Source organism: Enterococcus saccharolyticus subsp. saccharolyticus (genome assembly GCF_029023825.1).
Lineage (GTDB): Bacteria > Bacillota > Bacilli > Lactobacillales > Enterococcaceae > Enterococcus_F > Enterococcus_F saccharolyticus.
Genome location: NZ_CP118957.1, coordinates 1908929 through 1966599 on the forward strand (window position 1 = coordinate 1908929; position 57671 = coordinate 1966599).

A 57671-nucleotide genomic window follows, 5' to 3' on the forward strand; every position below is an offset into this window, starting at 1 on the left:
TATCTAAACTGGATAGGCTACAATAAACTAGACAGAAAAGATAAGGTGTGTAAACTATCAGAAAACACACTGGAGGAATCATTTCATGTCGCAAAGAAGAGAACGCAGAACCTACACGCAAGAATTTAAACAACAAATGGTCGACTTATTAAATTCGGGGAAACCAAGAGCCGGCATCATCAGAGAATATGAACTAACACCATCGTCCTTTGACAAATGGGTCCGTCAGGCAAAACAGACAGGTTCATTCAAAGAAGCCGATACTCTTACTCCAGCGGAAAAAGAGCTTATAGCCTTACGCAAACGAAACCAACAACTTGAGATGGAAAATCAAAGCTGCTCTGGCAAAACGTGATATCTTCGTTAGTCGTCGCAAAATCGGTCAAATCATGAATAGACAAGGTTGTCCTTATGATAATGCAGTGGCAGAATCAACCTATAAATCATTCAAAGCAGAATTTGTTTATCCGAACACATTTGACACATTGAATCAACTCAAACTGCAATTATTTGATTACGTCAATTGGTGGAATTATCTTCGGTTACACGGTTCTTTGGGATACGAGACACCAATCAGCATTCGAAATCGGATTAGATAACAAGCACCTGATTTTTACACTTTATAATTTTTATCAAAAAAAGGGTTACCATTCCATTTTGAGCAAACGCACGAGGGATAGATTCATAGCCCTTATTTCTACTGAATTTCAAAATCGAACCATCAGTATTCTTAGGTGAAGCACGCTTGTTAAATTCATTAGTGAACTGAAATACGCTCATTTTTTCTCCTTTCATAATCTATACAAAACACAAAAACAGCCATTATATCAAGCTTTTTAAGTCAAAAATATTGAGAGAAATATTGGAGAGAAAAGATAAAATAACAACAAAAAAACGGCTTTTTAGCCGTTTTTGAGAGAAAATTGAGAAACTGATGATGAAAATGGTAGATGAAGGCACCCTAAGATTGTTGATATTGCACCATTTTCATCGAAGATTGGTACTATTTCCGATACATCTTCAACTCTAAGAACAAGTCATTGTAAATCCCAACGTATTCTTTCCCTAAATCTTCATAAACTTCAAGATGTGACATCAATTCATCGGAAGGATAAAATTGTTCGTCCTCTGTTATTTCTTTTGGTAGAATCTCTAAGGCTTTCTTATTCGGTGTGGAATAACCAATGTATTCCGCGTTTTGTGCTGCATTTTCTGGTCGTAACATGAAGTTGATAAATTCGTAGGCTCCTTCGACATTTTTGGCTGTTTTCGGGATAACGATATTATCAAACCATAAGTTTGATCCTTCTTTTGGAATCACATAATGAATGTGCTCGTTTTCTGCCATCATATCGGCTGCTTCACCAGAAAATGTGACAGCAACGGCACTTTCTTCATTTGCCATATACATTTTAATTTCATCTGCCACGATTGCTTTCACATTCGGGGTCATTTTACGTAGTTTTTCGACTGCTTCTTCTAATTCATCGATATTTTTACTGTTTAATGAATAACCTAAACTATTTAAGCCTAAACCAATCACTTCGCGAGCACCATCAATTAACATGATGTTGTCTTTTAATTCTGGACGCCATAAATCGTTCCATGAGGTCATTTTATCTGCATGAATAAATTTATCGTTATACGCAATACCTAATGTCCCCCAGAAATAAGGAATCGAATAACTATTAGCTGGATCAAAACTTAAATTCAAGAAACGAGGATCAATATTTTCTAATCCCTCAATTTTGGTATGATCTAAGGGTAACACTAGTTTTTCATCAATCATTTTTTGAATCATATACTCACTTGGAATCGAAATGTCATATGCTGTTCCGCCTTGACGAATTTTGGTGAACATCGCTTCATTTGAATCAAATGTATCATAATTGACTTTGTATCCTGATTCTTCTTCAAACTTTTTCAATAATTCTGGGTCAATATAGTCGCCCCAGTTATAAATATTTAAGACTTGCGCACCGGCCATTCCCGTTGACTTTTCCAATTGACGAACGCCTAATAGTAAAACCACAATAATGATGACGATACCGATAATCAATGATTGTAATTTCTTCATTGTAAATCCGTCACCTCTCTTTTTTGACGATTCTTACGAACACGACGGGACACATTTTCTTGGCTAATGAAATAATAACCAACGACTAAAATCATTGAGAACAAGAATACTAAAGTACTTAATGCATTGATTTCCAAACTAATCCCTTGTCTTGCCCGAGAATAAATTTCTACAGATAATGTGCTAAAGCCATTTCCAGTGACAAAAAATGTTACTGCAAAATCATCTAGCGAATACGTAAATGCCATGAAATAACCAGCAATAATTCCTGGCGATAAAAATGGTAAGATAATGTTTTTCACTACTTGGAAATTATTTGCCCCTAAATCTCTAGCAGCATCCACCATCGAATCATTCATTTCGCGTAATTTTGGTAAAACCATTAAAACAACAATCGGAATACTAAAGGCAATATGTGAAAGTAAAACGCTCGTAAAGCCCAAACTAAAACTACGGAATAAACCACCAATCATCGTAAAGAAAATCAAGAAGCTCGCACCGATGATAACATCTGGTGAAACCAATAAAATATTATTCAAACTTAATAATGCATTACGTGTTGACCGTTGCTTTGTATAATAAATCGCCATGGCACCAAATGTTCCAATCGCTGTCGCAATCAAAGCAGATAAAAAGGCCAACATAAACGTATTCAAAACAATAATTAACAAACGAGAGTCTTCAAAAACAGCCGTATAATTATCCCAAGTAAACCCCGTAAAACGATTCATTGTTCCCCCATCATTGAAGGAATAAAAAATCAAATAAAAGATAGGCGTATAGAGCATCACAAAAACAACCGCTAAGTAAAGACGAGACCAAGGAAATTTTTTCATTTTCTACCTCCTTTTTTCTTCTCACCTGTTAAGAGCATTACGACAACCATGGCGATGATTAACACGACACCTATTGTGGAACCCATACCCCAGTTTTGTGTCACTAAGAAATGTTGTTCAATCGCTGTTCCTAAAGTAATCACGCGATTACCCCCAATTAAACGAGTTAACATGAATAGGGATAGTGACGGAATGAAAACCGCTTGAACACCACTTTTCACTCCATTTAAAGATAAGGGGAAAATAACGCGACGGAAGGTTTCAAAATTATTGGCCCCTAAATCACGACTAGCACTAATTAAAGATGGATTCATTTCTTCTAGCGCATTGTAGATAGGCATAATCATAAATGGCAATTCAATATATGTTGCGACCACTAAAAAACTAAAGTCTGTAAATAAAATTTGTTGTGGTCCAATCCCTGTAAAAGTCAAGAAACTATTGACACTACCATTGATACCAAAAATTCCAATGAACGCATACGCTTTTAATAATAAGTTCACCCATGTAGGTAAAATAATCAGCAATAACCATAAATCTTTATGTTTTAATTTTGTTAAAAAATACGCAGTTGGATAACTGATTAACAATGTAATTAATGTGATTAAAAACGCGTACCACACTGAGTTTAAAGTCATCGTTAAGTATTTACCAGAAGCAAAATACGTTTGATAATTAATCAACGAAAACTGACCATTCATATCAAAGAATGATTGATAAACAATCATTAAAACTGGTGCAATTACAAATAAGACTAGCCAAAACATGTATGGAATGGCATAAATCCGTCTGATTTTTGTCATTTTCTCCCTCCTACTCTTCGTAACTTTCTAGTCGGGCATCAAAATCTTCTTCCGATTCATTAAAGCGCATTACGTGGATATCTTCAGGTTCAAACGACAAGCCGATTTGGCTACCTTCAACAGCTTTTCTCGTTGAGTGAACCATCCATTCATTTTCTTGTTCATCGTAACAAATAATTTCATAATGTACGCCACGGAATAATTGCGTATTGACGCGAACACTTAATTTGCCGTTTTCGATTGATGTCAAACTTAAGTCTTCGGGACGAATGACGATTTCAACTGCTTCATTCTTACGCATACCACCATCCACACACTCAAATTGTTTCCCAACAAACTCGACTAAATTGTCTTCAATCATCGTGCCATTGACAATATTACTTTCACCAACAAAATCTGCTACAAAATGATTAATTGGTTCATCATAAATATCAACTGGTGTCCCACTTTGAACGATTTTTCCTTTATTCATAACAAAGATTTCATCACTCATCGCCAAGGCTTCTTCTTGGTCATGCGTAACAAAAATAAACGTAATTCCTAAACGCTGTTGCAACTCACGTAATTCATATTGCATGTCTGTACGTAGTTTTAAATCAAGTGCCGACAATGGTTCATCTAGCAACAAGACTTTCGGTTCATTGACAATAGCTCGAGCAATCGCCACACGTTGACGTTGTCCTCCAGACATTTCACTGATTTCACGGTTTTCATAACCGCCTAATTGCACCAAACGTAACGCTTCTTTCACTTTTGTTTCGATTTCTTTTTTAGGCATTTTTTTTATTTTCAATCCAAATGCGACGTTATCAAATACATTCATATGCGGAAACAGTGCATAATCTTGAAAGACAGTGTTTACTTGGCGTTGATTGGCAGGTATATCATTAATTCGTTTTCCTTCAAAGAAGACATCTCCTTCGGTCGCCTCAGAAAACCCAGCGATAATCCTTAAAATCGTTGTCTTTCCACAACCTGACGGACCAAGCAAGGTATAGAATTTTCCTTCTTCTATATCAAAACTCACACTCTTCAAAATCGTCTCATCATCGTCGTACCGCTTCACCACATTACTAAATGAAATGATTGGTTTTCCCACTATTCTTTCCTCCCCAAATTGGTTTATTATATGTCCCCATTTCCGAATGAACGTTTGGCTTTTGACAAAATTACTACCATATATACATCCATTTTTTTCGTTCTCAGAACATACTGTTTAAGGATAATTTTTTTTGCAGAAAAATACAAGTATAATCTTTCAATTTAATTGATTTTTTTCCGCAACAAAATAATTGAATATGTTATGATAGAGTTATTCAATTATTTTTAGAAGTTTAATTAAAGGAGTGATTAAAATGAATCAATTTTTAGCTTTCGAAGTAACAAAAACAGACAATGTTTTTGCGAGAGGAATCGTACGAAAAGAACCGCAAACGCTACCAAATAAGCATGTTGCTATTAAAGTCGATTATTCTGACATCAATTATAAAGATGCCCTAGCTTCTTCCAAAGATGGCGGCGTGATCCGCGAGTATCCAAAAATTCCAGGAATTGATTTAGCTGGAGAAATTATTGAATCTCGCAGTGAACACTGGCATGTGGGGCAAAAAGTCTTGGTCACAGGTTATGGACTCGGTGTTTCTGTTAATGGTGGATTTAGCCAATACCAACAAGTACCCGAAGAATGGCTCGTGGCGTTGCCTGACCAATTAACGACAAAAGAAGCGATGATTTTTGGTACAGCTGGTTTTACAGCAGCTTTGGCTGTCACCAAGTTACTCAAAGATACCCCAAAAGATGGACGCGTGGTTGTCACTGGAGCTTCTGGTGGCGTTGGTAGTGTCGCAATTGCTTTGTTACATCGTTTAGGTTATACCAATATCACTGCTGTTTCTCGTAAAAAAGCCGATGTTGCGTGGTTAAAAGATTTAGGGGCAACCGCAATTGTCGAACCTGAAGAAATTTTACCAGAACAAGTAAAACCATTAAATAAACAACGTATTGCCGCAGTCATTGACAGTGTCGGTGGTGACCTATTAGCTGGCTTGTTGAGTCAAATCAATTATGGTGGCAGTGTCTTTTTATGTGGTAATGCTGGTGGGCTTCAATTAAATACAACTGTCTTGCCATTTATTTTAAGAGGAATTAAAATGGTAGGGATTGATTCAGTGAATGTTGAGATGACTGAAAGAAAAGCTACTTGGCAATTTCTAGCTGAGCATCAACCATTGATTGAACAATTACACTATCAAGAAGTGGCCTTGATTGACTTAGATGAACCGGTCGATGCTTTATTAGCAGGGACCCATCAAGGGCGCACTATTGTACAAATGGAAGTGAGATAATGAGAGTTTTAATTACAGCTGGAGGAACTTCTGAAAAAATCGATGATGTTCGTTCCATCACCAATCATTCTACCGGAAAATTAGGCAGTTTAATTGCCGAAGCATTTTTAACGCATGATGTGACTATTGATTATGTGACAACTGCGACTACGCTACGTCCGGCATCAGACAAAGTAAACATCCATGAAATTGCAGGCACACAAGAATTAGCCGATACGTTGCAAAACTTATTGCAACAGCAACCGTATGATGCTGTCATTCATAGTATGGCTGTAAGTGACTTTACGCCTGAAAAAAGTTTGTCCCAAGAAGATTTCCTGACAAAAATCAATCAACTAATTGCGCGACAACAACCACTGACAGCCGAAGATCTAACTGTTTTAACAGAAGATACCGCAGCCAAAGAAAATAAGATTTCATCCAATACCGATCACCTCTTCTTAATTTTGAAAAAGACACCTAAAGTGATTCAACAAATAAAACAATTGCAACCAGCAACTATCTTAGTGGGGTTTAAATTGTTAGTGGATGTTTCAAAAGAAGAATTAGTCGATGTTGCTCGTCATAGTCTCATCAAAAACCAAGCGGATTACGTTTTAGCGAATGATTTAACTTCGATTCACCACGGACAACATGTGGGTTATTTTATCAATAAAGAAGGAACCATCATTGGTGAAGCAACGAGTAAAGAAGCGATAGCTCAATTAATTGTCAAAACACTCTTAGACACTCTATAATGGAAAAAATGATGAAGGAGAGCTGACAATGAAAAAACGCATTTTACTCGGCGTAACTGGCAGTATTTCTGCTTATAAATCCGCTGATTTAACGAATGAATTAACAAAATTAGGCTATGAAGTGGATGTGATGATGACGAAAAGTAGTCAAGCATTCATCACTCCTTTGACCTTGCAATCCTTATCAAAGCGCCCTATTCACACCGATGTCATGGAAGAAATTGCTCCTGATAAAATTAATCATATTGAATTAGCCAAACAAGCTGATTTATTTATCGTTGCTCCTGCAAGTGCCAATATGATTGGCAAACTGGCACATGGACTTGCGGATAATTTAGTTTCAACTGTTGCCTTAGCACTACCTTTTGATGTACCCAAACTCGTTGCTCCAGCGATGAATACAAATATGTATTTGAACCCTTTAATGCAAAAAAATCTTGCTATTTTGAAAGAAGTTGGGTATAAAGAAATAACACCTCGCCAATCTTTATTAGCATGTGGAGATTTTGGTACAGGTGCGTTAGCAACAGTTGAAACCATTGTCGCACAAATAACGGCGACCTTGGAAGCATAAAGGAGGGTTTCTATATGAAACAAAATGAAAAAACGTTCCAACTAGTTTTAACGGCGTCTTTCTTAGCCATTTTGATTCTTTTAGCTAGTGTACCGTTTTTGGGCTTTATTCCACTGGGCGTCATTAATGCGACGACGTTACACATTCCAGTCATTATTGCCTCAATTATTTTAGGTCCTAAACGGGGAGCATTTTTAGGTGCTTGTTTTGGTTTAATAAGCATGATTCGTGCAACGATTATCGTTTCACCATTGTCGTTTGTTTTCTCCCCATTCATTACACCAATCGGAGAAATGGGCATGGGAAGCTGGAAAGCTGCTTTAATCGCATTTATTCCACGTATTTTAATCGGTGTGGTGCCGTATTTTGTCTATAAATGGTGTAAAAAAGCCTTTAAAGACCGTGGCAATGCCATTAGCTTGTTCATTGCAGGTGTTTCTGGTGGTTTGACCAATACGATTTTAGTGATGAATATGATTTATTTCTTATTCCAAAAAGATTATGCTGAAAAAATTGGTGAAGCTGGGAATGCTGTGTATGGGGCAATTATTTCGGTCATTTTCGCTCAAGGAGTTCCCGAATCAATCGTTGCTGGTATTGCAACAGCCGCCGTTTCAGCCGTGTTGTTAAAATTAACCAACCAACGTACGATTTAAAGTTACATTTATTCATAAAAAATATCCGAACGAGAGATGGTATTAGCGCTTCTCGTTCGGATATTTTTACTTTATTGTTCTTCACCAATAATGCGTACTTCTGGTTCTAAGGTTACATCAAATTTTTCTTTAATAACAGCTTGGATATGCGCAATTAATTCCACATAATCGGTTGCTGTCGCCTGATTAATATTCACAATGAATCCGGCATGCTTCTCAGAAATTTGAGCGCCGCCCCATACCAGACCTTGAATCCCTGCATCTTGAATCAATTTCCCAGTAAAATGTCCTTCTGGTCGTTTAAATACACTACCACATGAAGGGTATTCTAAAGGTTGTTTAGATTCTCTTAAATACGTCAATTCTTCCATTTGTTTTTTAATCGAAAGTGGTTCGCCATTTTCTAACGTAAAACGCGCAGTTAAGACGATCCCTTCCATCTCTTGAATGATACTATGACGGTAACGAAAATGCATGTCTTCTCTGGTTAACGTACGAATCGATCCATCTGGAAACAAGACATCACATGACGTAAAGACATCATTGATTTCGCCACCATAGGCCCCCGCATTCATAAACACGGCACCACCGATGCTGCCAGGAATTCCACAAGCAAATTCCAAACCAGTTAAAGACGCATCTAACGCCGCATAACTTGTATCAATTAAACGGGCTCCTGCTTCAACTTCAATCAACTGATCGTTTACTTGAATTTGATTCATTTCTAATAACATAATCACGACACCACGGATACCACCGTCACGTACGATTAAATTACTCGCATTTCCTAAGACTAACCACGGGATGTCTTCTTGACGACAATAATTAACTAATGCTTCAACTTCTTCTCTGTTTTTTGGAAAAGCTAAAATATCTGCTGGTCCACCTGTTTGTGTAAATGTATAATTCATTAATGGCTCATCTTTTAACAATGCTATTTCAGGGAATTGATTAATAATTTCTTCCTTTTTCACTGACAAACGCTCCTTCTTCTCAACGTCTTGTCCATTTTAACACGTTCTTCACAAACTGACTACTAGTTGGACTGTTCTTCATGTTGTTTTAACATTTTTGCACATAATTCATGACTGATGACGATGTTTTCTTGGCGTAATTTTGTTGTGGTTTGTGTTTGGATTGCTTCTAAAAACGAAGTAACCATCTGCTCAAATCCACGTTTTTTAAGCGTTACTTCCCAATCATCAAATGTTTGTGTCGTCTGTTGCGTTTCATTAAAAGTCTGTAACGTCACTAAATTATCCACAACGGCAGTTCCTTGTGATGAAGTTACTTGATACTGTTCTCGGCTAGCGCCACTTTTTAAATCCATCGATAACATCGCAGTGGTATTTTCGGTTTCTAGTTGTAGAAAAGCTGTTTCCATTCCTGCGGGTGTATCTCGAATACGACTATTCATCGTTAGAATAGGCTCATCTAACAAATAAACCGCCGTGTCAACTAGATGTAAGAAGACATCAAAAATTTCAAAGGTTGTTGGTTGAATGGAATGCACCATATTTTTTTGTAAAAAGATGGTCCGTTTATCAGGCATGTTCTTTAATTGTTCAACCATTGGCGCAAATCGACGATTGAACCCCACCATCAGAATTTTATGTCGTTTTTTGGCTAATGCTTGTAATTCCTTCACTTCATCCGTATTTTCGCTTAATGGTTTATCAACAAACACATGCACGTCATTTTCTAAACATTCTTTCACTAAATCATAATGACTATGCGTTGCAGTGTGAATAAAGCAAGCGTCAATTTTCTCTGCCAATAATTCTTGCACATTCGCTTTCATGTAACGTAATTGATATTTTTCTTGTAATTGTTGTTGTACTTCGGGATTGCGTGTCGCAAAATAGAAGGTTGCTTGATCTTGTAATTTCACATAGGTTGGTAAATATGCTTTTTGAGCAATACCACCTAAACCGATAACGCCTATTTTCATCGAATCGCTCCTTTATAATTGTTCTTACTTTTATCTTACACTTTTTTTGTTTAGAATACAGTAAGGAAAAACAAATTGGGCAGATTCTTAGAAACAATTTTTTGCCCTATAGAAGCTTCCCCCGTTACTTTACATAAGAGGTGAAAAAAATGAACTTTATCGCAATGGACTTTGAAACAGCTAATGCAAAACGACACAGCGCTTGTTCCTTAGCCCTAGTCATGGTTCGTAACAGTCAAATTGTTGGCGAATACTATACGTTAATTCAACCTGAAACAGAATTTTTCTGGCGCAACATTCAAATTCATGGCATCCACCCCAAAGATGTCGTCAATGCCCCAAAATTTCCAGAAGTTTGGCAACAAATCGAACAATATTATCAAGAAAATAGCTTGATTGTTGCTCATAATGCTGGTTTTGATACCGGTGTCTTAACAGGTTGTCTGGATTATTATGGTTTGAATCAACCACATTATTTATCGCTATGTACCGTCAAAACCAGTCGTCAACTCTATCCAGAAGTGCCAAATCATAAGTTAAACACGATGTGCGATTTGTTAGAAATCCCCTTAAACAATCATCATGACGCCTTAGAAGATAGTCGCGCTTGTGCTAATATCTTATTACACCAAGAGAAAATGTTTGGCGTAGAACCATTGAAAAAACTAGTGACAATGAAATAAAAAAGTTCCTCCACATGGAAAATTGCGGAGGAACTTTTTTCGTCTTCAATCAATCATTACACTCATCAACAACACATCCAAAAATCGACCATCATTGCCGACTGCGCCACGTGCCATTGTCGCTTCTACTTGAAAATCAAATTTTTCATATAAATGAATGGCACGTTTATTTTGCGCTTGAACAGTTAGTTCCAAGCGCCGAATACCCGCCGAATCATGTGCCCAAGCAATGACTTCTTCTAGCAACACAGAACCTAAACCAAAGCCCCAATAATCTTTCAAAATAGAAATACCTACTTCGCCAATATGAGCAATTCGCTTTTCATCGCTGGCACGAACAGATGCCGTCCCAATTAATTGCGCGCCATTATAAGCAAGCAATAACAAGTTGTTCTCACTGTCATCAATCGCCTCAATATGATGCGCTAACGAGGCTGGCGTTAAATTGAGCCCTTCATCCATGACCAAAAATTCGGTTTCTTGACTGACTTGTTTCATGACAGCTAAAATATTTTCAGCATCTATAGCTTGAGCTTCGCGAATAATTAAATCAATGGCTTCACTCATAGTTTGTCCACTGTTCAAGGATACGTTGCTTAAATTGCTCTCCTTGTTTGCCAAAGGGGGTCAAAGTTACCACACGTCTGTGGTCAACTTGTGGGTCTTTTTCTAGAACTAGTTCTAAATAGTCCACAGGTAACGCCTCTGCTAAAAGATTGCCCCATTCAATGACCGATAAGCCATCACCTTCAAAATACTCATCTAAGCCTAAATCTCCAGCGCCATGTTCCACACGATACACATCCATATGGTATAACGGTAACCGACCTTGTTCGTATTCACGGATGATCGTATAAGTTGGACTTTTAATCATTTGGTCAATTCCCAATCCTTTGGCAATGCCTTTCGTTAAAGTCGTTTTACCAGCACCTAAATCTCCAGTTAAAACTAAATTGTCACTCGGTTGAGCAACTTCGCCAATAATTTGAGCAAGTGTTGCTGTTTGTTCGACATTTTCCAAAACAATCATATAGCTCTTCTCCATTTCCTTTAAATTCTCGATTAGTATAGCTTTTTTTTACTGAAATAGCAAAAAGAGCCATCGTCGAAACGATGGCTCTTCAAAATGACAATTAAGACATTAATGATTGTGCTGCAGTAATGATTGATAATTTGTAAACATCTTCCTCGTTACATCCACGAGATAAGTCAGAAACTGGTTTGTTTAAGCCTTGTAAGATTGGTCCAATTGCTTCAAAGTTACCAAAACGTTGTGCAATCTTGTAACCAATGTTACCTGATTGTAAATCTGGGAATACAAAGACAGATGCTTTACCAGCAACATCTGATTCAGGTGCTTTTAGTTGTGCCACAGATTGAATATATGCTGCGTCAAATTGTAATTCACCATCAATCGCTAATTCAGGTGCTAATTCTTTGGCAATTTTCGTTGCTTCAATTGTTGCATCTGCTTGAGGTGCTTTCGCTGAACCTTTTGTAGAGAAACTTAACATCGCAACACGTGGTTGGATATCAAACATTTCTGCAGTATGTGCAGAAGCAATTGCGATTTCAGCTAACTCTTGTGGTGATGGTGCTACGTTAATCGCACAGTCAGAGAAGATATATTTTTCTTGTTCATTCCCACGCATCATCAAGAATGCACCACTTGTACGACTAATTCCAGGTTTTGTTTTGATGATTTGTAAAGCAGGACGGACAGTATCCCCTGTTGAATGAATCGCACCAGATACTAAACCATCTGTAATGCCCATGTAAGTAAGCATTGTACCAAAGTAGTTTTCATCTTTTAATAATTCTTCTGCTTGTTCTCTTGTTACTTTACCATTACGGCGTTCTACAAACGCATCTACGATTTGATCCCAACGACCACAGTTATCTGGATCATAAATGGTCATGTTCGTAATGTTGATTCCACGAGTTGCTGCAGCTTTCTCAATTTCATGTTGTTTCCCGATTAAAACTGGTTCAATTAATTCTTCCCCTTTTAAACGCGCAACGGCACCTAAAATACGTGTATCAGAAGCTTCAGGGAAAGCGATACGGATACCACGACGAACGATTTTAAATTTTAAACTGTCAAATAATTCCATGGATAATAACCTCCAGATTTTTTATACATTCTCATCATACACCATCTATAAAAAAAAGAACAGTTTTTTTCACTGTATTATACAGTAAAAAGATTATCTAATTGACCTTTATCAACCAATTTCATAGTCTGCTACAATTTTATCAGACCTCTGTTATACTCTTTCGGGAAGTTGCCAATTAATCGGCGTTTCTCCTAAAGCCATTAGAGCGTCATTTGTCTTTGAAAACGGCTTCGAACCAAAAAAACCACGATGCGCAGATAGTGGGCTTGGATGAACCGAACGAATAATAATGTGTTTATGTGTATCAATCATTGACATCTTCTGTTGCGCTGGTTTGCCCCATAAAATAAAAACAATCGGTTGTTCGCGTTCATTTAATTTTTGGATAATCGCATCTGTTAATTGCTCCCAACCTTTACCACGATGTGAATACGCTTGACCTTCACGAACGGTTAACACCGTGTTTAACAACAATACTCCTTGCTCTGCCCAAGAAGTCAGATACCCATGAGTCACAGGCGCAATTCCCAAGTCATCTGCTAACTCTTTATAAATATTTTTCAAAGAAGGTGGAATTTTAACACTTGGTTGCACTGAAAAAGATAAACCATGCGCTTGATTGGCCCCATGATACGGATCTTGTCCTAAAATGACCACTTTCACTTTTTCATACGGCGTTTTTTCTAATGCTTCAAAAATATGATACATATCGGGAAAAATACGCTGTGTGCTATACTCCTGTTTTAAAAATTCACGTAATTCTAAATAATACGGTTTTTGAAATTCTGCTTGCAAAATATCTTGCCAACTATTATGAATAATTGTTTTCATGTCCGTTCCTCCTCATTTCTTTTAGAATAGCGTAATCTGTTTGAAACGACAAGTCTCGAAAACTCTGATTGTCTTCAAGAAAATTTCTATTTTTTGTGGTAAACTAAAAGGGAATTAAAGGAGAAGAAAGGGTTGCTTATATGATTAAATTAATTGCCTCAGATATGGATGGTACATTATTAGACGCAGAAATGCGGATTTCCCAAGAAAATATAGAAGCGATTCAATACGCACAATCAAAAGGCATTGAATTTATGGTCGCAACAGGACGCAATCGTTTTGAAGCATTGCCTGCTTTAGAAGAAGCTGGTGTTGACTGTGCAATGATTACTTTGAATGGCGCACAAGTCTTTGACCAAGAAGGAAATGAAGTCTTTAGTGCACCGATTGATTTACAAACTACGCAAGCTGTGCTAGACATTTTAGATGAACATCAAATTTACTATGAAGTATCAACAAATAAAGGTACTTATTCGGAAAGTAAAGAACAACGAATTGAAAATTTTGCAGCACATATTGCGGAAACCATGCCCCACCTAACACATAAAATGGCGATTGCTATGACAGTCGCTCGTTTGGAATTTTTACCAATTCATTTTATCGATAATATTCGTGAGCTGATTATGCAAGAGGATATTACGGTCTTAAAAATTATTTGCTTCCATAAAGAAGGCGCGCTTTACTTAGGTCCAGCGGCGAAAAAAATAAATGTCTATGATGAGTTGATTATCACTTCATCTAGCGAAAATAATATTGAAATCAACCATCGTGCTGCTCAAAAAGGTATTGCAGTTGGTCACGTCGCATTGAATCGCAACATTGATATGCAAGATGTCATGACTATTGGCGACAACTTAAATGATGTTAGTATGATTCAAGCAGCTGGAGTTAGCTTTGCTATGGGGAATGCCCTACCAGAATTAAAAGAATATGCAAAATATGTAACCGAAACGAATGTTCAATCCGGGGTTGGTAAAGCCATCGTCCGTGCAATTGATGAAGAACTGTAACCGATAGCGCATCGACCGAATCAAAACGGAGGTGAGAGGTCGTGTCTGAATTTTTTATTCAAGAACAATTGAGTGCCGTGACAAGAACTGTCATTAAGGATGAAGCGGGCCACTCTCTGTATTTACTCGTCGGTCGTTGGGGAACTAAAGGAGATGCCTTATCGCTTTATCGCATGAACGGCACTTTAGTCGCTAGTATCAAACAAGTCAGTTTTACATTTGGTAAACGTTTTGAAATCTATGAGAATTTCCAAAAAGTTGGTACCATGCAGAAAATTTTTAATTGGCCTGGTGATTTTTATTACGTCAAACAACTGCATTGGCAAGTCCATGGGGATATTTACAACCATCACTATCAAATTCATCATTTCAAAAAAGAAATTATGCGCATGTATAAAGCAAGTTTACTTACCGGTGATTTCTATGTGTTGAATGTGGTTGATGACCAAAATGCGCCCAAATGTATTTGTATCGCTGCTGTCTTAGACTATTGGCTCTACAATCGTAAAGCCAAAGAAGCGTTAGAATACCAATTTAAATTTGCGGATACCTTTGATTGAAAAAAGCATGCAGACGTGTTCTGCATGTTTTTTTTAATCAATTGTCTTTTGCATATGATTGTATCGATGACCACTAAGCATTTGTTCGCCGACTACGCAAAATCCTTTGCGTTCATATAACCGTTGCGCATTGGGATTGGCTTGATCCACACATAAACCAATCACTGATTTTTCTTCTCTTTTTGCAATTCGATCTAACGCATCGAGTAATTCTGAACCAATTCCTTGTCCACGAAAGGCTTCATCCACACAAATGGTATCTAAATACCATTCATTTGGAAAAGTTTCTGGGTCAATAAATAAAGGACGATCTGTCATCCCCATCTCTGTTAATACACGGGTTAAGGCATTATCAACAATTGGTTCTTCTTCGTCAGGATAACCAAACGCAATACCGGCAATTTTCCCATCAACCTCTTTGACTAATCCTCGTTTATACCCGTAACGATACGTAGGGTCTTTCACTGCTTCCGTCAAAATTTCAATTGTTTTTGCTTCGCCCACCTCTTGGACAAATGGTAGTTCCATGTCCTTTAAAATAACAAGAACTAACTTCGCAATTGAAATTCCATCTTCTGATGTTGCAAATCGAATCATTTCTCTTCCCTTCTTTCCTTCCATCTAAATAGGTTTTAGTCTGCTGAATTTCTTATTTTTTGTTATACTGTTTGATAGGAGGCGTACACTATGAATATCCTATATATCTCAATTTCAGGTAATACACGATCCTTTGTCACACGGATGCACGCATTATCTGAGCAAAAACACGCAGAAAATACTGATTTTCCTATTATACAATCAAAAGAAATTCACGACAACAGTTTAGAAGCAGCGATGACTGAACCGTTTTTTGCGATTGTCCCTACTTACTTAGAAGGAGGCAACGGTGTCGATAATGGCGACCAAGAAATTTTGACAGAAACATTACGTGAATATATCGCTTTTGAAAATAACGCGAACTACTGTCTAGGTGTCATTGGTAGTGGCAATAAAAACTTTGGACATCAATACTGCTTAACTGCTAAACAATATAGCGAACAATTTGATGTGCCTTTACTCGCAGATTTTGAACTTCGTGGCAACAACTCGGAGATTGAGACAATTTACGAGCAATTAGTTGCAGAATGGAAAAAAGCACAGTAAACAACATGGATGAGAATTAAAATGAGGTGATTGTTTGTTTCAAGTATTAAGAACGTTTCTATCGGTATATGAGACACATAATTTTACACGAACTGCAGATAGTCTTTTTTTGTCACAACCGACAGTTTCTGCACAAATCAAAAAATTAGAAGACCATTTAAACGTTTCACTATTCATTCGTAATGGAAAACAAGAAATTATTCCCACGAAAGAAGCAGATTTTTTATACCCAAGAATTCTAAAAATTATTGAAGAATGGGAAGATGCCATGCATCACGTCAATACGCAAAAAAATTTCCGTGAGAAATGTATTTTTGCCAGTTCGCAAACCTGCGGAGCTTATCTGATTCCAAAATTGGTTCCTATCTTGGTCAAAGAATTTCCGATGATTGATTTTAGTTTTCCCATTATGTCTAGTGAGAAAATCATTCATGATTTAGAAAAATCAAAAGTAGATTTTGGACTGATTGAAACACCTGAACGCAGCGCTCAGATTGATCGTTTCCTGATTGCGGAAGACGAATTGGTATTAGCGGGAGATTTATCTTCTAATTATTGGCTCTTACCTGAATCCGGGTCACCTTTAGGAGAAATCAATGAGAATTATTTAAAAATCCGTAACTTAGTGCCTCACCTTATCCGAACAAATAATCATGAAATGACATTATCTTTGCTAAAAAATGGCGTAGGTAAAACTATTATTTCTAAATTAGCACTTGATTCTTCCATCCCTTGGCGCTCTTTAGATATGGGCAATCAACGCAGCCTTTATTTTGTAACTAGGCAAAAAGTTGTTTCGGAAGAATTAGCAGCTGTTTCCACATTTATCCAAGTACAGATAAAAAAAGCCAATAACCAAGAATAGACCGCACATCATTTTCTGCGCGTACTAAAAAGAAGCCTTCTTTTTTGAGATGGCTTCTTTTTTATCCACATATTTACTCTAGGAATGTTTCATAATTTTCACGTTTCACAGAAAATTTACAATTGAATTAGTGAACAAATCGTTTATTAGCCACACTTGTTCCGCTTTCACATTTTTTACGTCTTTTTTCTTCGTGAAACAAAATCGCTATTCAAAAAACTTTTTGTCCACGCTGTACTGTTCACCTTGAACAATATCATATTGAATCAAACGATATTCCTCATAGATTTCTTGCGTTTGTTTATCTAAAGATAATTCTGACTGCCATTGCCCATTTTGAAGATACATTCCCTTTTCAAATGCGGGTAGTTTATTTTCCAATGCTAATAGCATCTCATAAAATGGCGTTAACTGTAAGTTACTTCGTTCAAATAAATTGGGCGCAAAATAAAAAGGACTGGTCACTTGATCAGGGTCAAATGCCCATTTATTTTGGGAATCCCACATCAAAAATTCCGTTTCATGCAGAGCAATTTGCTCGTTTTCTGCTTGAATTTCATCCGAATAAATCCCTGGTAAATGATCCCCCCAAAAAACAATTAATGTGCGTCGAGGTAATTGTTCGACACGATGAATAAAATCACTCAACGCTTGACTACTATACGCAATATCTTGTAAATAATTCCCAATACTATTCATATTGCCCTCGCCTTGCGCTGGATAATGCAACGTTTTATATTTGCCCCCATAAGGCATATGTGTCTGCATTGTCACTAAATGCACAAATTGCGGATTTTCAGTATCTGCTAAAATATCCATGATTTCATCATAAGCTGCTTTATCCGATATATAAGGATTTTTTTCCATTTTATCGGTATGTGTCATCGTATCTTGATCCAAAAATTTTTGAAAGCCTAAGATATCATAGACATCTTTACGCTTATACATAGAAGTATCATACGGATGAATGGCTGTTGTCTCGTACCCTCGTTGAGCTGTCAACGAAACGAGTGACGGTAACTGCTCCATTTTTGGCACTAATAACGTGTAGGGTGTTGTCATTTGCGGATTGAACAATTCCATTGAAAAACTAGTCAATGCTTCAAATTCAATATTCGCTGTACCACCGCCATAGTTTTGGGATAACATTTTACCACTGTAGGTCTGTTTGGCTTTTGCATAATATTCTTTTAACGGCTCACCAGTAATTTCCAAGCCGTTTAAATGACTTGGATCAGAAAAACTTTCACTCATAATATAAATAATATTCGGCGCTTCGGTGTCTTCTTTTTTAGTCGGTTGGTATTTCTCAGTAATTTCCGTAATTGTTTTTTTAGAATAATTCTCTGGCTTTTCCATCGCTTCAACACGCAAATTAAATAAAAACCCACCCATAAAACCGGTATTATAGTAATTCATTTGCTGTGAATATGGAATCCATAACGCGGTACGGTTGTATGCTTTGCGCAATATATTTGCTTCATCGTTAAAGTGACTGACATACACCAAACCTAAAAAACTAATCGCTAACACAGACAATCGTACGATTTGTCTTTTTTTAGGTAAATAAAAACTACGATACAATTGCCAACCAAAAATTCCTAATGCACCAATCACAATTAAAATGGCGACCACAAACGGTCCCGTACCAATCATTTCTTTTAATAAATCAAATTGGGTAACCATTTTTAAATCATCTGGATAAATGGGTTCTTGTCGATACAACATTTTTAAATATGTTGCATAACCAATCAGCAAAACAAACACACTATAAAATGTCGTTCCAGCAATCCATGAACCTGCCAAACTAATTAAAAACAAATAAAAAATTCCCAGCACAAGACTACCTAAAAGAAACTTTTCTGTATGCCAAGAAAAAGCGAATTTCAGTGCTAAATCAGTCGATAGATTATTTTGACACCATTGCAAATAGAGATTACTCAAAAGAATCCCTACAATACTCAAGACTGCTGCAATACTATATTTAACTTTAGCATTTATGTTCAATACACACCCTCCTTTATTCGTGTTTTATTTTAAGCTTCTTTTGTAAACTTGTAAATAAAAGAATAAGGGCTGTGACATAAGTAAAAACAAGCTAAAAATATCCGAACACAATAGAATGGACATCATCAATCTTCTATTGTTCGGATATTTTACTGTTCAACGACTTATGTCACAGCCCTTGATGGTTATTTCCAAAAATCATCAAACACGGTAATTGGCAAGTGACGTTTATGTTCCCCTTTACGCCACCAATTTTCTAATGTTGCTTGTGCTTCTGGAGAAATTTGTTTTCCTTCTAAATAATCATCAATAGCATCGTAGGTAATTCCAAGAGCGACTTCATCGGCAATCAATGGTTTCCCGTCTTCTAAATCAGCTGTTGGTGTTTTTGAATACAATTCTTCTGGTGCACCTAGTTCCGCTAATAATTGACGCCCTTGACGTTTATTCAAACGGAAAAGAGGCAAGATATCTGCGCCACCGTCGCCAAATTTTGTAAAGAAAGCTGTGACATTTTCCGCAGCGTGATCGGTTCCTAAAACAGCCCCCGAAAATTCTCCAGCAATCGCATATTGCGTAATCATCCGTTGACGTGCTTTGATATTCCCTTTGTTAAAATCAGAAACGGTTACTCCAACTGCTTCCAAAGAGGCCACTTGTGCATCAACAGCTGGTTTGATATTCACTGCTAATTGACTATCTGGATTAATGAATGCCAATGCTTTTTTCGCATCTTCTTCATCCGCTTGTTCGCCATAAGGTAAACGTACTGCGATAAAATGATAGTCTGAATCATTGGTTTCTTGACGCATTTCTTCCATTGTTAATTGCGCCAAACGTCCAGCTAAAGTAGAATCTTGTCCACCACTAATTCCTAAAACAAAGGTTTTTAAAAATGGATGTTTCAATAAATAAGCTTTCAAAAAATCAATACTACGACGAATTTCTTCATACGCGTCAATTTCTGGTTTGACCCCTAATTCTTTGATGATTTCTTCTTGTAAACTCATAAATTCGCTCCTCCTTGTTCATTAAATGCTTGAACTTGTTTACGAACTTTCTCCATAATCGCCATTTTGTGGTTCCAACATTCTTGTGATAAATCAACAGGATACGGTTGTGGATTTAAGTCACGTTTGTATTCATCCCACAATGCATCTAAACATTGATGAGAGTAAGCTTTAATGTGTTCTAAATCAGGTAAATCGTAAATTAATTGACCGTCGATAAAAATATCGTGTAATAGCGGACGCGCTTCAAAGTCTGTGACCGTTTTATTAATATACGTATGAACCGGATGGAACATAAAGATACTGTCTTGTTCTGTCGGTTGTTCATTCCATAATGTAACGTAGTCACCTTCTGATTTGCCGTCTACTTTACGCGTAATACGCCAAACTTGTTTTTTCCCTGGAGTCGAAACTTTTTCCGCATTACTTGATAGTTTAATCGTATCTTCTAGTACACCTTCATCGTTTTCAATAGCGACTAATTTATAGACTGCGCCTAAAGCTGGTTGATCGTAAGCGGTGATTAATTTTGTCCCCACACCCCAGACATCAATTTTAGCTTTTTGCATTTTTAAACTTAAAATCGTACTTTCATCTAAATCATTCGATGCGTATACTTTGGCTTCTGTAAATCCTGCTTCATCTAACTGTTCGCGAACTTTTTTAGAAATATAGGCCATATCCCCACTATCAATCCGAACACCTAAGAAATTGATTTTATCTCCCATCTCTTTAGCAACCCGAATCGCATTTGGCACACCTGATTTCAAGGTATCGTAGGTATCGACTAAAAAGACACAATCTTTATGGGTTTTGGCGTATGCCATAAATGCATCATAATCATTGCCATACGATTGAACCAAAGAGTGGGCATGTGTTCCACTCGCTGGAATCCCAAAAATTTTCCCAGCGCGTACATTACTTGTTGCATCTGCACCACCAATAAAGGCCGCACGCGTTCCCCAAATAGCTGCATCCATTTCTTGTGCACGACGAGACCCAAATTCTAATAATGGATCATCACCAATGACTGATTTAATACGAGCAGCTTTTGTTGCAATAAGTGTTTGGAAATTTACCATGTTCAATAAAGCTGTCTCAATTAATTGTGCTTGCGCTAACGGTCCTTCCACTTGAATCAATGGTTCGTTATTAAAGACTAAATCGCCTTCTTTCACAGAACGCACCGTACAACTAAATTTAAATTCTTTTAAATACGCCAAAAATTCTTCGGAATAACCACCAACTTCACGTAAATACGCCAAATCAGTTTCTGTAAATGTTAGATTTTCTAAATATTTTACCAAACGTTCTAATCCCGCAAAAACGGCATATCCATGTTTAAAAGGCATTTCTCTGAAATAACATTCAAAAATCGCGTGCAAGTCAGCACGACCCAATTCCCAATAAGTTTGCATCATATTAATTTGATATAAATCTGTGTGTAACGTCAAACTGTCATCTGTATATGTTTTTTGCATACGCTAGTAACTCCCTTATCAATTTCTATCTCTTATTATAACAAAAAAAATAAAAAATACAGAATGAAGCGCAAAAAAGCGATAGTTTTTTCACTATCGCTCCCATTTCTACCTTATTTTTCGATGATGTGGTCAAAGATATACGTGCCTAGTCCACCCTCAGAACATTCGCCAGCTTGTTCCATGCAGGCAACCTTCACTTCCTGACTGGCATTTGCCATTGCTACTGAAATATCAACTACTTCAAACATTGGCAAATCATTTTCACCGTCACCAAAGCCGTAACTTTTTGCTTTTGGAAAATTTTTCATATACGACAAAATAGCTGCTCCTTTGGTTGCTAAAGGATTCACGACTTCTAATGTCTGTTGATAGGATTCAAAGACATATGCACCTACCATTGCTAATTTGGCACGCAATGCTTCTTTTTGCGTATCGTCTGCTTCCATTAATTCAACTTTAATGATTTTTAGTTCTGGATGTTCTTGAATAAATGTTGGAACACTTAACACATTTTGACATTCTTTGGTGAAATAAGCTTCCTTATAGTCCATCACTTCTAAGCCAATTGCACCTAGTTCTGCTTCAAACTTGACATGCAACGCATCAAAATGTTCTTGGTAACGTGTCGCTGTATTTAAAAAGACACCTTGGTCCGTATGGATAAAATAAAAGGTATTTTCGGCTTCTAAAATTGCTAAAATAGCCAAACACACTTGGTGGTCGAGACAATTGCTCAACTGCGGTTCTTCATTTTCTAACTTAATGCCTGCCCCATTACCAAAGATTACATCACAAGGAAGATTGGTCGTTGTTAATAATTCTTGTGCTAATTCATAGCCTCGTCCTGTGACAAAAACAAAATGATCGCCCTGATCATGGAGTGCTCGAACAGCTGCTAAATTAATGGGGGGTACGGTTTGACCAAAATCTTGAAACGTGCCATCTACATCTGCAAATACAATATTCATTTGTTGTCCCTTTCTTGCTCTTCATCGGTTAATATACTCAGGAAAATGTCGACAACCTTTGGATCAAATTGCGTCCCTGCGTTGACACGAATTTCTTCTAACGCTGCTTCTTTCGATAAAGCTTTACGGTAAACACGATCATTTGTCATCGCATCATACGAATCAGCAACAGCAAGAATACGACAAGCAAGTGGAATGTCACATTTTGATAATTTATGCGGATAACCTTTACCATCCCAACGCTCATGATGCGATAAAATCAAATGAGCAAACGGTGCTAGCTCTGGCGTGGCTTGGGCAATACGATAACCAATTTCAGCATGGCGCTTCATTTCACGCCATTCACTGTCAGTTAATCTTCCTGGTTTGTTTAATACATTCGGATCTACTCCCACTTTACCAATATCATGCAGTAAACACAATAGGTCAAGTTCATTTAACTCATTGGATGTTAGTTTCATTTTTTTCCCAATTGCTTGGCAATAATGGACTAAACGATGTGAATGCTCTTCGGTTTCATTGCTTTTTTCATATAAAGTAGCCAACAAACTATTAATAATGGCGTGACGGTAACTTTTTCCATCAAGTAATTTTTGATGATACATATATTCTTCCGCCTCGTTCATCGCTTCCATAATTGTTTTTTTGGTATCCGTAATTGTCGCAAAGCCTAATGACACACTGGCATTCACGCCGACAATACTCGGTACATTAATGGTCGTTTGATGAATTTTTTCAACCATTTCTTCGGCTTCTTGTAACTGGGTTTTAGGTAAAATGACGACAAATTCATCGCCACCCCAACGAGAAATAATGTGTTGTTCCGTAAATACTTCATTAAAAACTTCCGCAATTTCTTTCAGTAATTCATCGCCTGCTTTGTGGCCAAATACATCATTTGTCAATTTCAAGCCATTAACATCCGCCATAATAACCGTGATTGGAAAATTACTCGGCTGACTAAAGCATGAAAAATGTTTTTCAACATAATGACGATTGTATAATTTCGTAATCGGGTCATGATAGCTTAAAAACTTGATTTGCTGGAGTTGTTCCATTTCTTTTTGGATATCTCGAAACACGATTACGACGCCTTGATACTGACCATGCTGGTCTTTAATCGATGCTTCACTTTTTGCAATCGGCAACCATCGTTTTTCTTTGGTTAAAAGCAACGCCGTATTTTCCAGCGTCACTCGGGATTCTTTATACACAATCGCATGATCTGATAAATCAATTTTCTCCCGTGTTTTTTCATCGTAAATGGTAAAAATATCCGCAAACGATTGCCCTAATACTTCATGACTTTGCCATCCGGTAATTTTTTCAGCCTCATCGTTAAAACTGGTAATATTCCCTTGTTTATCCATCGCAATCACACCATCGCCAATCAACTGTAGCGTAATGCGTAACAACTCTTCCTCATGTATTAATTTTTGACGCAACATCTCTCGATCCGTGACATCATAAGCAATCGCATAAGTGACTCGTTCGCTGCCATCCCAAATCGTACTACAATATACATCTAATAAACGGACTTCACCATTTTTTAAAATTTGTGGAATCGAACTGAGCAAGGTATTGCCATGCCCTTTATTGTTATGTTCTTTATATAGTTCTTCTAAACATAATTGATTAATATCTGAAAGATGTAAGTTCAAAAATTCTTCTTCTGTATACCCATAAAACTCACAAGCAGAAGGATTCACTGACAAAATTTTCTCTGTTTCTACATCAAAAATGATTTTAATTGCCGCATGTTGGTCAAACATTGCGCGTAATCTTTTACTTAACTGACGATTTTCTTTTTTGAATTTATTTACTTCTGAAACATCCTTACTATACGATAAAATATAGGGAATGCCATACGTACTAACAATTGGCGTTAATTCTGTATACAACGTAAATTCACGTTCATTGACTTCATAACTGCGTTCATATTGCACCAAGCGGTTCGTTTGGATAGCTTCATCCAAATAATGTTCTATTTTTTGGCGCAACGCTGATTTAAACACAACTGAAATAGATTTTTCTGCTAAATCATCTAGTCCGGTCAACTGCGTGTATAAGTCATTGTTTTTAACATAACGATAGACGCCTTCTTTAAATTCTAACAAAGCGACTGCATAATTTTTACTTTCAAATAGTGGTTCTACAACACGTAATACTTCCATACGCGCTTCTGCTTCTTTTTGACGAGCAAGTTGTTCATCTGCTGGTCGTAAAAAAAGAACCATCTGATTCTGACCTAGAGGCATTGCGCTAAGTGTTAAGCAACGCTTGGCACTTGCCATAGAATACGTTAACTCCCGCGTCTTCTTGTACTGTATTGCATGATTGCATAAAGACAACCAAATTTTTTCTTCATGAGGAAATTCTTTAAAAAGCGTCGATAGCTTTTCTCCTACCATTTCTTGCTTCCAATCTAAATATGTTGCAAAGATTGTATTCATCTCTTTCAGTCGGAAGTCAATAACACATGCTTCTGAATCAAAAATAAGTTCAATCTGACAACTACCTAATGGATTCATTGCCTGTGCACCTAACATTTTGTCTTTAATCATTCATCTACCACCAGTTTTGTACCATTTCTTCTAGTTTGTTCAATTCTTCCCTATTTTAGCAAGCGTTCTTCAGAAAAGCAATTCTCGTATCATTTTCACAAAATGATTCTTTTTGTTGTTTAATAAAAAAAAATAAAACACGAAATGATGAAATTTCTTGTACTATCATTTAGCAATTTATTGAATAAAGAAAATTCGTTATTTCATTTTGTTATTTTTAGCAAACTATCGGCATTTTTTTGCCATTGATAGCCCAATTTTATTTCTGTTAGCTTATACTTATTTTTCACTAAGAAGTCAATCATCTCATCCAACTACTCATAACGTGGCCCTTGTAAATCAACTAATGGAAGCATGCGTAGCTTCTCTTTTGTCATTGGTATATATAAATAAAAATGTGCAGAAAGTAATAAATCAATTGTTTGCATCGATCAAATAAAAAAGCGACCAACAAAATCACTAATGATTTTGTTGGTCGCTTCATTCCTCTTTACTAAGAAACAATGTTAAGTGTTTCTCGATATTACATCATTCCGCCCATCATTGATGGATCCATTGCTGGTGCTGCCGGTGCAGCTGGTTCTGGTTTGTCAGCAACAACTGCTTCTGTTGTTAATAATAATGCAGCGACAGAAGCGGCATTTTGTAATGCTGAACGAGTTACTTTTGTAGGGTCAACAATTCCTGCTTCTAACATGTTTACCCATTCACCAGTTGCCGCATTGAAACCAATCCCTAATTCTGCATTTTTCAAACGATCAATGATTACTGACCCTTCATATCCTGCATTTTCAGCGATTTGACGTACTGGTTCTTCTAGTGCACGTAAAACGATACGGATACCAGTTGCCACATCACCATCAGCTTCAATAGCAGCTACTTTATTGATTACATTCACTAAAGCAGTACCACCACCAGAAACCATGCCTTCTTCTACAGCGGCACGAGTGGCATTCAAGGCATCTTCAATACGTAATTTCATTTCTTTTAATTCTGTTTCAGTTGGTGCACCGACTTTAATTACGGCAACCCCACCAGCTAATTTCGCTAAGCGTTCTTGTAATTTTTCACGGTCAAAATCAGAAGTTGTTTCAGCAATTTGATTTTTAATCACTTGTACACGTGCTGCAATCGCTTCTTTTGTACCTGCACCTTCAACGATTGTTGTGTTGTCTTTATCAACAACCACTTTGCTTGCTTGACCTAATGTCTCAATCGTTGCATCTTTCAATTCTAAACCTAAATCTTCGGTGATAACAGTACCACCAGTTAAGATAGCAATATCTTCTAACATTGCTTTACGACGATCACCAAATCCTGGTGCTTTCACTGCTACTACGTTAAATGTTCCACGAATTTTGTTCAAGACTAATGTTGGTAATGCTTCTCCATCAACATCATCCGCAATAATTAACAATGGTTTTGATTGTTGTAAAATTTGTTCCAATAAAGGTAAGATATCTTGAATGTTTGAGATTTTTTTATCTGTGATTAAGATGTATGGATTTTCTAATTCTGCTTCCATTTTATCGTTGTTTGTTACCATATATTGTGATAAGTAACCACGATCAAATTGCATACCTTCAACCACATCTAATTCTGTTTCAATTCCCTTTGATTCTTCAATTGTGATTACGCCATCGTTCCCAACTTTTTCCATAGCGTCAGCGATGTAATCACCTACTTGTTCGCTACCTGAAGAAACAGCGGCTACTTGAGCAATTGCTTCTTTCGAGTCTACGATTGAAGAAATATTGTGTAATTCTTCGACTGCAGCTTTAGTTGCTAATTCAATCCCGCGACGAATGCCTAATGGATTGGCACCAGCTGTTACGTTTTTCAAGCCTTCACGAACGATTGCTTGCGTTAAAACAGTTGCTGTTGTTGTACCATCACCAGCAATATCGTTCGTTTTAGAAGCAACTTCAGAAACTAATTTTGCCCCCATATTTTCAAAATGGTCTTCTAATTCGATTTCTTTTGCAATCGTTACCCCATCGTTTGTGATTAATGGTGAACCATAAGATTTTTCTAAAACAACGTTACGACCTTTAGGGCCTAATGTTACTTTTACTGTATCTGCTAATTTATCTACACCACGAAGCATTGCTGCGCGAGCATCTTCTGCGAATTTAATGTCTTTTGCCATGATTCATTTCACCTCAAAAAATTTTTTTATATTTTTTGTCTCTTTGTTGCTTATTCTACAATTGCGACGATATCTTTTGCTGAAAAAATCAGATATTCTTTACCGTCGTATTTTACTTCTGAACCAGCATATTTTTCAAATAATACAGTGTCACCAACTTGGACTGGTACAGCTGCTAGTTCACCATTATCTAAGACGCGACCTTCACCGACAGCGATAACCGTTCCTGTTTGCGGTCTCTCTTTGGCTGCAGATGCTAAAACAAGTCCTCCGACAGTTTTTTCTTCTTCTTTTGCGACTTCGATCAATACACGATCACCTAATGGTTTTAACACGATAAATCCCTCCAATTAATTTCTGATAGTTTTGATTTATTAACGTTAGCACTCTCTCTTGTAGAGTGCTAACTTACAAAACTAATATTACTTATTTTCATTCTAAAATGCAAGTCTTTTGAATCATTTTTTTGATAAAAGTCAAAATTGGTAAAACAATTCATTTTTAGTTTGCTATAATAGAAGACATATGAGAGGAGGATTTTATGTCTATCAAAAAATATAGTCTCTTAACCATTTTCTGTTATGCCGCTGCTTTCTTAACACCTGCTTTTTTACCTATATCTATCCAAGTGTTAGCAACCACCATTTTATATCTTTTAGGTGCGATCATCTTAATCGGCTTATATGTGAAGCAAACAGAATACTTATCGTTTGAAAAAAGAGACGTCAATTGGCTGAAAATTATCGGCTTTGGTTTTGGTGGTATCTTCGCTGCTATTTTCTTACAAAATATTGTCTTGCAAGCGGAACAATTATTTGGCCAAGAGCTTACTTCTGAAAATACGCAAAATATTATTAAAGTAGTTTTACAACAACCACTATTTGCGATTGCTGTCATGATAGGTGGTCCTATCATGGAAGAGTTCGTTTTCCGTCGTGCGATTACTGGTTTTTTAGAAAAATATATCAATGTGTGGTTCGCAATTAGTATCAGTGCCTTTTTATTTGCGCTTATTCACCAAGACGGTCATTTATTGTTGTATTTTTCTTTGGGCTTTTTCTTTAGTTTCCTTTATTATCACACTGGAAAAATTTGGACTTCTGTCCTCGCTCATGTTGGTATGAATACGCTTGTTGTAGTTGTCAATGTGATTGTCCATTCAATGGGCATTTCCATTTAAAAAACCGTCTAGCAATTACGCTAGACGGTTTTTTCTTATAATTCTTCGCCATTGGTTGCGATCACTTGTTGATACCAATCAAATGACTTTTTCTTGCTACGTGCCAACGTTCCTTTGCCTTTATTGTCTTTATCAACATAGATAAAGCCGTAGCGTTTTTTCATTTCGCCTGTTCCAGCAGAAACCAAATCGATAAAGCCCCATGGCGTATAACCCATTAAATCAATGCCATCATATTCAACGGCTTCTTTCATTGCTTCAATGTGCGCTTTTAAATAATCAATACGATAATCATCTTCGACACGATTGGTTTCAGGATCAATTTCATCAATCGCTCCAAAGCCATTTTCGACAATAAATAATGGACGCTCATAACGATCATTAAACCAGTTCATTGCATAACGCAAGCCCATTGGGTCAATTTGCCACCCCCAATCAGACGCATCAACATTTGGATTACGCACTAGGTCATGTGCTTCATCATAATCAAAGGCTGGTGCTTTGCCATTGTCTTTAATTGCAAATGACATGTAATAACTAAAACCAATATAGTCAACGGTTCCTTTTTTCAGCACATCAAAATCTTCTTCTGTACGATCTAATTGATAGCCTTTACGTTCAAAGTACGCATCGATATAACTTGGATATTCTCCATTACAATGAACATCTGTAAACCAATAACGACGTTGCATGGCAACTGTTGCTGCCATCATATCTTTTGGCGCACAAGAATATGGATAAATTGGAACCATCGCAATCATACAACCAATTTGAAAATCAGGATTAATTGCATGTCCAATTGCAACAGCTTTTGCACTAGCAACAAGCTCATAATGCGCTGCTTGGTACATAATCTGTTCACGGTCTTCTCCTTCAACGTATTTCAAACCAGAATTGGTAAATGGTGCAAAATCTTCTACGTAATTTGCTTGGTTATTAATTTCATTAAATGTCATCCAGTATTTCACTTTGTCTTTGTAACGAGTAAAACAAACTTCTGCAAAACGAGCAAAGAAATCAACCACTTTACGATTACGGAAACCACCGTACTCCGTAACTAAATGATACGGCATTTCAAAATGAGATAAGGTAATCACGGGTTCAATACCGTGCTTTAGACACTCATCAAATAAATCATCATAAAATTGTAATCCAGCTTCGTTTGGTTCTGTTTCATCTCCTTTTGGAAAAATACGTGTCCAAGCAATCGATGTACGGAAGCATTTTAAGCCTAGTTCCGCAAACAATTTTACATCTTCTTTATAATGATGATAAAACTGAATCGCTTCATGATTTGGATAGTTTTCTCCTTCGATAACTCCATCTGTAATACGACGAGGAACACCATGGGCACCTACTGTCATAACATCAGCGACACTGACTCCTTTTCCGCCTTCTTGCCAACCGCCTTCTAATTGATGTGCAGCAACTGCGCCGCCCCATAAGAAATCTTTTCTTAACATATTTACACGTCCTTTTCTTTTTTTAAATTGCTTCCCCTTGTTCTTGTGCTACATTAATTTGATCCATTTTTCTGACAAATGGGAAATAGATAAAGAAACCAATTGTTAAAACAATTAATTGTAATAATGCTGCTTGCCATCCACTAATTAAAAAACCAGAAATAACAGGTGGTGTTGTCCATGGCACTTGAATGGCAGTAAATAGTGGTACTAATCCAGTGTACAAAGCAAAGTAAGTAATCATACTAGAAACAACTAGTGTTAAAATAAATGGAATGACCATAATCGGATTCATAACAATCGGTGTAGCAAACACAATAGGTTCGTTAATACCAAAAAAGGCTGGTGCTAACGATAACCGTCCCAATTGTCGGTATTGCGCAGAACGTGCCAATACTGCCATAAACATCACTAAACCAATCGTCATGCCTGCACCTGTAACATTAATGAATTGATCATAAAATTGCTGTGTGACAATGTGTCCACCATTGGCTAAAGTTAATTCTTTGCCTGAATTTAAAATATCGGAATTTGCCAAAGAATTGGCTTGTAAAATTGGGCCCATAATCCCACCAACAATTGTCGAACCATGCTCACCAAAAAACCAAAGAAACGGAGTTGAAAAACCAAGTAATAATGCGCCGCCCAGAGAGTCTGTTACACCTTGCATTGGACTTTGAATCACATCATAAATCCATTCAACAACGGTCGTTTTCATCACAATATCAAAAATAGCATAAACAATCATCGCTACTGTAATTAACACCGATGCTGGAATAAGTGCTGTAAAGGAATTTGCAACATTGGCAGGTACTTGTTCGGGTAATTTAATCCGAATATCTCGTTTTAAGAACCATGAATATCCCCAACCAACGAATAATCCTACTAAAATGGCACTACTCATTCCTTGTCCACTAGTCCAACTTTTATCAATGACATTGCCGATTGTAATTCCTGATTCCGCATCCGTTACTGTGGAACGCATCGTTAACAAATAGACAACTAACCCAATCATCCCAGCAGGTAAGCCTTCAAAACCTTCATTTTTCACATACGAATACGCGATACCCATAACCGCAAAGATTGACATAATTGCAAATGATGCACCGTATGCTTGGTCAAAATAAACACCTAGTCCCGAATCTTTTACCCAATCAGCAACAGTCTGAACGGGAAAACTGGAAAGCAATAAGAAAATCGAACCCACAATCGTAAATGGCATTGTGTATAACATTCCGTTCCTTAACGCTGTAATCGCTTTCGTATTCACGAATTTTAAAATCGGTGGCAATACTTTTTCATTCATAAAATCATTCATAGCAGTCTCTCTTATTCCTTATTTTCGTAGATATAACGATATAAATCAATAATTTCTTTTGCTAAATCTTTAAAAGCAATTGCTGTCATCAGATGATCTTGAGAATGAACAGTTAATAATGTCACGGTCATCTGATTTCCTTGTGCTTCTTGAGTCAACAAGCCTGTTTGAGCATGATGAGCTTCCACCAACGACGCTTCAGCATCTATCATTTTTTGATTGGCTAATGCCAAATTTCCTGACTTTGCAGCTGCGATAGCTTCCATCGCATCACTCTTAGCATTCCCGCCATACATGATCAATCCCATGATTGCTTCTAAATTTTTTTCTTCCATTTTTTCTCCCCTCTGCTTAGGTATCCGTTTACATTACTAAATATAAACAAAAAGTTTTCTTAAAAAAAGAGTTGGAAACAAGATAGAAACAGGTTCCAAGAAAAAAAACAGATTCTACACATGAGCAGAATCTGTTTGATTTGTCAGATAAATTTTATGACTGGCTTGTTGCGCTAAGACTTCTAGCAATGTAATCACCGGTACTTGCGTGGTAATATTTAGACTTTCACTTCTTCCGTAAATGATTTCCGGCATATAATAGGACAAATTATAATCAGAAAAACGCGCAATCGTTGAATGTTCATCATTGGTAATACTCAAAATCGCGGCACCATATCGTTTGAATTCTTTCACTTTGTCCAGAACTTCTGGCGTTTCTCCGGACACAGATAACACAATAACCAACGTCTGCTCTTGCAAGCGTGGTGAAACAGGCGCAAATGCATCGGTTAGACTATAACAATTTAATCCAAAATTCATGAAATAACGACTGCCATAAGTGCCTAAAATACCACTCGTTCCAATTCCTGTAAAAATAATATGGTTAGCTTTGATAATCATATCAATAGCGACATCCAATGTTTTTCGATAACTTTCTTGATTGACTTGTTTTAAAAAATTATCAATTTGAGAAGTTTCATGGTAAAAATGATCGAGATGAAACGGTGTATCTGCTGCGATTTTTTGCTTAATCGCATATTTTAATTCTGAAAAACCTGCTAAATTTAATTTATGACACATTCGAAAAATTGTTGACGTTGAGACATGACATGCCGCAGACAATTCTCGAATTGGCATCGTGAGCACAGATTCCATATGTTTTAAAACATAGTCATACACAAGCATTTCTAAATCATTTAATGTTTTTACTTTCTCATTATCAAACATTTTTGTATCCTTTCTGAACAAAAAAGAAGAGCAGTGTGCCCTTCTTTTAAATGACAAATAATTCGGTTGCTTTATCTGGATCTGTATCGTACACATGAACCGTTTCACGAACCCCTAAATCGTGTTCATACAAGACATTTTCCATCGTCATATGGGCTAATTCTTTTAAATTATTCTCACGACTAAGATGTCCTAAGTAAATTCGTTTCGTATTATCCGTTAAAATATCGGTCATGACCAAGGCGCCATCTTCGTTTGATAAATGACCTCGATCACCTAAAATACGCTGTTTTAAATTCCATGGATAGGCACCCATACGCAACATTTCTAAATCATGATTGCTTTCCATTAAATACGCATCTGCACCACGAATCGTTCCACGCAAATAATCGCTACAATATCCTGTATCCGTCAAGATAACAAACGACTTGCCATCTTTATAAAAACGGTAAAATTGTGGGGCAGCGGCATCATGCGAGACACCGAAACTTTCGATATCCATATCACCAAAGGTTAAAATTTTACCCATTTCAAAAATGTGTTGCTGTTCTACAGCGACATTACCGATTAACGGTGACATTGCTTGCCACGTTTTCTCATTGGCATACACATCTAATTTGTACTTCCTCGCAAGAACGCCCACACCGTGAATATGATCGCGATGTTCGTGCGTAACTAAAATAGCATCTAGCTCTTCTGGTTTCCGCCCGACTTCACCTAACAATGAAGTAATTTTTTTTCCGCTTAGACCAGCATCTACCAAGATTTTTTTCTTCTCGGTTTCAATAAACAACGAGTTTCCTGAACTTCCACTTGCTAAGATGCTAATTTGAAATGCGTTTTGTTTCTCCATTGCGTGTGACTTCCTCTCTAAGTTTAAACATTGAATCCATTATACCTATCTTTTTACGTATTTTCCACTGTGCGCACGGTTGTATTTGTAATAATTCGATTCGTTAAAGCGTTCACTCGTTCAATTTGAACCGTTTCATCAGGTGTTTCAATCGCAACAAACCAAGCCGGCACATAGACATTTTTCCCACGTACTTTTAAAGTTAAGGTGTACGCGAGTTGTTGCCATTTTAATGTGGCATTGCTAGGAATTTTATTATTGATGTATAACGTATTCACCGCATCTTCTTCCGAATATAAGGTCATCGCTTCACGCAATGGTGTTAAATGATCGACATGCGTTTGGGTATAACTCACTACTGTCAATAAATCGTCTTCTTTACGAACCGTAATTCCTAAACGACTGGATGTATCATTAATAGGAATACCTTCATAGGTTTGGGCCGCAAATAATTCTATATAATCACCGTCTAAACGATCCCATTCTGGAATATACGTATATTCTTTTTGAAACATCAAATTATTGGTTCGTTCAAAGTAATTTTGTAACATATCAGTCATACGACCATTATTCCGTAAATAAGCCCCATCATTGACCACATGATTTAAAACAGCACCGTCCATTGTTGTTTGACCATTTACCAACTCCGAATCGGTTCCATTTGCCCGTTCTTTTTCCATTTGTTCATCCATATTGGTGGGTTCGGCACTTAAATAGTAGCCAAGTATTTTTTCTTTGGAAAACTTTCCTTCCGACTTAATATTTTCAGATGCTAAACGTTGTTCAATCGGAATTTTTTGATTGGAACGAGACACAATGTTCTGCTCCGAGCGCGCTTCTCGATAAATACTGATGAGAAAGATATTTACCCCAAGAAAAGCTAAGAAAAAAATCCATTCGATTCGTTTAAAATCCATTTTTCTCCCCGCTTTCTGCTAAATGCGTTAACAACTGTGCATAACTATACCATGTATTATCGTATTGAATGTACCAATTTGGTTCCAAATCGACGACACCTGTATCTTGGATATTTTTCCAACCATAACCGATTAAAATCATTTCTAGTTTGTCATATTGCGCGCCATGTGCATATAAATTTTGTACAACATCATAACTCGCAGGTAAGGTCACTTCTCGATCTGACGGAATAGGTACTTGAATGGTATTTAAATTCGCTTTAATTTCAATATTTTTTTGATTAACTTGCCCATTTTCGCTAAAACGAACCGTCATTTTCCCTTCCGCTTTATCACTAAATACAGGAAAGCCTTCGACAAAAATACGGTAATCAGAGGTATTTTTCGTTTGGTCGAATAATCGCAACGAACCATAATTGGTCCCTAAGCCTCGAATATAGTCATAACTTTTTGCATAGCTGTCAAATTGACTATCGGTACGAATGACACTCCGAAAATCAATTTGTTGCTGTTCTTGCTGAATAGTCATTGACTCGGTGCCATCATAAAAATTTAGATTTGCGGTGCCATCATTGCTGCGAACGTTTTTGGGATTACTGAAAAAAGAATCCCGAAAAACCGTATACGGACGTGTCGAAGAAATGTAACTATACATCTTTAAAGTGATTGGTTCATTTGTATAGTATTGATACAAACTATATTGCGGATCACGAAAAACATCGATCCACACTGCAGCATTATTTTTAATGGTATGCTTAAATTCATTCATACCAGTGACCACATTTGCTTCTAAAACAGTCAATTTATTACGATTTAAAAAACGAATTTTTTCTTTATTAAAATCAATTTGAATCCGTAAAAAACCTGTTTCTGCTTTCATTTCATCTGGCATTGGAATCGTTACATGAAAGGTATCCAAATACGATTGAATCGGAAAAGCGGCTGCATAAACCAATTCGACGCCTTCATCTAGTTGCGTTTGGGCGATAAAATCATCTACAGAGTCGTAAGTTTTACTATACGCTGTTTCAAACTGGGCATCAGCAATATTGGTTTGGAATTTTTTAATCAGACTTTCGGTATTCGTTTCAGCAATCGTTTCTTTTTCAATTCGCGTCAAACGCAAAGGTAAAAAAATCTCCGAAGCTTCTTTGACGTTCAATTCAGCTTGTGACTCACTCTCGACTTCATTGACTAAGGTGGTCTTTGTTGCTGGGCTCCACCAGATAAGGTACGACAGGTAAAAACTCAACGCAATCATCATACATAAGGCAAATCGGACCATTCTTTCTGTGATTTTCATTCCCACCAATCCTCCTCATAAGGTTCATATGGTAAGCTAATGAAGAACGTTGAGCCAACGTTTTCACGACTTTCTGCCCAGATTGTACCACCATGCGCTTTCAAGACTTCACGAGAAATGGCTAAACCAAGCCCTGTTCCACCTTGTTTGCGCGCACGAGCTTTATCGACACGATAGAAACGATCAAAAATTTTCGTTAAATCTTTTTTCGGAATACCTAATCCTTGGTCGGTCACACTTAAAATAATATTGTTGTGTGTTTCAACCAAACGAACAGTAATCACACCGCCATCGGGTGAATACTTAATGGCATTATTCATGATATTATCAATAACTTGAATCATTCGGTCAGTATCAACTTCTAACCATAACTCACGTTTTGTAAATTCACGGCGAATTACGTAACTCTTTTCATGGTTTGTGACCATCATGTCAAAACGATCCAAAACAAAATGAACCAACTCTTTAAAGTTAATAAATTCTAATTGTAACCCAGCATTGCCACTATCCATTCGCGAAAGATTCAACAAATCATTAATCATCCGAATCATCCGATCGGTCTCATCTAGCGTTACTTTCAAGAAGCTAGGTGCAATATCGGGATCTTGCCAGGCGCCTTCATTTAAAGCTTCAATATAACTACGCATACTCGTTAACGGCGTGCGCAACTCATGTGAGACATTGGAAACAAATTCACGACGTTCTTGTTCCGTTTTTTCTTGTTCAGTGACATCATGTAGGACTGCGACCAAACCAGAAATAAATCCTGATTCACGACGAATCATTGAAAAATCAACCCGCAAGATTAAATTTCCTAAACTCAAATCATTGGATGGACGTTCCAGCAAAATTTCATCTGGATTTTCCAATAATTTACGCAAGGTATAGTCTTCTTCCATTTCAAATAAGGTTAGAATCGACTGACCAATTGCCTCTTCTTGTTTGACATTTAATAACGACAAAGCCATTTCATTGATGGTGATAACTTTTCCTCGTCGGTCAGTCGCCACCACTCCATCTGTCATATGGGCTAACACGCTATTCAGTCGATTTCGTTCCGATTCCATCGCTTCTTGCGTTTCTTCAATACGCTCAGCCAGTTGGTTAAATGATTCGGCTAATTGACCAAGCTCATCGCGCCCTTTAACTTCTACTTTATGACTATAATCCCCTTTCGCAATCCGTAATGCTTGTTCACGCATTTCCCCAATCGGTTGGGTAATCGAACGGGCAACTAAGACGGCGACCAACATGGAAATCATCGCCGCAATGACAGATGCTGTAACAAAAATAAACGCAATATTATTAATTTCATTATACTTTTGTTCAAGATTACTTTTCACATAAAGTATACCAATCACCGTATCTCCGGCAGATTGAATTACTTGAACATTAATTTGTACCCGATCGCCTGTCGAATCATCAATAGCGGTGATATTTTTATTGGCGAAATCATTGATATACGGATCTTCATTTTTCTTACCAATTGAATTACGATCACTAACATTGGTTGTAGCTCGAATAATACTTTTTTGATCGACCACTTTCATTTCAACAATATCTGGCGAATCACTATTATCTAAGACCCGCTGAATTTCGCTATCGATTTGCTGACTATTCGACCCATCTTGTCCTAAGTAATTTCCCAAAGTTCCAGCCAGTGTCTCGACTTGGGAATTCATACCTGTTTTAAAACTCTCAATAGTTGAACGTTCCAATCCGCGAATAAAATACGCCCCGATAATCTCGATTGAAATTAACAAAATCAAGATAAATGTCAGGGCGATTTTAAAGTTCACTGATTGAAAAAAGCGAACTTTATTCTTCATACATGCTTACTCCTGTTCCGGATTGCGTAGGTAATATCCTACGCCACGGCGTGTCACCAAATAATTTGGATGACTTGGATTGTCTTCAATTTTTTCACGTAATCGACGGACTGTTACATCGACTGTACGTACATCACCAAAATAATCATAGCCCCACACAGTTTGTAAAAGATGTTCGCGTGTCATTACTTGCCCAATATGTTTGGCTAAATAATGGAGTAATTCAAATTCACGATGGGTTAATTCAATAGCAGAACCATATTTGGTTACCATATAAGCATCTGGGTGAATCGTTAAATCGCCGATGGATAATTCAGTGTTGACTGGTTCTTCGACTTCTTTGCCAGCAGAAGAGCCTCGACGTAAATTTGCTTTGACACGAGCCACCAATTCACGATTGGAAAATGGTTTGGTTACGTAGTCATCTGCGCCTAGTTCTAAGCCAAGAACTTTATCAATTTCTGAATCTTTAGCAGTCACCATAATAATTGGCATGTCATACGTTTTACGAACTTCGCGTGCTACTTCTAAACCATCCATTTTTGGTAACATTAAATCAAGTAAGATTAAATCTGGCTCAATTTCGTTCACTTTTTCAAGTGCCTCTTCGCCATCATACGCTGTATATACCTCGTAACCTTCTTTTGTAAGATTAAACTTGACAATATCTGAGATTGGTTTTTCATCATCTACAACTAATATTTTTTTCACAAAAAAGTCACCTCGTTTTTTATTTATTACGCGCTCACATCTTGACTATCGTACCCATTATACATGATTTTGCGGATGGTTTCATTAAAACACATTTTGCTCCTTTTTTTCTAAAGTGTTTCTTATCAAAAAAACAGACTCAAAATTGAGTCTGCACGTCGGTTAATCTAATAATTGAACCCCTATTCCTAAAAGTCCAGGTCCAGTATGCACAACCAATGCGGGTGAAATAGGGCCAAATAAGACGGATTCAGCTTGTGGAAACGTTTGTTGGACAAATTCACATAACCATTTACCTTCTTCCATCGCATCACCTTGGGCTACAGCGACACGGAACGAAGGATGATCACCAACGAATTCTTTCACCAAACGAACCATATTTTCTAAACTTTTTTTGCGTCCACGTGTTTTAGCAACGGTATGGTAGACACCTTCTTCATTACAAGAAATGGTAGGATTTAACTTTAAGGCGGTACCAACTAAAGAGGTGACTAAACCAATCCGTCCACCTTTTTGTAAATACTCTAACGTTGCCACATTAAAATATACTTTTGATTCCGTAACTTTTTTCTCCAAATGAGCAATTAATTCAGACCATCCCATTCCTTGGTCAATTAATTCTGCGGCATGAATCGCTTGTAATCCAGCACCAATCCCAATGCTTTTCGTATCTAAGACATAGACGTCCATTGTCTGTTCTTCGCCTAATAAACGTAAAATATTATACGTGCCACTTAAACCACTTGAAATCGTTACTGCCAAAACTTTTTGATACCCTTGCGCTTTAATTTCATCAAAAATTTCTTGAATTGCTTGGCCATCGGGTAATGACGTTGTTGGTACCTCTTCTTTTAAATGCGCATAAACTTGTTCTGGTGTAATGTCTATTTTATCTGTATAGGTACGTTCTTTATAGATAATCTTTAACGGAATCATAAAAATCCCATAGCTATCAATCATTTCTTGTGGCACATCTGTCCCTGAATCTACGAGTAATGCAATTTTTTCTTTAGTCATTGTGTTCACCTTTTTCTAAATATTGGCTTTCCATCTCAATTACTTTTTCTACAAGTAATTTATTGGCAAATGAAGCTGTAGCCGCTTTGACTGCTAAATATTCCACGGCAATTTTTTCTGTTTCCGTTTGTTCAGGTTTCCCCATCGCTTGGAGACAAACATGTTGGACGGCTTTTTCTTGTTCTTCACAAAAAAGGTTATAGGCATTACGAATCCCAACCACCCTTCCTTGAAATAAAATCCCATCTTTGATTTCTTGAATGGTTAAGACTTGTTTTAGTAACGTAATCGCAACGAGAAAGGCCACATGACGACGCGTATAGCGTTTTTTCTCTGGTGGGGGAATCATCCCTTTTTTGACATAATTATTCACCATCGAAGAAGTTAAAAGCGTATGTTTGTCTGTTCGAATCACCGGCGTCAGATACCGATCGACTAACGTAATCACTTGATCCATATATAAATCTAACTCAGGTAATTCATCCCAACGCGGCAAATGAAAATGAACCAGCGATTCACCCCATTCATAAATATCTGCTTGTAGCTCATCCAAAAGAATGCACCTCTTTTTTAAATTCAGTAAATATAATTTATACAATCATTATATCTAGTTTTAGAAACTAGGTAAAGTAAAAAAAGATGTCTGCCAACGGGGATTGGCAGACATAGGAGTAAAAATGAAAAAATGTTAGGGTTGTTTTATTGGTATGCATTTATCATAACCAAGAAATATGAACAAATTATGAATGAAAATCTTCTATCTTGTAACTTTTTTCTTATAGAAAGGTAATGAAAAAAAGGTATTGCATCCAAAAAAAATTACACGTATGATAAAAAGAAACGTTCAGAAAGGAGAAAAACATGTCCCTTCGACTAGAGAAATGCACCGTAAATGATTTAAAAACACTACAAGAAATTAGTTTTGAAACCTTTAACGATACTTTTGCTAAACAAAACTCACCTGAAAATATGAACGCTTATCTGGATAATGCCTATACGGATGAGAAACTGACAACTGAATTACAAACACCGCATTCGACTTTTTTCTTCTTATATAAAGATGATGAACTTGCTGGTTACTTGAAAGTTAATACTGACAAAGCGCAAACAGAAGCAATTGCCGTTAATGCCTTAGAAATCGAACGCATCTACATTCGTTCCACACACAAACGTCAAGGTCTTGGTCGCTATTTAATCGATCAAGCATGTAACTTAGCAGTAAAAAAAGGAAAAGAAACGATTTGGCTAGGTGTTTGGGAACACAATCAGCCAGCGCGCGCATTTTATCAAACAATGGGCTTTGTGCGACAAGGACAACATTCCTTTTTTATGGGGGATGATGAACAAACGGATTTCATTATGGTCAAGAACGTGCACTCATAGAAAAAAAGGCCTGTGACATCAGACCTTTAACAGTAAAAATATCCGAACAATAGAAGATTGGTCCTCATCGAAATCCTACCTAGATTGGATGACATCCACTCAATCTTGTTCGGATTTTTTTGACTTGTTTTGACTTACGTCACAACCTTTTTTAACTCAGCTCTAAAAAACAGACAAGGCATTCTCTAAGTCCGCTATCAAATCAGAAACATGTTCAATTCCTACTGAAATACGTAATAAATCTGGCGTTAACCCATATGATTCTCGTAATTCTTGGGGAATATCAGCATGGGTTTGTGTTGTTGGATACGTAATTAAGCTCTCAACGCCACCTAAGCTTTCTGCAAAAGAAAAGACAGTTAATGCTTGTAAAAAATCACCAATTTTATGTTCATCAGCGATACGAATACTAATCATCGCACCAATGCCTACGTATAATACATCTTTAATTGCGGGATGTTTTTTTAATACTTCCACAATTTCCTGTGCATTTTTTTCTTGTTGATTAAAACGGACTTCCAGTGTTTTCAAACTACGAACAAATAACCAGCTATCAAAAGCACTCAATGTTGGTCCTGTTGTGTTCGCTAACCATGCTAGCTTCTCACCCAACACTGGATCTTTCGCAACAACGACACCGGCTAAAATGTCATTGTGTCCGGATAAATATTTTGTTCCTGAGTGAATAACAATATCTGCGCCTTCTTCTAGTGGGCGTTGACGTAACGGTGTTAAAAAGGTATTGTCTACAATTAAAAGCGCCTCGTTTGCTTTTGAGACTGTTGCTACTTCACGAATCGAAACTTCATTCATCAATGGATTTGTAGGCGTTTCTAAAAAAATACCATCAATTTCATTGCTAATTTTTGCTTTAAAATCTGCTAAGTCTGTAAAGTAATCAAAGGTCGCGATTCCTTTTGCTTCAATATCATCAAAATAACGGAAACTACCACCATATAAATCTCTCGAAACTAAAAATTTACTTCCCACTGAAAAATAATTAAACACTAATTGAATCGCACTCATTCCTGAACTCGTCACAACTGCTTGGGCTCCGGCTTCTAATTTTGCCAGTCCTTCTTCTAACACATCACGTGTCGGATTTTTTGTGCGAATATAATCATAACCTGTGCTTTGCCCTAGTCCTGGATGTGCATACGTTGTCGATAAAAAGATGGGCGCACTAATGGAACCATTTTGTAAATCTGTGCGATTACCTAATTGTACTAAATTTGTTGCTAATTTTTTTTCAGTCATACATTTCCCTCCTAATAAAATAAAAAAACGTCCCTTTGCAAAAAAACAACTGCTTTTTGCAAAGGGACGAATAGATTCGTGTTACCACCCTAGTTTATACCATTCTCACAAATGATACCTCGACGATTCCTGTTGAAATCCGGCGATATAACGGTCGCGACCGCGTAAATAGCGTGAACTAATTACAAACTCAGAGCTCATCTTCACTTCGCTCTTCAGTCCCCTTTCACACCAAACCGGGTTCTCTTACCTGAATCCTTAAGTTACTCTTCTCGTCAACGTTTTAAATTATGAGAATTAAATTAGATTATGACGATAGTATAGACTGTCTTATGAGAAAATGTCAATAACCTTTTTTATTTTTCTCCATAACCAAAATGTTCATTAATAAAATACTGCACGCGAAAAATCGATTTTTTACTCGAAATGTTTTCCCAATAAAGAATCTTTTCTTTATCAAATGCAACATGTTCATACTCACGATCCATAATCACTAAATCCGTTTGTGGCGTAATCGTTCCCGTCACTGTCACATCCATATCAAGCTCTTGAAACGCCCACCGTTTAATCAGTTCTAAGCACTCTTTCCCAAATACAGATAACACACAAATTGAAATAGGTTTTCGTTCTTGTTCAATGTACTGACTAATCAAAAAACGATAATTGTCTAAAAGAAACGCTTGATTTTTACGCAAAATTTTATTTTCTTTCGTCAATTGTTCCACGATATATTCAATTCGTCGTTCTATTTCAGGAGGAATAAAAATCGAGGCACTAATATCAATGTCGCTTAAGACACCTGCACCACGAAAGGTTAGTGCTTTACTATGCTTATGAACTAAGTTGGCATAAAGTAAACCATAATTTTGTGCGGAGATGGTCACCGAAAATACTTGATAAAACGAACGGAACCATTGATTCGTTACTTTGGCAGCGTGTAACTCGTGTGTCTGGCAATAAAAAAGCATGTCACTAATATTTTTGTTGTCTGTCAAATGATATTATTGTGCAAACAGAAAAATATAAGCATAAGCAATTTCTGCTTGAACTTGTTGCTTGGTCATTTGGCGAAAAAATAAAGAAAAGGCTGGTTGTAGAAACTTTGCTAAATAATTGAAATGCCAACTATCTTTTAGAATTTCATGCTTCAAAATGGCTGATGACACAAAATGTCCTTGTTTCATTCGAGTAATAATAATAGCCAAGTCATACGAAAGCTTTTCCTTTTCCACCAAACTTAATTTTCTGCCACGAATATATTCAATTGGTTTGATTAGATACTGGATTGCTTTTTGTCGAACATTTGCAAATGGCCATGTCGTGCCGCTATAAGCGTACCAAAAAAACTCTGAGTAAAAAAACGTAATTGTAATTCATTGCCAGAAACGGAGGCTTTCTTGTTCGTCTCAAATTTTAAATCAAATTGTGCTAATACTTCATTTAATCTATATAATTTTTTATACAACGTGTTGTAGGAAACAAAATGTGACTCAGAAAATTCACGTAATTGAATCGATTCTGAATGAAAAATATCAACCATTGCTTGATATTGTAAGCTTTCATTTAGATAATGGATTAAAATTTGATGGAGTGAAAATTTTGCTTTAATTTCTTCCAAATCGCGAATAATGGTCGGACGCGTCACGTTCAAACGTTGCCCCAACACATCGAATGTCACCCCGTTTTCTTTGTTCAATATAATCAAAATTTCAACTTTTCTTCTGGCATTGCTATCTAAAAACTTCCTTATGATTCTCCCTTCATTCCTTGTGAATTAAAGTAGAAACTTTATCACCTCATTTAATAAAAAACAATTTATAACCCACTGTGCCAAGCATTTCTTAATATTTAACAACATATTACAAACCATCAATCAGTGTCCATGTAATCGTCCCACTGTATAGTGTATTTTTTCTTAAATTTGAAGGTTCGACTTCCATTCAAATAGGCTTTAGCAGTAATCGTTTTTTCCGGTGTTAAGCTCTGTGTGAAAGGATACGTGTAATTACCTTGCGCATTCGTTTGGACATGGTATTTTTGTGTACTCGTTTCATTTGGTGAAGTCAACGTTGGTTCGGGTATGCCTTCTCCTGAAAATACCACCATACTGTACGGATTGGTAGTGCCTTGAAGCACTTTACTTGCTGGATCATTCGGATTGCTTTGTAGTTTATCTAATTGAATGTTCACATCGGGGATATACGTAAAACGAACGCGTTGAAAGTTCTGTGTACGGTAATTGGTGATTAAATCTTGACTCACTGCTTGTGATAAGCTTGATGCAGTGATAGTAAATTGAACATTTCCTGCACTATCCGGCACATTCATATCAAAAATTGGACTCCATGCTTTATCGGGTGATTCGGTGCTATTACCTTTATTCCACACTTCGACTTTTTGAATCGACGAAGTAAATACGCCCGGATTCATCGAAATTAACGAAAAAAACTATCCGAGCATACCATCGGATAGTTTTTTGTTACTCAATAAGTAATGTAATTCCACAGTTTTTCTTGAAACTGCTGGCCATCGGTTGTTTCTAACACACTCAAGCTAGTATTTGCTAACAAACCATCTTCACGAATCTTTGCTAGTTCTTTTCCTTTTAACACTTGCAATAATGTCGTTAAGGTCACTCCATGACTGACAATGAGATAATTGGTATTTGCCGTATAATCTAATTGTTGAATAAAAGATATCCCTCGTTGAATTAGCTTAGGGTATGATTCTCCCGCAAACTCACTAGGATCATATTGTTCTGGATAATGGCGCAAATTGTGCAGTTGTGGATGTCCTTCTTTCGAATCAATCGATACACCGTCCCATTGTCCAAAATTAATTTCCTTTAAACGTGTATCTGTCACTAGCTCTTTTGAAGATAATTGATTTTCTTTTAAAATAAATTGTGCCGTTTCAATCGCGCGTTTTTGTGGACTGACATACGTTTTTTCAAAATGTGTCTCTTGCAAAAATTTCCCCAATTCACTTGCTTGTTGCTGTCCTTCTGGTAACAAACCATGGTCCGAATAACTGCCATTAAACGCATGTTTCGCATTGTTAGCCGTTAATCCATGGCGTACAAAATATAATTTCGTCATAACTAACCTCCATAATAATTATAAACTGAAAAACAAAAAAAGGGCGATGATATAAGTCGTTTAACAGTAAAATATCCGAACAATAGAAGATTGGTCCTCGTCGCAATTCTACCTAGATTGGATGGCATCCATGCGCTTGTGTTCGGATATTTTTGACTTGTTTTCCTTATGTCACAGCCCCATGGCGATTTAGTTAAACCAACCTTCGAAGAACGATTTAATCGTTGTCCAAAGATTTGCAAAAAAGCCTTTTGTTTCTTCACTGTTTAATTTTTCTTTCGCATTGTTGATGAAGTCTTTCCCGTTGGTCATTAAGTCATCTTTTAATGTCGTTAATTGTTCGGTAATTTGTTCATTGTTAATAACAGGTGCTTGCGAAAAATTATACATCGTATTTGATAAAGACGTGACTTGTTCTGAAGACAATACATCGCCTAACCCTTGAATATTTAACTGCTCAATTACAATTTGTTGCACTTTTTCTCGTCCTTGTTCTTCGTTCATTTTTGCCAATTCATCTTTGATTTTTTGTAATTCCAACTTAATTTCAGCTAACGCTACTGCTAAATTATCATCAGAGAAATTCGCATTTTCTTGATTTTCTTTCGTAATTTCAGAGACTACCGCACTCTCTTCTTGTGCTACTTCACGGTTTTGTGCTCGTTCTTGAGCTTCTTGCTCATCTGCCGCTGGATCTACTTCATCATAAATTTTATAAATACCAGCTAAAGCCCCGCTACCATCCATCACACGCACAGAAGCAATACGAATGTCTGCATCATAAACCCCACTTGTAATCGCTGCGTTTCGATAGTTGGCTTCTGTCCGAGAGGTAATATTTTCAGGCGTTTCAATTGTCACATTTACGCCTGCCCCTTCTTTCGTTCGTACCATATATGCGCTTGAATAAGCTTTTGATTCTGAGGTAAATGAATCAATGTCGGTCACATATTTCACTAAATCATCGCCATTCACGACAAAGGTATTATAGGCTTCTTTTTCTTTTACTTTCAATTTTTCAAGAGTTTGCGTTTTTTCTTGTTCGGTTAATCCATTTCCTAAAGCAACGCTAGGAACATCCCAACCTTCATCTTTGACTTTTTGTGTTTGTTCTGTCGTATCAGCAGCAACGCTCACACTAGTTGCAAGTAATCCTGCTTGAAAAACTGTCGTACATAAAACAGTATTGGTAATGATTTTTTTGAATGTCATTGTATTATTCTCCTTTAAAAATAAATCTACTTGTTCATTATTGTAACGATAATAAAGACGTAATTCAAAACCAACTCCTCTTTTTCGCTAAAACTTAACAAAAAATTGATGAACTTTAGATAAAATCCAATAAATTGGATGGGTTAAAAACTAGCCAATTGGTTGTTTTCTTTTCGCATGACACCTTTTATAATAAGCAAAAGGGATGTGAACAAATGACAAAAATAACCCTCACAATTGGTGGTTCCGACACTTGGGGCGGTGGCGGCATTCAAACAGATTTAAAAACGTTTGAAAATTTACAGACATTTGGATTAACCGTTCTTACTTGTCTTGCGGTAGCTGAAAATGACAACTTTGTCATTCGCCCGCTTCCTCCATCACTCATTCAAGAACAATTACAAACGATTGAAGCATCGTTTCAATTGGATGGTGTCAAAATCGGCTTACTAGCAAGTATTGAAATCGTCGACTTGGTCATCGATTTTTGCCAACGAAACCAAGGGAAGTTTCCAATTATCTTAGATCCAGTTTTAGCCTTTAAGGAAACGGAGCAACAATTACAACAAGACTACCTCAAAAAAATCAAAGAATTGGCACGACTTGTTGATTTAGTTACTCCTAACTTAAAAGAAATGGAACGTTTAGTGGCAGGCCCGCCAATCGCTAACCGCTCTGATATGAAGTACAGAACGCAACAATTGGTTAGTGAATTGCAAACTCCTGTCATTTTAAAAGGTGGCAACAAAATAGTGAACGATCGCGCTGTAGATTATTATACAGATAACAAAATTACACATTATTTTATCGGACCTGTTTCATATAAACCAACCATTCATGGGGCTGGTTGTTGCTTCTCTGCTGCGATTTGTGCCTATCTTGCCCACGGTCTATCACTCATAGAAAGCATTGAAAAAAGTCAACATTTTGTCTATGAAGCCATCGAGCATGGTCTTCCTGTCTACGATGCCGGTAATGTCTGGCACGGAAATATTGAAAGGAATGATACTTAAATGACTTTACAAAAAAATCTCGTACAACTGGCAATGATTACTGCCTTAACTGTGACTTTATCCTTACTATTTATTTTTCCAGTCCCCGCAACAAATGGGTTTGTTACCCTCTGCGAAGTGGGCATCTACACGGCTGCCTTTTTATTTGGTCCCATTGGTGGTTTTTGGGTGGGTGCGTTAAGTGGTGGACTCATTGATTTATTGTCAGGGTATCCGCAATGGATTATTTTCTCTGTACTGATTCATGGCATTCAAGGTGGGATTGCTGGTTACTTTTTCCAAAAAAACTGGAAATACAAAAACATCAGTGGATTAATTCTGGCGAGTCTCTTTATGGTCGTCGGTTACGCATTAGCAACGGCCTTTTTATATACGTGGCCAGCAGGCGTTGCCTCAATTATTGGTAACATCATGCAAAATGTTTTTGGTAGTGGACTTACTTTAATGCTCATTTCAGCATTGCGAAAAATCAATTTCCCCTTAATGAAAGAAGGACCTAAATAATGGAAAAAGAAACGTTTGTTCAAGATTTAACACAAACCACTGAAGAAGTCTTAGCACAAGCTAATTTAAAAGCTGGTGACACTTTTGTCTTAGGATGTAGTACGAGTGAAGTGACTGGTGGTGTCATTGGTAAAAATCCAAGTCAAGAAGTCGGCGAGTGGATTATTGCTACATTAAAACAGATTTTAGATGCAAAAGGCATCTTTTTAGCAGTCCAAGGTTGTGAACATTTAAACCGTGCGTTAGTCGTTGAACGTCGCTTAGCTGAAAAGAAAGATTGGGAGATTGTTGCAGTCTTACCAAGTCTTCACGCTGGTGGTGCTTGTTCAGTCGCTGCTTTTAAATTTTTCGATGATCCAGTAGAAGTAGAAAGCATTGTTGCTCAAGCGGGGCTAGATATTGGTGATACAGCGATTGGAATGCATGTTAAACATGTGCAAGTACCTGTTCGTCCAACAAAAAAAGAATTAGGTGCTGCTCACGTGACTGCCCTACGCTCTCGCCCCAAATATGTTGGTGGCCCTCGAGCTAGTTACGTAGAATAACATTCATATCAGTTCTATCCAAACAAAATAGTGTGTGTTTTTCGTCTATTTTGTTTGGATAGTTTTGTCTTGTTTTAACTCATCCAGCTATAAATAGTAATCGTTTTCTTCGTTGCTATCATTGGATTTTTTTCAAGTATTTTTTAAATTTAATTGCTTTGTAGTGCCCTATCACGTATTCTATAATAAAAGGTACGAATTAAATTTAATGGGGTGGAAAAATGAAAAGGCTTGCTATTTTAACAAGTGGTGGCGATGCACCAGGAATGAACGCAACAATTCGAGCAGTATTAAATAAGGCTGCACATCATGATATTGAGGTTGTGGGTGTGAACTACGGCTTTTTAGGTTTAGTATGTAAAAACTTTACATCATTGGACACAGAAAAAGTAAACTCCTCTATTTCAATGGGTGGTACAATTCTTTATTCTTCACGTTATCCTGAATTTGCTGAAAAAGAAATCCAATTAAAAGCGATTGAAAATTTAAAAGAAGCTAACATTGATGGGTTAATCGTCATTGGTGGACGTGGTTCTCATCATGGAGCACTTGCATTATCTAATTTAGGTTTTCCTACAATCGGGATTCCTGCTACCATCGATAACGATATCCCTGGTACAGAATTTACGGTTGGTTTTGATACAGCAGTTAACACTGTTGTTAGCGCGCTCGATAAAATTCGTGATACAGCCAATTCTCACGTTCGTACATTTGTCATTGAAGTGAAAGGATTACGTTCTGGTGACTTAGCATTATGGTCAGGCGTTGCTGGCGGTGCTGAATCGATTTTAATTCCTGAACAAGAATTGGATCTTGCCCATGTCGCAAGTAAAATCAAACAAAGTGTCGAACGTAAAAAGAAACACTGTTTAATTGTCTTAGCCGAAGGAGTCATGTCTGCTTCAGAATTAACAACGAAGTTAAAAGAAGAAGGCGTCTTGCATATCCGTGAAGTGGAGCTTGGTCATGTACCTCGTGGTGGTTCTCCTACCCCTTACGATCGCGTATTAGCTAGTAAAGCTGGTGCTGCTGCCGTTAATTTATTCTTAGAAGAAAAATTTGGTAATTGTTTGTGTATTCAATATAACAAATTAGTTCCAGTTTCTTTAAAAGATGCGTTAGATATTGAGAAAAATTTCATTGATTTATCCTTGTACCCATTAAATTCTTCTATTTCTTATTAAATAACAACTACCGTAGAAAGAACTCCTTTCTGCGGTTTTTTTTTGTAATCAGAACTCGTGACGCCGGTTTTCTTTTTTGTTACAGTAGAAGAAAGGAGGAGAAAACGATGTCAACATTTCATGCCAAACGTCAGCTCGATCAAACAAACGAAGCTGCCATTAAACGCATTCAACTGATTGGGATTTTTTCAGAATCCATCTTGTTAGTCTTAGCAATCGTCTTGTTTTTTCTCGACTTGCAACTATTCGCTATGGTGCTTGCCCTTATGGCCTTAGGAGGATTAGTCGTCTTCTTAAAAATCTTACCGGACAACATGCGTAAAAAAGTCGAAACCTTACAAACGATTCAACCCTTTATCGAAATTGACAATGAAAAAATTCGTCATGGCGAAATTATCGTCCCATGGAATCAGGTGCATGCCGTGTTACGCGCCACACCCGAACATGTGCCAGATGAACATTCACCTATTCATTCTGGAGATGCTATCTACATTTTATCTGCACAAGAGTTTACGCCAAATGATCGTTCCTATTCAGCATTCGTCGAAAGTTATGGTGGACATCCCTATTTAAGTTTACGTTTGTCCTACTTTGAAGAACCAGACGTGTTTATTACAGAATTAAAACACATCATTCAAGCGCAAGCGATTGATTGCTTAGAAACAAAAGATGCTAGAACAGCCGAAAAATTCATACAAGAAGCATACAAAAGAGGTTAGACGCACGTCTAACCTCTTTTTTTACCATATCCCAATGATTTTTTGCATAACTAAACTCACAATCATAATACTTACCCAACAACTAAAACCTAATACAATCGGTTTTCCACCAGATTTAATTAACTTCAACAAATTGGTATTCAACCCAATCGCTGTCATGGCCATTGTAATAAAAAATTTCCCCAATGACGTGAAACCATGAACGACTGAGTCATTCAAAGGAACAAATGTGCTGAAAATCGCTGCAGCTAAAAACCATAAGATAAACCACGGAAAAGTCTCTCTAACACGCACCGTTGTGGTATTGCTTTGTTTAGAACGATAAATAGCAATTGCTAATGTAATCGGGATAATCGCCAACGTACGGGTTAATTTTACAATGGTTGCATATTGCAACGCAACATCATTGCCATGACTAGTGGCCCAAGATTGTCCAGCTGCCACCACAGAAGATGTATCGTTAATCGCTGTTCCCGCCCACATACCAAAACCAATGTCGCTCAATCCTAGTAGACTACCGAATGTCGGAAACAACAGTGCCGCCAAAATATTGAATAAAAAAATTACTGAGATAGATGTAGCAATATCTTCATCCTTTGCATCAATTACGGGTGCTGTAGCTGCAATCGCAGAACCGCCACAAATCGATGAACCTACACCAACTAGTGTTGACACATCAGAGGGAATGTTTAAAGCTTTGCTGACAAAAAACGAAACCAATAAGGCTGTCGCAATTGTCGATACGATAATCATCAGTGATTGACTTCCCACCGCAACGATTTGGAATAAATTCATGCCAAAACCCAATAAAATAATGGCGTATTGTAAGATTTTTTTGGACGTAAACGCAATCCCTGAATGGAACACTGGTTTTCTAGGCACGAATGCAATGACCATCCCTAACAAAATACCAAAAACGGGGCCTCCAATTAGTGGAAAAATTCTACCTAAAATAGTTGCGATTCCCCCAATCACAAAAGCCAATAATATTCCTGGATAATTTTTTTTAATAGCTATCATGTTTGCCTTCCTTTCATTTGATTTGCATTTATCCTATCATATTCAAACTATAACGAAAAATTATAAATTATTATATAATGATAACAAATCATTATCATTAGGAGGAAAAACATGTTAGATTTTCGTATCGATACTTTTTTAGCCGTTTGCAAACATTTGAATTTTACAAAAGCTGCAGAGGAACTCTGTATTACACAACCCGCTGTCTCTCAGCATATCAAACATTTAGAAATACACTATCAGACCAAATTTTTTCATTATGAAGGAAAAAAATTACTGTTAACCAGTGAAGGAAAACTCTTTTTGGAGACTGTTTCGACAATGAAGCATGACGAAACATTTTTACGCGAAAAATTGGCACAAGAAAAAACGGGGCAGTATCATTTAAAGCTAGGTGCTACATTAACAATTGGTGAATTTATTCTCCCAAATAAACTCGGCAATTTTTTAACCCAACATCCCGATATGCAGATTACCATGATTGTTAATAACACTGAACAACTTCTCCATCAATTAGATACAGGCGTGTTAGATTTTGTCTTTATTGAAGGTTATTTTCCTAAAAATGACTATAGTTTTGTCCCCTATTCCAGAGAATCCTTTGTGTGTGTCGCTGGAAAAAACTATCCCTTTGAAAAACAACCACACTTATTAGAAGATTTACTTTATGAACCACTCATTATTCGAGAAACAGGCTCAGGAACACGAGATATTTTTGAAAAAAATTTAGAACGACAAAATTTATTAATCAACGATTTTGCCAAAGTCATTGAAATCGGCAATATTGCAACTATCAAACAATTGGTAGCAAACAATTTAGGGATTACCGCTTTATATGAAATTGCAGTTCAAGAAGAATTAAATAAAGGATTGTTGCAAAAAATACCAATTACTGATTTGCAACAGTCCCATGATTTTTATTTTGTTTGGCGAAAAAATAGCGTGTTTTCCGATTTTTTCCAAGAATTGGCCAGCTCACTTTAATTTTCTCCTGGATAAACTAATTGCCACTGTTGACGAATGCGATCCGTCACATGTAACACTTGTTGCGTAAAAGTTGGTGGTACTTCATCAAAAGACGTTTTCCCTTGACGCAAGCAAGCTGCCAATTGTAAAAATTCAAATTCATACCCGGTCATTGCTGGATCTTTTTGAATCGTTTGAATTTTTTCTTGGTCATTTGTATAAACATCGATTCGATTAAACTCTGACACGTGATAAATCACCAGATACCCTTTACTGCCACTAATAATTGCGCCATTACGTGTTTTGGCTTGAATAGTTGCATGTAATGTCGCAGTGGCTTGATTTCCATAAGCAAAGCACAATGTATGCTGATAATCCACTCCCGTAGGCCCTTGATTCTAAACCATGGTCATTTCAGAAAAATCACTACCAAGAAGTTCAAACATCAAGTTCAAATTATACACACCAATATCCAATAATGCACCGCCCGCTAGTGCTTTTTCAGTTAAACGTGACGAGTTCAAGCCATAGCCCCCAATATTTGCAAGTAACGATTTAAATTCACCAATTACTTGTTGCTCTTGAATGTCTTTTAAGGTTTGGAAAACTGGATTAAAGCGCGTCCAAAAAGCTTCTCCAAGAAACACCTTCTTTTCTTTTGCCAATTCAAATAAGTCACAAGCATCTTGTTCATTAATCGTCAATGGTTTCTCACAAAGAACATGCTTGCGATTTGTGAGTGCTATACGCACATGTTCTTTGTGAAAAATATGGGGCGTTGCTACATAAATCACATCAATTTCTGCTCGTTGACATAATTCTTCCAATGAATCCGTATAAAAAGCAATCGCATATTTCTGCGCAAATCGCTGGGCATTTTCTTTGGTTCGTGAATAGATACCTACGACATGGATATCAGTTAATTTTTTCAATGTATTCGTTACAATTGTCGCAATCGAACCTGTACCAATAATTCCTATCTTCATCTTTTGCTTCCTTTTTGGTTTCTTTATTTTCATGTTACTACAAAAAACGAAGTGGTGATAGCAATAAAAACAATCCGAATCAGAAGAACTTGCAGTGTTTCGCATTCTTTTGCTTCGGATTGTTTATTTAGCGCTTTTTGGTCCAACTAGAAACTTATTCGGTTGCAGTCATTTCATCTTCTGTGACCCACATATGATTCATGACCATTTCACCACCATCTGCAGGTTCATAATCGACAACATACACGGTTCCTTGAATCGCTTCATCAACAGTTGCTGTTGCGCCTTTCATGCCAGTCATATGGTCAGCTTCTAAAACCACGGTATCCCCTGCTGCAACTTCTTGATTAGGATCTTGGAGTTCTTCTTGAACAACCCATTTGTGATTTTTCACCTCTGCACCACCATCTGTTGGGGTATAACTCACTGCATAAATAGTGGTATCATACGCCCCGACTACTGTCGCTTGGCCATTTTCCATGCCAGGCATATGTGTAGCAGTCAATGTCACCTGCGTTCCAACTGGATATTTTGGATTTTCAGCATCTTTCATCCCAGCCGGAATTTCACCTGATTCGTGATGCTCATGCATCATTTCGTCACTACTAACACTAGTTTCGCTGCTTTCTGTCGTCGTAGCTACTTCTGAACTTGTCACATGCGTTTCATGACTAGTATCCTGCGTAGTTGTTGATGAGCAAGCACCTAAAATAAATAATGCCCCCAAACCTATCGTTACAAATACTCTTTTTTTCATCGCACTCACCTTTCTTTATTCATCTCTTCTTTTATTGTACCAATATAATTTACATCTGTAAATTCAAAAGAAAACGACAACCACTATACTGATATCAAGAATCTTTGCTATCCGACACTTCCTTCTTTTTTTGTTATGATAATAGCAATAAACTAGAAAAGGCGGGATTACTTTGAACTCGGAAATAAAGTCTAACACCCCACTCCATGCAAAGTTAGGAAATCGTAGCGACAATTGTATGGAATAACGTCGCCTCATACTAACTTTGCCACTTGTAGAAAAATACAAGGAGTGAATATGTATGAAATATCAGAATGCTCATGCCATTTTGCCAAAAGAATTAGTCAAAGAATGACAAAAATATGTCCAAGGTGGTTACCTTTATGTGCCCACTACTAAAGAACGACGTAAAGCTTGGGGAGAACTTTCTGGTTACAAGGAAGAATTACGCCAGCGAAATGCCTCTATTATCCGCGAGTTCCAAAAAGGTTATTCAATGAAGCACTCAGCAGAAAAATACCATCTTTCTATTCATGCAATAAAAAAATCATTTACCAGTAACACAAAAAGTGCCATCGTTGAGCGATGACACTTTTTTTCTGGATAAAAAATAAAACAGACGTATTTAGTCACTTGCGAATCAACAAATCTCCTTTAGAATAAGAAGAAAAAGAAAAGGCGTGAACAACATGACTTTTACACACATCGACATCGAGACTTGGCAACGCAAAGAGTATTATTTGCACTATCGAAATCATCGTTGCACATATAGTTTGACGGAAAACATTGACATTACCAAGCTAAAACAAGAATTAAAAAAGAGAAAACAAAAAATTTACCCTGCGTTGATTTACATGATTACTACTATAGTGAATCAGCAAAAAGAATTCCGAATGTCTAAAAATGACAGTCAAGAATTAGGTTACTGGGATACGATGATTCCTAGCTACACAATCTTGAATCAAAATCAAACTTTCTCAAGTATTTGGACGGAATATACGACTTCTTTTCCGGACTTTTATACTGCTTATACCCAAGATATTGCTACGTATGCCAATTTAAACACCCTCTCGCCTAAACCACACGAACCTCTGAATACCTTTAATATTTCAAGTGTTCCTTGGATCGACTTTACTTCGTTTCATTTGAATATTTATGATGAAGGAGAGTATTTGCTACCGATTTTTACTATCGGAAAGTTTATACATGCAGATAATAAAGTCTTCATGCCGTTAGCTATACAAGTGAACCACGCAGTTTGCGATGGGTTTCATGTTGGTCAATGGCTAACCAAGTTACAACAATTTGCAGATAAGTATCAAGACTGGATTGATTAGAAAAAAGGAGTGAGTGAATTGGGCACAAAAGAAATCCTCACAACACGTTTATTGCTTAGAAAACTTACTGTGCAAGATAGCGAGCAAATGTTTCATCATTGGGCAGCCAACGAAAACGTAACTAAATATCTTCGTTGGCATCCTCATCGTCAGTTAGACACCGTCATTGCAAGCCTGCAAAAACGCGAAACACTTTATCAAAAAGCCGATTATTATGACTGGAGCATTGAAATACAGGCAACAAAAGAGTTAATTGGCACTATCACAGTGGTGAATACTTTCCCGGAAATCAAAACCTTAGAAATTGGCTATGTTATTGGAGAAAATTGGTGGGGAAATGGCTATACTTTAGAAGCTTTGCAAGCAGTAAGTAATTATTTATTCACAGCAACAGATACCATTAGACTCGAAGCAACCTGCGATGACAATAATCTTCAATCGAAAAAAGTCTTAGTAAAAGCTGGCTTTTTGTATGAAGGAACGCTTAAGCAACGAGGATTAAACAATCAGGGTATCGTCGATTTATGTATGTACGACCTTCTTCGATAACAAAAAAAGAAGCCGCGAGAATCGTTTTCGAAATGCTTTCGCACCAACAATTCTCCGGCTTCGTGGGTTTGGCACCCATGGGGGCATAGGGATTCGAACCCTAGACCCAATGATTAAGAGTCATTTGCTCTACCAACTGAGCTATACCCCCTAAAAAAAAACAAGTGGTTCTTTTTATCAAGTAACCATCGTTCATTTAGTACTTTACTATCTTACACCTGCTTATTTTAAAATGCAATGATTTTTCATCATTTCTTTCATTTTACTGAATCAAGGTTGCACGATAGCGGATTAATGCGTCTCGATGAATCAGATAGTAGCCTTTTTTCTTCTCGATATAGCCCAATTCGCGTAATTGTTGCATCGTATACAACAAATGACGATAGCTAACACCCAGATATTCTGCGATTTCTGTTTGCTTTTCCTCATAACGTTCTTCTATGGAAATCGTTAGTAATAAATCAATTAACCGAACAGTTAATGGGTAAAGTTGATTTTCGGTAAAATGTTCCACACGCATTAACAATTTCACCCCAATATACCGACTCATCTCTTGTAAAAATGTTGTATCATTCATTAATAATTGTTGTGCTTTGCGAATCGGAATTGCTAAACAGCATACGTTGTTTCTTGCCATCACATTTTTGGTATGCTTTTCTGCTTGAATTAACGTCAATTCGCCAATAAAATCTCCTGCTTCCAAAAATTGAACAATCATTTGGCGACCATTTTCCTGACTTTTTAAAATTTTGGCTTTCCCTTTCAACAAATAAAATAAATACTGAACATCTTCTGCTTCTTTTTGAATCAGTTCATTAGGCGCAAATTGAAAAATAAATGCATGTGGTTGAATGGTCTCTGGAAAATAGGCTGGTAATTGATTCGTTGTTTGAGTAAACGGAATTTTTTTCATCTTTCTTCTCCTAAACATGAGATATCTCATATAGTTCTTCTTCAGTTTAGCATATAATAACTGCAACACAACAAAGGAGTGAGTCAATGACGATTAAAACTATTTCACAATCATTAATTTTTTATTTTATAAGTGCCTTAGGAATTAGCATGACCATTAAAGCCATGATTGGGGTCAGTAGTTTTAATTCCTTAAACACAGCTTTAGCCGATACGTTGTCTTTAAAAATTGGTACGATTACCTCCATCATTAATATCGGTTTTCTATGTATTTGTTGGTTAATGGACACCAAAAAAGATAAAAAACAGTATCTACTTATGTTGGTTTCTTTGATTAGTTTTGGTGAAGTCATCAACTTTATGCTGTATTATTTATTTTCAGATATTACCTTAATTTCTTACGGTTGGCGTTTATTCTTTTTTGTTTTAGGAACCATCATCGGTGGTATTGGTACCGGACAAGTGCTGCGCTTAGAACTATTGAAATTCCCCATCGAAAGTTTTTGTCTACTCATTTCTGAACGAACAAAAGCAAGTTTTGCGTTTTATCGTTATAGCATTGATGTCATTTGTGTGAGTTTATCCTTACTGCTTTCTTATCTTTTTTATCTCCCACTCTTCGTACGTGAAGGAACAATCATTAGTTTATTTTTACTATCTGGTGCTATTGGTTGGTCTCGTAATCTGGCACTTGTTCCACAAAAAAATCGCCCCCAAAACTAGATAAACTAGCTTTGGTGAGCGATTTATTTTTTATTCTTCAATATAAGCCCATTTGTAATCATGTGAAGCACCAGCACCGTGAGAAACAATATTTTTCACTTTTTCAGCGCGTAAATGTGCTTCTGCACGTTGATAAACTGGAATAGTTCCCATATCTTCAATCAAGATATTTTCTGCATCCAATAATGCTTGCCAACGTTCAGCTGGTTTTGTCGCATAAGTTGTTGCGGCATCTTTCACTGCTTTATCGTAAGCTTCATTACTCCAACGACCACGGTTGTACGCATTACCTGTCACAAATAAGTCTGTGAAACTACTTGGG

At 36.9% G+C, this 57671-nt stretch carries 63 protein-coding genes, 1 tRNA gene and 2 pseudogenes (1 of these 66 cut by a window edge); 23 read left to right on the forward strand and 43 right to left on the reverse strand.

The window, feature by feature from the left end:
• Positions 1-85: 85 nt before the first annotated feature.
• Positions 86-328 (forward strand): annotated as a pseudogene (locus tag PYW32_RS13410) (transposase); the annotation flags it as partial.
• 61 nt (positions 329-389) lie between these two features.
• Positions 390-599 carry an IS3 family transposase gene (locus PYW32_RS13415; protein ID WP_425387184.1) on the forward strand — a complete coding sequence of 70 codons (210 nt, stop codon included), beginning with the start codon at positions 390-392 and terminating at the stop codon, positions 597-599.
• A gap of 404 nt (positions 600-1003) precedes the next feature.
• Here PYW32_RS13415 and PYW32_RS09820 read toward each other — a convergent pair whose 3' ends face one another.
• From PYW32_RS09820 to PYW32_RS09835, 4 genes are read right to left on the reverse strand one after another with little or no spacing between them, the layout of a single operon-like run.
• Positions 1004-2077 (reverse strand): ABC transporter substrate-binding protein, encoded by a 1074-nt coding sequence (locus tag PYW32_RS09820; protein ID WP_016174471.1) that lies wholly within the window; start codon positions 2075-2077, stop codon positions 1004-1006.
• On the reverse strand, positions 2074-2913 hold the full coding sequence (locus tag PYW32_RS09825; RefSeq protein ID WP_016174470.1) for an ABC transporter permease: 840 nt from the start codon (positions 2911-2913) through the stop codon (positions 2074-2076). Before PYW32_RS09825 ends, PYW32_RS09820 begins: the two co-directional genes overlap by 4 nt.
• Entirely contained in the window at positions 2910-3716 is an 807-nt protein-coding gene (locus PYW32_RS09830) for an ABC transporter permease (RefSeq protein WP_016174469.1), read from the reverse strand. Before PYW32_RS09830 ends, PYW32_RS09825 begins: the two co-directional genes overlap by 4 nt.
• Before the next feature lie 10 nt (positions 3717-3726).
• Positions 3727-4815 (reverse strand): ABC transporter ATP-binding protein, encoded by a 1089-nt coding sequence (locus PYW32_RS09835; RefSeq protein ID WP_016174468.1) that lies wholly within the window; start codon positions 4813-4815, stop codon positions 3727-3729.
• 256 nt (positions 4816-5071) lie between these two features.
• On the opposite strand from PYW32_RS09835, the gene PYW32_RS09840 reads away from it, so the two are divergent.
• The 4 genes from PYW32_RS09840 to PYW32_RS09855 are packed head-to-tail and all read left to right on the forward strand — an operon-like array spanning position 5072 to position 8028.
• A complete protein-coding gene (locus PYW32_RS09840; protein ID WP_016174467.1) occupies positions 5072-6061 on the forward strand; it encodes a YhdH/YhfP family quinone oxidoreductase in 990 nt (329 codons plus the stop codon).
• Positions 6061-6798 carry a phosphopantothenate--cysteine ligase gene (locus PYW32_RS09845; protein ID WP_016174466.1) on the forward strand — a complete coding sequence of 246 codons (738 nt, stop codon included), beginning with the start codon at positions 6061-6063 and terminating at the stop codon, positions 6796-6798. The genes PYW32_RS09840 and PYW32_RS09845 overlap by 1 nt, the downstream gene beginning before the upstream one ends.
• Positions 6799-6826: 28 nt before the next feature.
• Positions 6827-7372, forward strand: coding sequence for a phosphopantothenoylcysteine decarboxylase (gene coaC / locus PYW32_RS09850; protein ID WP_016174465.1), 546 nt, complete (start codon positions 6827-6829; stop codon positions 7370-7372).
• Between the two features lie 14 nt (positions 7373-7386).
• Positions 7387-8028, forward strand: a complete 642-nt coding sequence (locus PYW32_RS09855; protein WP_016174464.1) for an ECF transporter S component — start codon at positions 7387-7389, stop codon at positions 8026-8028.
• Between the two features lie 71 nt (positions 8029-8099).
• Here the strand turns inward: PYW32_RS09855 and murB are convergent, their stop codons facing one another.
• Complete coding sequence (gene murB, locus PYW32_RS09860) at positions 8100-9002, reverse strand: UDP-N-acetylmuramate dehydrogenase (RefSeq protein ID WP_016174463.1); 903 nt, start codon at positions 9000-9002, stop codon at positions 8100-8102.
• Between the two features lie 62 nt (positions 9003-9064).
• Positions 9065-9979: a Gfo/Idh/MocA family protein gene (locus tag PYW32_RS09865; RefSeq protein ID WP_016174462.1), complete on the reverse strand. Its 915-nt coding sequence runs from the start codon at positions 9977-9979 to the stop codon at positions 9065-9067.
• A gap of 149 nt (positions 9980-10128) precedes the next feature.
• Here PYW32_RS09865 and PYW32_RS09870 point away from each other — a divergent pair, with 149 nt between their 5' ends.
• Positions 10129-10662 carry a 3'-5' exonuclease gene (locus PYW32_RS09870; protein WP_016174461.1) on the forward strand — a complete coding sequence of 178 codons (534 nt, stop codon included), beginning with the start codon at positions 10129-10131 and terminating at the stop codon, positions 10660-10662.
• A gap of 45 nt (positions 10663-10707) precedes the next feature.
• Here PYW32_RS09870 and PYW32_RS09875 read toward each other — a convergent pair whose 3' ends face one another.
• The 4 genes from PYW32_RS09875 to PYW32_RS09890 form a co-directional block, all read right to left on the reverse strand.
• Complete coding sequence (locus tag PYW32_RS09875; RefSeq protein WP_016174460.1) at positions 10708-11229, reverse strand: GNAT family N-acetyltransferase; 522 nt, start codon at positions 11227-11229, stop codon at positions 10708-10710.
• A complete protein-coding gene (gene tsaE / locus PYW32_RS09880) occupies positions 11222-11692 on the reverse strand; it encodes a tRNA (adenosine(37)-N6)-threonylcarbamoyltransferase complex ATPase subunit type 1 TsaE (RefSeq protein WP_016174459.1) in 471 nt (156 codons plus the stop codon). The genes PYW32_RS09875 and tsaE overlap by 8 nt, the downstream gene beginning before the upstream one ends.
• Positions 11693-11795: 103 nt before the next feature.
• The gene (gene pta / locus PYW32_RS09885; protein ID WP_016174458.1) at positions 11796-12776 is read right to left on the reverse strand and encodes a phosphate acetyltransferase; all 981 of its coding nucleotides are present in this window, start codon (positions 12774-12776) and stop codon (positions 11796-11798) included.
• Positions 12777-12929: 153 nt separating this feature from the next.
• On the reverse strand, positions 12930-13610 hold the full coding sequence (locus tag PYW32_RS09890; protein WP_016174457.1) for a uracil-DNA glycosylase: 681 nt from the start codon (positions 13608-13610) through the stop codon (positions 12930-12932).
• Positions 13611-13750: 140 nt separating this feature from the next.
• Here PYW32_RS09890 and PYW32_RS09895 point away from each other — a divergent pair, with 140 nt between their 5' ends.
• Together PYW32_RS09895 and PYW32_RS09900 are read left to right on the forward strand one after the other, a co-directional pair.
• Positions 13751-14620: a Cof-type HAD-IIB family hydrolase gene (locus PYW32_RS09895; RefSeq protein WP_016174456.1), complete on the forward strand. Its 870-nt coding sequence runs from the start codon at positions 13751-13753 to the stop codon at positions 14618-14620.
• 41 nt (positions 14621-14661) lie between these two features.
• On the forward strand, positions 14662-15180 hold the full coding sequence (locus PYW32_RS09900) for an LURP-one-related/scramblase family protein (protein WP_016174455.1): 519 nt from the start codon (positions 14662-14664) through the stop codon (positions 15178-15180).
• A gap of 33 nt (positions 15181-15213) precedes the next feature.
• Here the strand turns inward: PYW32_RS09900 and PYW32_RS09905 are convergent, their stop codons facing one another.
• Entirely contained in the window at positions 15214-15777 is a 564-nt protein-coding gene (locus tag PYW32_RS09905) for a GNAT family N-acetyltransferase (RefSeq protein ID WP_016174454.1), read from the reverse strand.
• A 90-nt stretch (positions 15778-15867) separates the two neighbouring features.
• Between PYW32_RS09905 and nrdI the strand changes: the two genes are divergently transcribed.
• Both nrdI and PYW32_RS09915 read left to right on the forward strand, forming a co-directional pair.
• The gene (gene nrdI, locus PYW32_RS09910; RefSeq protein WP_016174453.1) at positions 15868-16323 is read left to right on the forward strand and encodes a class Ib ribonucleoside-diphosphate reductase assembly flavoprotein NrdI; all 456 of its coding nucleotides are present in this window, start codon (positions 15868-15870) and stop codon (positions 16321-16323) included.
• Positions 16324-16357: 34 nt separating this feature from the next.
• Positions 16358-17188 (forward strand): LysR family transcriptional regulator, encoded by an 831-nt coding sequence (locus PYW32_RS09915; RefSeq protein ID WP_016174452.1) that lies wholly within the window; start codon positions 16358-16360, stop codon positions 17186-17188.
• A 207-nt stretch (positions 17189-17395) separates the two neighbouring features.
• Here the strand turns inward: PYW32_RS09915 and PYW32_RS09920 are convergent, their stop codons facing one another.
• The 7 genes from PYW32_RS09920 to groES all read right to left on the reverse strand — a co-directional run bounded on the left by PYW32_RS09920 (position 17396) and on the right by groES (position 27705).
• Positions 17396-19195: an LTA synthase family protein gene (locus PYW32_RS09920; RefSeq protein WP_016174451.1), complete on the reverse strand. Its 1800-nt coding sequence runs from the start codon at positions 19193-19195 to the stop codon at positions 17396-17398.
• 185 nt (positions 19196-19380) lie between these two features.
• A complete protein-coding gene (gene nadE, locus PYW32_RS09925) occupies positions 19381-20205 on the reverse strand; it encodes an NAD(+) synthase (RefSeq protein ID WP_016174450.1) in 825 nt (274 codons plus the stop codon).
• Positions 20202-21686, reverse strand: a complete 1485-nt coding sequence (locus tag PYW32_RS09930; protein WP_016174449.1) for a nicotinate phosphoribosyltransferase — start codon at positions 21684-21686, stop codon at positions 20202-20204. The genes nadE and PYW32_RS09930 overlap by 4 nt, the downstream gene beginning before the upstream one ends.
• 113 nt (positions 21687-21799) lie before the next feature.
• On the reverse strand, positions 21800-22657 hold the full coding sequence (locus PYW32_RS09935; protein WP_016174448.1) for an HAD-IIB family hydrolase: 858 nt from the start codon (positions 22655-22657) through the stop codon (positions 21800-21802).
• Positions 22654-25221, reverse strand: a complete 2568-nt coding sequence (locus tag PYW32_RS09940; RefSeq protein WP_016174447.1) for a sensor domain-containing diguanylate cyclase/phosphohydrolase — start codon at positions 25219-25221, stop codon at positions 22654-22656. The genes PYW32_RS09935 and PYW32_RS09940 overlap by 4 nt, the downstream gene beginning before the upstream one ends.
• 523 nt (positions 25222-25744) lie before the next feature.
• Entirely contained in the window at positions 25745-27370 is a 1626-nt protein-coding gene (gene groL / locus PYW32_RS09945) for a chaperonin GroEL (protein ID WP_016174446.1), read from the reverse strand.
• A gap of 50 nt (positions 27371-27420) precedes the next feature.
• Entirely contained in the window at positions 27421-27705 is a 285-nt protein-coding gene (gene groES, locus PYW32_RS09950; protein WP_016174445.1) for a co-chaperone GroES, read from the reverse strand.
• Positions 27706-27911: 206 nt separating this feature from the next.
• Between groES and PYW32_RS09955 the strand changes: the two genes are divergently transcribed.
• Entirely contained in the window at positions 27912-28550 is a 639-nt protein-coding gene (locus tag PYW32_RS09955) for a CPBP family intramembrane glutamic endopeptidase (RefSeq protein ID WP_016174444.1), read from the forward strand.
• Positions 28551-28585: 35 nt separating this feature from the next.
• Here the strand turns inward: PYW32_RS09955 and PYW32_RS09960 are convergent, their stop codons facing one another.
• From PYW32_RS09960 to PYW32_RS10010, 11 genes are all read right to left on the reverse strand, one after another.
• Positions 28586-30013, reverse strand: a complete 1428-nt coding sequence (locus PYW32_RS09960) for a 6-phospho-beta-glucosidase (RefSeq protein ID WP_016174443.1) — start codon at positions 30011-30013, stop codon at positions 28586-28588.
• A 22-nt stretch (positions 30014-30035) separates the two neighbouring features.
• Positions 30036-31331, reverse strand: a complete 1296-nt coding sequence (locus tag PYW32_RS09965; protein ID WP_016174442.1) for a PTS sugar transporter subunit IIC — start codon at positions 31329-31331, stop codon at positions 30036-30038.
• A gap of 11 nt (positions 31332-31342) precedes the next feature.
• A complete protein-coding gene (locus PYW32_RS09970) occupies positions 31343-31666 on the reverse strand; it encodes a PTS sugar transporter subunit IIA (RefSeq protein WP_016174441.1) in 324 nt (107 codons plus the stop codon).
• 114 nt (positions 31667-31780) lie between these two features.
• Positions 31781-32554 (reverse strand): MurR/RpiR family transcriptional regulator, encoded by a 774-nt coding sequence (locus tag PYW32_RS09975; protein WP_016174440.1) that lies wholly within the window; start codon positions 32552-32554, stop codon positions 31781-31783.
• A gap of 46 nt (positions 32555-32600) precedes the next feature.
• A complete protein-coding gene (locus PYW32_RS09980; RefSeq protein ID WP_016174439.1) occupies positions 32601-33407 on the reverse strand; it encodes an MBL fold metallo-hydrolase in 807 nt (268 codons plus the stop codon).
• A gap of 53 nt (positions 33408-33460) precedes the next feature.
• Positions 33461-34324 carry a two-component system regulatory protein YycI gene (locus PYW32_RS09985; protein WP_016174438.1) on the reverse strand — a complete coding sequence of 288 codons (864 nt, stop codon included), beginning with the start codon at positions 34322-34324 and terminating at the stop codon, positions 33461-33463.
• On the reverse strand, positions 34314-35627 hold the full coding sequence (locus PYW32_RS09990) for a YycH family regulatory protein (protein WP_016174437.1): 1314 nt from the start codon (positions 35625-35627) through the stop codon (positions 34314-34316). The genes PYW32_RS09985 and PYW32_RS09990 overlap by 11 nt, the downstream gene beginning before the upstream one ends.
• Positions 35624-37456 carry a cell wall metabolism sensor histidine kinase WalK gene (gene walK / locus PYW32_RS09995; RefSeq protein WP_016174436.1) on the reverse strand — a complete coding sequence of 611 codons (1833 nt, stop codon included), beginning with the start codon at positions 37454-37456 and terminating at the stop codon, positions 35624-35626. The genes PYW32_RS09990 and walK overlap by 4 nt, the downstream gene beginning before the upstream one ends.
• Before the next feature lie 6 nt (positions 37457-37462).
• Positions 37463-38167: a response regulator YycF gene (gene yycF / locus PYW32_RS10000; RefSeq protein ID WP_016174435.1), complete on the reverse strand. Its 705-nt coding sequence runs from the start codon at positions 38165-38167 to the stop codon at positions 37463-37465.
• Positions 38168-38329: 162 nt separating this feature from the next.
• Positions 38330-39184 carry a DegV family protein gene (locus PYW32_RS10005; protein WP_016174434.1) on the reverse strand — a complete coding sequence of 285 codons (855 nt, stop codon included), beginning with the start codon at positions 39182-39184 and terminating at the stop codon, positions 38330-38332.
• Positions 39177-39737 (reverse strand): DUF1836 domain-containing protein, encoded by a 561-nt coding sequence (locus PYW32_RS10010; protein WP_016174433.1) that lies wholly within the window; start codon positions 39735-39737, stop codon positions 39177-39179. The genes PYW32_RS10005 and PYW32_RS10010 overlap by 8 nt, the downstream gene beginning before the upstream one ends.
• 308 nt (positions 39738-40045) lie before the next feature.
• Here PYW32_RS10010 and paiA point away from each other — a divergent pair, with 308 nt between their 5' ends.
• Positions 40046-40567 (forward strand): spermidine/spermine N(1)-acetyltransferase, encoded by a 522-nt coding sequence (paiA, locus tag PYW32_RS10015; protein WP_016174432.1) that lies wholly within the window; start codon positions 40046-40048, stop codon positions 40565-40567.
• A 162-nt stretch (positions 40568-40729) separates the two neighbouring features.
• On the opposite strand, the gene PYW32_RS10020 is transcribed toward paiA, so the two are convergent.
• From PYW32_RS10020 to PYW32_RS10050, 7 genes are all read right to left on the reverse strand, one after another.
• A complete protein-coding gene (locus PYW32_RS10020) occupies positions 40730-41824 on the reverse strand; it encodes an aminotransferase class I/II-fold pyridoxal phosphate-dependent enzyme (RefSeq protein WP_016174431.1) in 1095 nt (364 codons plus the stop codon).
• A gap of 356 nt (positions 41825-42180) precedes the next feature.
• Positions 42181-42819 carry a hypothetical protein gene (locus tag PYW32_RS10025; protein WP_248636464.1) on the reverse strand — a complete coding sequence of 213 codons (639 nt, stop codon included), beginning with the start codon at positions 42817-42819 and terminating at the stop codon, positions 42181-42183.
• 6 nt (positions 42820-42825) lie between these two features.
• Positions 42826-43056 carry a hypothetical protein gene (locus tag PYW32_RS10030; RefSeq protein WP_154649296.1) on the reverse strand — a complete coding sequence of 77 codons (231 nt, stop codon included), beginning with the start codon at positions 43054-43056 and terminating at the stop codon, positions 42826-42828.
• Positions 43057-43097: 41 nt separating this feature from the next.
• On the reverse strand, positions 43098-43529 hold the full coding sequence (locus tag PYW32_RS10035; protein WP_016174429.1) for a helix-turn-helix domain-containing protein: 432 nt from the start codon (positions 43527-43529) through the stop codon (positions 43098-43100).
• Between the two features lie 164 nt (positions 43530-43693).
• On the reverse strand, positions 43694-44254 hold the full coding sequence (locus PYW32_RS10040) for a hypothetical protein (RefSeq protein ID WP_016174428.1): 561 nt from the start codon (positions 44252-44254) through the stop codon (positions 43694-43696).
• Positions 44255-44307: 53 nt separating this feature from the next.
• A complete protein-coding gene (locus PYW32_RS10045; protein ID WP_016174427.1) occupies positions 44308-44922 on the reverse strand; it encodes a histidine phosphatase family protein in 615 nt (204 codons plus the stop codon).
• A gap of 189 nt (positions 44923-45111) precedes the next feature.
• Complete coding sequence (locus PYW32_RS10050; protein ID WP_016174426.1) at positions 45112-46134, reverse strand: DUF1002 domain-containing protein; 1023 nt, start codon at positions 46132-46134, stop codon at positions 45112-45114.
• A 215-nt stretch (positions 46135-46349) separates the two neighbouring features.
• Between PYW32_RS10050 and PYW32_RS10055 the strand changes: the two genes are divergently transcribed.
• From PYW32_RS10055 to PYW32_RS10075, 5 genes are all read left to right on the forward strand, one after another.
• Positions 46350-47147, forward strand: coding sequence for a hydroxymethylpyrimidine/phosphomethylpyrimidine kinase (locus PYW32_RS10055; RefSeq protein ID WP_016174425.1), 798 nt, complete (start codon positions 46350-46352; stop codon positions 47145-47147).
• Positions 47148-47651 (forward strand): ECF transporter S component, encoded by a 504-nt coding sequence (locus tag PYW32_RS10060; protein ID WP_016174424.1) that lies wholly within the window; start codon positions 47148-47150, stop codon positions 47649-47651.
• Positions 47651-48196, forward strand: coding sequence for a TIGR01440 family protein (locus PYW32_RS10065; RefSeq protein WP_016174423.1), 546 nt, complete (start codon positions 47651-47653; stop codon positions 48194-48196). Before PYW32_RS10060 ends, PYW32_RS10065 begins: the two co-directional genes overlap by 1 nt.
• 221 nt (positions 48197-48417) lie before the next feature.
• On the forward strand, positions 48418-49380 hold the full coding sequence (pfkA, locus tag PYW32_RS10070) for a 6-phosphofructokinase (RefSeq protein ID WP_016174422.1): 963 nt from the start codon (positions 48418-48420) through the stop codon (positions 49378-49380).
• A gap of 107 nt (positions 49381-49487) precedes the next feature.
• A complete protein-coding gene (locus PYW32_RS10075; RefSeq protein ID WP_016174421.1) occupies positions 49488-50099 on the forward strand; it encodes a hypothetical protein in 612 nt (203 codons plus the stop codon).
• Positions 50100-50120: 21 nt separating this feature from the next.
• Here PYW32_RS10075 and PYW32_RS10080 read toward each other — a convergent pair whose 3' ends face one another.
• Complete coding sequence (locus PYW32_RS10080; RefSeq protein WP_016174420.1) at positions 50121-51119, reverse strand: YeiH family protein; 999 nt, start codon at positions 51117-51119, stop codon at positions 50121-50123.
• Positions 51120-51230: 111 nt separating this feature from the next.
• Here PYW32_RS10080 and PYW32_RS10085 point away from each other — a divergent pair, with 111 nt between their 5' ends.
• The gene (locus PYW32_RS10085; protein WP_016174419.1) at positions 51231-52103 is read left to right on the forward strand and encodes a LysR family transcriptional regulator; all 873 of its coding nucleotides are present in this window, start codon (positions 51231-51233) and stop codon (positions 52101-52103) included.
• Here PYW32_RS10085 and PYW32_RS10090 read toward each other — a convergent pair.
• Genes PYW32_RS10090 through PYW32_RS10100 form a run of 3 tightly spaced genes read right to left on the reverse strand, consistent with a single transcriptional unit; the run spans position 52100 to position 53828 of the window.
• Positions 52100-52465, reverse strand: a complete 366-nt coding sequence (locus PYW32_RS10090) for a hypothetical protein (RefSeq protein WP_016174418.1) — start codon at positions 52463-52465, stop codon at positions 52100-52102. The two genes, PYW32_RS10085 and PYW32_RS10090, sit on opposite strands and share 4 nt — an antisense overlap.
• Positions 52466-52483: 18 nt before the next feature.
• Complete coding sequence (locus tag PYW32_RS10095) at positions 52484-53176, reverse strand: Gfo/Idh/MocA family protein (RefSeq protein ID WP_338070860.1); 693 nt, start codon at positions 53174-53176, stop codon at positions 52484-52486.
• A gap of 49 nt (positions 53177-53225) precedes the next feature.
• Positions 53226-53828 carry a YdhK family protein gene (locus PYW32_RS10100; RefSeq protein ID WP_016174416.1) on the reverse strand — a complete coding sequence of 201 codons (603 nt, stop codon included), beginning with the start codon at positions 53826-53828 and terminating at the stop codon, positions 53226-53228.
• Positions 53829-54195: 367 nt separating this feature from the next.
• Here PYW32_RS10100 and PYW32_RS10105 point away from each other — a divergent pair.
• The 3 genes and pseudogenes from PYW32_RS10105 to PYW32_RS10115 form a co-directional block, all read left to right on the forward strand.
• Positions 54196-54417 (forward strand): annotated as a pseudogene (locus PYW32_RS10105) (CD3324 family protein); the annotation flags it as partial.
• 100 nt (positions 54418-54517) lie between these two features.
• Complete coding sequence (gene catA, locus PYW32_RS10110) at positions 54518-55165, forward strand: type A chloramphenicol O-acetyltransferase (RefSeq protein ID WP_016174414.1); 648 nt, start codon at positions 54518-54520, stop codon at positions 55163-55165.
• A gap of 9 nt (positions 55166-55174) precedes the next feature.
• Positions 55175-55714, forward strand: a complete 540-nt coding sequence (locus PYW32_RS10115) for a GNAT family N-acetyltransferase (RefSeq protein WP_245558514.1) — start codon at positions 55175-55177, stop codon at positions 55712-55714.
• A 78-nt stretch (positions 55715-55792) separates the two neighbouring features.
• Here the strand turns inward: PYW32_RS10115 and PYW32_RS10120 are convergent.
• A tRNA-Lys gene (locus tag PYW32_RS10120) sits at positions 55793-55865 on the reverse strand.
• Between the two features lie 111 nt (positions 55866-55976).
• Positions 55977-56627, reverse strand: a complete 651-nt coding sequence (yeiL, locus tag PYW32_RS10125) for a transcriptional regulator YeiL (protein ID WP_016174412.1) — start codon at positions 56625-56627, stop codon at positions 55977-55979.
• Positions 56628-56713: 86 nt separating this feature from the next.
• On the opposite strand from yeiL, the gene PYW32_RS10130 reads away from it, so the two are divergent.
• On the forward strand, positions 56714-57349 hold the full coding sequence (locus tag PYW32_RS10130; RefSeq protein WP_016174411.1) for a DUF6198 family protein: 636 nt from the start codon (positions 56714-56716) through the stop codon (positions 57347-57349).
• Positions 57350-57379: 30 nt separating this feature from the next.
• Here the strand turns inward: PYW32_RS10130 and PYW32_RS10135 are convergent, their stop codons facing one another.
• Positions 57380-57671, reverse strand: the 3' end of a protein-coding gene (locus PYW32_RS10135) for a peptide ABC transporter substrate-binding protein (protein ID WP_016174410.1). Its footprint extends 1364 nt past the window's final position; the window shows 292 of its 1656 coding nt (coding positions 1365-1656); its start codon lies off the right edge, out of view; the stop codon is at positions 57380-57382.

Bases quoted from the DNA above. Each gene is read 5' to 3' on its own strand.
- PYW32_RS13415 (WP_425387184.1), top strand. From the start codon at position 390: ATGAATAGACAAGGTTGTCCTTATGATAATGCAGTGGCAGAATCAACC.
- PYW32_RS09820 (WP_016174471.1), bottom strand. From the start codon at position 2,077: ATGAAGAAATTACAATCATTGATTATCGGTATCGTCATCATTATTGTG.
- PYW32_RS09825 (WP_016174470.1), bottom strand. From the start codon at position 2,913: ATGAAAAAATTTCCTTGGTCTCGTCTTTACTTAGCGGTTGTTTTTGTG.
- PYW32_RS09830 (WP_016174469.1), bottom strand. From the start codon at position 3,716: ATGACAAAAATCAGACGGATTTATGCCATTCCATACATGTTTTGGCTA.
- PYW32_RS09840 (WP_016174467.1), top strand. From the start codon at position 5,072: ATGAATCAATTTTTAGCTTTCGAAGTAACAAAAACAGACAATGTTTTT.
- PYW32_RS09845 (WP_016174466.1), top strand. From the start codon at position 6,061: ATGAGAGTTTTAATTACAGCTGGAGGAACTTCTGAAAAAATCGATGAT.
- coaC (WP_016174465.1), top strand. From the start codon at position 6,827: ATGAAAAAACGCATTTTACTCGGCGTAACTGGCAGTATTTCTGCTTAT.
- PYW32_RS09855 (WP_016174464.1), top strand. From the start codon at position 7,387: ATGAAACAAAATGAAAAAACGTTCCAACTAGTTTTAACGGCGTCTTTC.
- PYW32_RS09865 (WP_016174462.1), bottom strand. From the start codon at position 9,979: ATGAAAATAGGCGTTATCGGTTTAGGTGGTATTGCTCAAAAAGCATAT.
- PYW32_RS09870 (WP_016174461.1), top strand. From the start codon at position 10,129: ATGAACTTTATCGCAATGGACTTTGAAACAGCTAATGCAAAACGACAC.
- PYW32_RS09875 (WP_016174460.1), bottom strand. From the start codon at position 11,229: ATGAGTGAAGCCATTGATTTAATTATTCGCGAAGCTCAAGCTATAGAT.
- tsaE (WP_016174459.1), bottom strand. From the start codon at position 11,692: ATGATTGTTTTGGAAAATGTCGAACAAACAGCAACACTTGCTCAAATT.
- pta (WP_016174458.1), bottom strand. From the start codon at position 12,776: ATGGAATTATTTGACAGTTTAAAATTTAAAATCGTTCGTCGTGGTATC.
- PYW32_RS09890 (WP_016174457.1), bottom strand. From the start codon at position 13,610: ATGAAAACAATTATTCATAATAGTTGGCAAGATATTTTGCAAGCAGAA.
- PYW32_RS09895 (WP_016174456.1), top strand. From the start codon at position 13,751: ATGATTAAATTAATTGCCTCAGATATGGATGGTACATTATTAGACGCA.
- PYW32_RS09905 (WP_016174454.1), bottom strand. From the start codon at position 15,777: ATGATTCGATTTGCAACATCAGAAGATGGAATTTCAATTGCGAAGTTA.
- nrdI (WP_016174453.1), top strand. From the start codon at position 15,868: ATGAATATCCTATATATCTCAATTTCAGGTAATACACGATCCTTTGTC.
- nadE (WP_016174450.1), bottom strand. From the start codon at position 20,205: ATGAGTTTACAAGAAGAAATCATCAAAGAATTAGGGGTCAAACCAGAA.
- PYW32_RS09930 (WP_016174449.1), bottom strand. From the start codon at position 21,686: ATGCAAAAAACATATACAGATGACAGTTTGACGTTACACACAGATTTA.
- PYW32_RS09935 (WP_016174448.1), bottom strand. From the start codon at position 22,657: ATGAATATTGTATTTGCAGATGTAGATGGCACGTTTCAAGATTTTGGT.
- PYW32_RS09940 (WP_016174447.1), bottom strand. From the start codon at position 25,221: ATGATTAAAGACAAAATGTTAGGTGCACAGGCAATGAATCCATTAGGT.
- groL (WP_016174446.1), bottom strand. From the start codon at position 27,370: ATGGCAAAAGACATTAAATTCGCAGAAGATGCTCGCGCAGCAATGCTT.
- PYW32_RS09955 (WP_016174444.1), top strand. From the start codon at position 27,912: ATGTCTATCAAAAAATATAGTCTCTTAACCATTTTCTGTTATGCCGCT.
- PYW32_RS09960 (WP_016174443.1), bottom strand. From the start codon at position 30,013: ATGTTAAGAAAAGATTTCTTATGGGGCGGCGCAGTTGCTGCACATCAA.
- PYW32_RS09965 (WP_016174442.1), bottom strand. From the start codon at position 31,331: ATGAATGATTTTATGAATGAAAAAGTATTGCCACCGATTTTAAAATTC.
- PYW32_RS09970 (WP_016174441.1), bottom strand. From the start codon at position 31,666: ATGGAAGAAAAAAATTTAGAAGCAATCATGGGATTGATCATGTATGGC.
- PYW32_RS09975 (WP_016174440.1), bottom strand. From the start codon at position 32,554: ATGTTTGATAATGAGAAAGTAAAAACATTAAATGATTTAGAAATGCTT.
- PYW32_RS09980 (WP_016174439.1), bottom strand. From the start codon at position 33,407: ATGGAGAAACAAAACGCATTTCAAATTAGCATCTTAGCAAGTGGAAGT.
- PYW32_RS09985 (WP_016174438.1), bottom strand. From the start codon at position 34,324: ATGGATTTTAAACGAATCGAATGGATTTTTTTCTTAGCTTTTCTTGGG.
- PYW32_RS09990 (WP_016174437.1), bottom strand. From the start codon at position 35,627: ATGAAAATCACAGAAAGAATGGTCCGATTTGCCTTATGTATGATGATT.
- walK (WP_016174436.1), bottom strand. From the start codon at position 37,456: ATGAAGAATAAAGTTCGCTTTTTTCAATCAGTGAACTTTAAAATCGCC.
- PYW32_RS10005 (WP_016174434.1), bottom strand. From the start codon at position 39,184: ATGACTAAAGAAAAAATTGCATTACTCGTAGATTCAGGGACAGATGTG.
- paiA (WP_016174432.1), top strand. From the start codon at position 40,046: ATGTCCCTTCGACTAGAGAAATGCACCGTAAATGATTTAAAAACACTA.
- PYW32_RS10020 (WP_016174431.1), bottom strand. From the start codon at position 41,824: ATGACTGAAAAAAAATTAGCAACAAATTTAGTACAATTAGGTAATCGC.
- PYW32_RS10040 (WP_016174428.1), bottom strand. From the start codon at position 44,254: ATGAATCCGGGCGTATTTACTTCGTCGATTCAAAAAGTCGAAGTGTGG.
- PYW32_RS10045 (WP_016174427.1), bottom strand. From the start codon at position 44,922: ATGACGAAATTATATTTTGTACGCCATGGATTAACGGCTAACAATGCG.
- PYW32_RS10050 (WP_016174426.1), bottom strand. From the start codon at position 46,134: ATGACATTCAAAAAAATCATTACCAATACTGTTTTATGTACGACAGTT.
- PYW32_RS10055 (WP_016174425.1), top strand. From the start codon at position 46,350: ATGACAAAAATAACCCTCACAATTGGTGGTTCCGACACTTGGGGCGGT.
- PYW32_RS10060 (WP_016174424.1), top strand. From the start codon at position 47,148: ATGACTTTACAAAAAAATCTCGTACAACTGGCAATGATTACTGCCTTA.
- PYW32_RS10065 (WP_016174423.1), top strand. From the start codon at position 47,651: ATGGAAAAAGAAACGTTTGTTCAAGATTTAACACAAACCACTGAAGAA.
- pfkA (WP_016174422.1), top strand. From the start codon at position 48,418: ATGAAAAGGCTTGCTATTTTAACAAGTGGTGGCGATGCACCAGGAATG.
- PYW32_RS10075 (WP_016174421.1), top strand. From the start codon at position 49,488: ATGTCAACATTTCATGCCAAACGTCAGCTCGATCAAACAAACGAAGCT.
- PYW32_RS10080 (WP_016174420.1), bottom strand. From the start codon at position 51,119: ATGATAGCTATTAAAAAAAATTATCCAGGAATATTATTGGCTTTTGTG.
- PYW32_RS10085 (WP_016174419.1), top strand. From the start codon at position 51,231: ATGTTAGATTTTCGTATCGATACTTTTTTAGCCGTTTGCAAACATTTG.
- PYW32_RS10095 (WP_338070860.1), bottom strand. From the start codon at position 53,176: ATGCGAAACACTGCAAGTTCTTCTGATTCGGATTGTTTTTATTGCTAT.
- PYW32_RS10100 (WP_016174416.1), bottom strand. From the start codon at position 53,828: ATGAAAAAAAGAGTATTTGTAACGATAGGTTTGGGGGCATTATTTATT.
- catA (WP_016174414.1), top strand. From the start codon at position 54,518: ATGACTTTTACACACATCGACATCGAGACTTGGCAACGCAAAGAGTAT.
- yeiL (WP_016174412.1), bottom strand. From the start codon at position 56,627: ATGAAAAAAATTCCGTTTACTCAAACAACGAATCAATTACCAGCCTAT.
- PYW32_RS10130 (WP_016174411.1), top strand. From the start codon at position 56,714: ATGACGATTAAAACTATTTCACAATCATTAATTTTTTATTTTATAAGT.